Raw genomic sequence first — 57671 nt, forward strand, 5'->3', positions numbered from 1 at the left:
AAGACGATACTTTTGGGCTGGCTGGAAATAACAGAAGCAGGCATGATAAATAACCATTACGAAAAGTGCCTTCATAATAGTCGTGGAATTAATGCACTTTTATTTCAATTATTCAGAGAGAGCACCCTTTGAACATTCTTATAAACGTTATGAATATGACCACCGCTCAGGTCTTATTTATGAGCCAAAGCGAGTAGATATAAAAAATCTCTATGCAATTATGAGTCCGAGTAACGCAACCCTTAAATACAGTGATGAATTATACACTTTGTATACAGGGTTATTTGAAAATGGGCATGTATTTCTTATTGCGCCTCGTAAAGCCTGTACGATTGTAGAAGATCCAAATAATCCCAACAACGTTTTATTTAAAGGAGATCCATCTGGTTTAAGAGTTGATGCCATTTATTCGGGGAGGACTTTTCAGGAAGTAGAGAATCTAATAAAGACAGTTCATGATAACACTCCACTATCAAACCACATCTCTCATATTCTTGAGCATGAATAGTAAGTAAGGCACTTTAAAGTGCCTGCACCACTTTCATAAACTGGGACAGCCCACTGCCAGTGATACCGCTGTCTCTCAACACCTCAAATTCCAAAAACTGGTGTCATATATGGTCTGCACCGCAATTGAACCACGCGTTATGCCTCCTGTTGACAGATAGTGCCTCTTTCGCAATCAAATATGACTATTGGAAATTTCAAGCCTAATATCTGCTCCGTTTTTTTTCTAAATTCTAACCCATCGTGAATTATTTGACTTTTTTCATCATAAAGTTTGTCATGTCGATTAAAGGTAATTAATATAGCCATTACTGACTCAGTAGCGTATTCGCAAACAACTTCATTGTGATTAAACCTGTTTTCAATTAAATGAGCATTTTCTACCATATAATCTTTTAGTTGCCTGGTGGTTTGAAATAGTTTTTTATTTTCGATATTACAACTCAAAGCAAAGCTACCAGCACAGCCCGGATTAATAATTTTACCTCTCCGAATAGATATGTTTTTGTAGGCTTTTTTTGTACAATCCCATTGCAGGAAATGACCCTGACTATCAACAGGTATTGAACCAACATCACTGTCAGCAATGACATGAAGTTTCGCTTTGTCTGCATCAATGAGAAAACCAATGTTTCGATAAAGTTTTTGTTTTGGGCAAGGAGCCAAAAGTGAGGTCGCAGCGCACTTCACGACCTTATCTTCCGAGGTAAGCTGAACAAACTCCTGCTCTAATCTGACAAAATCCACATGGGTCGAAGAATTAACAAGCATTTTTGCCAGTAATTTTCCACCACGTAACTTTTCATTAAGTAAAGTATTTAAATCTGAAATATAAGAAGTAGGGGTTACTGTTTCTTTTTCAGTTCTTGATAAAAAAGTTGTTGAATTAACCCTTTGTTTTTGAATTATTTGGTTTAAACTTGGGTTCATATAGTTTTAGTCCTAGATTCGATTAGAGGTTTATAAATGCTAACGTTCTCTTCTCCCAACAATTCCGTGCCAGCTATACCATCACGGAATCCGGAGCCTCTCTCAATATTTTCACAGTTGGGGAAGATTGGATTAAAAGCCAATCTCTCAGTTCAAGCTGGATTTGTTACCGCCTTTGCCTGTGATGAAATTCGCCGGAAGCATGAATTGCCTGCCAGGAATTTTGCTTTCGATAACCTGCCTCATGGTCAACGTCTTAAATACATTAAACTCAACGATTTTGGCATTACTGCCCAGGATGTGTTAATCCCGATAGTCATATTTTCTGCCAGTGGTGGCCTGAATGATCTGTATAACCTTGGTACGTCCATAGCCAAATCCATATACAACAGGACATGCAACTACTTTGCCTGATCACTCATATAACAAGATCAATAATTTGTCATTTCAATCGAGGTCATACCATGGGACCTATCAACAATTCTGCAATTTCAGCCAATCTGCATATGCCTCCTGAATTATCGCCAATATCAACAGCAGACTTGATTAAAAAAGGCATCTTCTCAGTGTGTACTGGAGTGGTAACCGTCGCTATTTGCAATCAGGTCAATGCTATTTACAGTACGCCCGCCGAGAATTATTTTGCCAAGCGTACGACTCCCGAAGCATACCTTAAGTATCTGGAACTCAAGCAAGATGATTCAATAATTGATGAACAATCACTTGTATTGTCTTTAGTTGTTTTTGGTGCCAGTGTTGGCCCGTACAAAATGTACGAAATTGGCAAATATTTACACGAAAGGGCATGCAGATTTTATGATGCTGCAATTCGACAATTGTCTCAGTAATGGTCTCAATATCCCCAATGCCATAGGGGTTGTCGCTGTGGTCGGCTCTGGCGCTGAATACCAAGCACTTTCTGTCTGGCAGCTTCATGCCATTGAAATAGTCAATCCAGACCGATGAATCCACCATCAGCATTTGTCGATTCTCATCTCATCCAGATCGCCTTCCCAGTTCAGCTTGCCACGATACGCTCTGAATTTTTCCTGTTTTTTCAGCTGTATCAGCGCTTTCAGCCCCACCTCTACCGCTTCTTTCCTGGTCGTCAGTCCGCTGGCATTTAACGCTTCCTGCATCAGTTCATCATCAATAACAATATTGGTTCTCATGAATCACCTGTGTGTATAAATTATTTCTATTTGTGTGTATTGAGCCAATCCGACTCACTCCAAAAAAATCCGGTTGGACACTTTCTGGACGATTAGACAAACCTACCTTCTGCCCAGCCATAAAAAAACCCCGCAGATCAATAACCTACGAGGTTTATATATGGTGGTGGAGGCGGCGGGACTTGAACCCGCGTCCGCCAGCTCTCAGCCTTTGGCTCTACATGCTTAGATCCACCTTTAGTTTTTACACCGTAGCGACCCAGTGGTCGGGGTTCTTCAGTGCGATTCTCACAAGTTTTAACCCGTCAGCCAGAGACCTGCTGATCGTGGCGAGCCCGCTTACGATGACAGTCTGAATACCAGCCAGCAGACGAGCCGGTTAGACTGGAAGCTTCGTAGTGTTAAGTACGATTAAGCAGCGAGAGCTGCAACTTCGTAGCTGCTATCATTGGCAACTAATAGGTTTGTAGTGTTTTGATTAACGAGAACCACTACGCCCTCGGCATGCACCTCAGGGTTCAATACCGTCGTCGAATCCGAATCGCCCCCAGACTTAATAGTTATAGAGCATAGAGGCAGAAGTCGCAATGGCTGGAGATCATTAGTGGTTATATTACGCTGTTCACGCCATGACGTACCAATACGATCCGGCGGTGCAACAGCCCGGGCCATTATCGCAGCTCCCCTGCCCGATGGGGTGGTCATTGATCAGCAGCACTGGCCCTGGCAGACGGTCAGCGGTTACAAAATGTGCTAAAAATACCCACGGGCATGACGTCCATCAGTGAATTGATCTACAAACTTTGGATACTATAGCTATCTTTGGTGATACAGCTGACTGCGTTAATTTTTCTTTACCTGCCAGAGATGTTCACAATTTGCCATGTGAACACTCCTCAGACCTCACACCACTTTCTATGTAAAGTTGGACTATGAAAGTTGGCGATTTGTTTTCCAGGGCAATGGCGTATTTATGAAGATTTTTCAGGAAGTGTTTGGAGCCACTCGCTCCGGTAAACCGGTGTATGCCTTCCGGCTCTGTAACCAGCAAGGCATGGAAGTCACCATCCTGACCATGGGCGGTATTATTCAGAGCATTCGTGTTCCGGATAAAGCAGGTAATATGGGCGAAGTCACCCTGGGCTGTGATTCGGTGGCGGATTACGAGCGGTCCAGTGCTTATTTTGGTGCCATTGTTGGCCGTTATGCCAACCGTATCGCCAGGGGAGAATTTGAACTTGAGGGTGAACCGTTTCAACTGGCCTGCAACAATGCACCGAATCACCTGCATGGTGGCAAGGTTGGTTTTGATCATCACCTGTGGCGGGCAGAGTCTTATACCAGAGATGATATATGCACACTGTCCCTTGACTATGACTCAGAAGATGGTGAAGAGGGTTACCCCGGCAAACTGAGTGTCAACGTGATCTACACCCTGAATAACCAGAATGAGCTGGCTATTGAGTATCGGGCAACGACGGACGCCCCCACCGTGGTTAATCTGACCAACCACACTTATTTTAACCTTAATGGCAGTGACGACTGCCTCAGCCACCGGCTGCAGATTCACTCCAGCCAGTTCACCCCAACGGATGAAACGTCCATTCCCTATGGTGAGATTGAGTCGGTCATGAACACCCCCATGGATTTCACCACCATGAAGCCTATTGGTCAGGATATTACCCGGGACTTTGTTCAGCTGAATCAGGCCAGGGGATACGATCATAACTGGGTTATCTGGACGGAGAGGGGAAATGGTCGCTCTCTGACACCTGTCGCCCGGGTAGAAGAACCAGACAGTGGTCGTACTCTGGAAGTGCTTACCACTCAGCCGGGAGTGCAGTTCTATACCGGCAACTATCTGGCAGGTGAGCCTGCACGGGGTGGCAACCAATATGGTATGCGGGCAGGTTTCTGTCTGGAGACCCAGCATTTTCCGGACTCCCCCAACAGGCCGGAGTTTCCTTCAACCCGGCTGAATCCCGGTGAAACCTATCAGGAAAAAACCATTTTCCGATTTGGCCTTTTATAAGCGCCGTTTCAGGCCGGAACCACCGGCCTGAAATTATTTTTCCACTTTTTTTCAACGAATCTGTAACATCCCACCAACTTTCCCGTTGTATTGATAAGTCCGCACTTTGCGGTCGGTTAAAAAACGACAGGAGAGTCACCATGACAACAAAAACCAACAAACTGACCAACCTGGTTGCTGCCACCCTGGTTTCCGCTGCATCCGTCACCGTCAGCGCCGATATGACCGGCTCCATCAGCTCCTTGAACCAGGGCTACGAGGGTATTGTGCTGGCCGAAAAACGGGTGGATGAGGGCAAATGCGGTGAAGGCAAATGTGGTGCATCGTCGGCATCGGCCAAAGCGGACGAAGGGAAGTGTGGCGAGGGCAAATGCGGTGGCGACAGCGCCATGAAAGCAGACGAAGGCAAATGCGGTGAAGGTAAGTGCGGCGAATCAGCCAGCAAGGATGAAGAAGGCAAATGCGGCGAAGGCAAGTGCGGAGCTGCCTGATGAAGCCTGTTCCTTCACTCAGCGGTGCAGGCCTTGGCCTGCGCCGGGAGCATCTTCAGAGCCTGGCCAGAGAGGTGCCATCCTCCGTTCAGTTTCTGGAGGTTGCTCCGGAAAACTGGATTAAAGCACCGAAACAGAGACGCCAGCTGCTGGAGCAGATTCTCGATCAGACACCGCTGGTCTGCCACGGACTCTCCCTGTCACTGGGTGGTCCGACACCGCTGGATATGAATCTGCTGCACGATATCAGGACATTTCTTCAGACGCATCAGGTAGTTCGTTACACAGAACACCTGAGTTACTGCTCTGACCAGGGACATCTCTATGACCTGATGCCTATTCCCTTTACCAAAGCGGCTGCACATTACGTGGCGGACCGGATAAAACAGACCCAGGACTTTCTGGGTGAGCCCGTTGCGGTGGAGAACGTCTCTTACTACTGTGCTCCCGGGCAGCAGATGCCGGAAATTGAGTTTATTCATCGGGTTCTGGAACTGGCGGATTGTGAGCTGCTGCTGGATATCAACAATATTTTTGTCAACAGCGTCAATCATGGTTATGACGCGGATTCGTTTCTGAGGCAGCTACCCACTGAACGTATCAGCTACGGTCATATTGCCGGTCATTATGTTGAGCAGCCGGACCTTATTATCGACAGTCATGGCGCACCGGTTCGCGATGATGTCTGGCAGCTGCTTGGCAAAGCTTACCAATACCATGGCGTTTTCCCAACGCTGCTGGAGCGGGACTTTAATATTCCGCCATTGGATAAGCTGGTTGAAGAGCTCGATTCAATACACCGGATTCAGCACTCTGTGATGCATCAGCAGAAGGAGTATGCCTGTGGATGATTTTCAGACTGTTCAGCAGCAGTTTACCGAGGCTATACGTCATCAGACAGATAATCCATTTGATCAGATAAAGCCGGAACGCTTTGCCGTTTACCCCCGGCTGATCCGAAACAATATTTCTAACTTTGTCAGCCAGGGCTTCCCTGTGCTGAAAAAGTTATTGCCGGTGGAGGCGTTCAATCATCTGGTGGATCGCTTTATTGCCGATCACCCTGCCAGCTCCCCCTACTTTATTGATATCTCCGGGGAGTTTCTGGCCTGGCTTAATACCAATCCAGTGACTGATAAGTCGCACACTCTGCCACCGTTCCTCCGGGAGCTGGCCCACTATGAATGGCTGGAAACCCTGTTGCTGGGCAATGAACAGGACGAACCACCCGCAACAGCAATCGAAGTTTTTTCAGACTGTGAAGATGCACTGATATGGTCGGTTAATGCTGTGGCTGCCGCCTACCAATACCCTGTCCATACCATCAGCCGTGACTTTCAACCTCAGGCTGCTTCCGAACAACCAACCCTGCTGATTGTTTACCGTCAGGAAAATGAAACACGGTTTCTGGCGGTGGATGCACTGGCCTGGCAGCTTTTTCAAACTGCCTCCACCCTGGATCAGCCAGTGAACCAGGAGCGGCTTATCAAGCAGACATTGCAACACCTGACGACGGCCGAGCGAACCCGGGTTAAGCCTTATGCTCAACAGGCATTGATGAGTTTTTATCAACTGGGTTTGATTGTAGGAAGGCTTTAAACCAGGAATAATATTCGACAGTTATGACTAAAAAACCCAGGGGCACTCTACCCCTTGGGTGAACCGTTAATTTTATCCATTACCGACTTCACTTCATCATCAGACGCCGGTTCACTGACAGAGTGCTCTGCCAGCTTTTTAATGGCGGCAAACTGTTTGAGAAAACGTCGGCAATGGTGGCACATGATCAAATGCATTCGCATACTCAGACGCTGTCGCCAGTTTAGCTCGTCATCCTGAAGCTGACCCGCCATTTGCTCGATATCCCGACATTTCAACATCGGCCTGTCTCCTGAAACTGTTCAATACCGGAATACAGCGTTGCCCGCGCCCGGTGCAGCAGAACCCTGACATTGGCTGCGGACTCACCGATAAAACCGGAAATATCATCCAGTGACATCTGGCTGAGATCTTTCAAGCCAAACACCAGACGCTGCTTCTCCGGCAACATGGTGATCTTGTGGTTCAGGCAGTCCATCAGTTCCCGCTTATCCAATAGCGCGCCCGGCCCATTGATGTGCCAGTTGGAAGGTGGTGTCTGCCAATGGCCATCCTCTTTAAAACGATGGGCCAACGGCACTTCTTCCGGAGCATCGGACAGCAGTTCACGCTTCTGCCGACGATAGCGGGAACGGGCTTCATTGGCGGTAATGGTCAGCAACCATCCCTTGAAACTGCCCCGGGGCTGCCATTGAGGCAGTTTCTGATGCACCGTCAACCAGGCTTCCTGGACAATCTCATCGGCATCACTTTCGCCCACAATCGGCAGGGCAACAAAGCGCATCAAGCGATAGTAATGCTTCACCAGCACTGTAAACGCCTGCTGATCACCATTTTGTGCCTGTTTTATTATTAACGCTTCATCGTCCATATCGTTACAAACCCGGAATGAAAAAATAACCTGCACACTGTAACAATCCCACGGCTGAAACGTTGAGTGATTAACTCAATAAGAACATCCTGGGAATCAACCATGAATAAGCTCCTGTCACTCTACCAAAAAACAGCAGGTTACCTCCATCACGCTGATGGACTTCCGTTGCTGGCCCTGCGCCTGTACCTTGCCCCCATCTTCTGGATTGCCGGCACCAACAAACTGGCGCATTTTGACGATATTGTGATGTGGTTTGAGCATGGACTGGCCCTCCCCTTCCCCTGGCTGATGGCAGCACTGGCGACCTGGACAGAGATTATCGGCGCTGTACTACTGTTGGCCGGTCTGGGCATCCGGTTGATTTCAGTCCCACTGATCATCACCATGCTGGTGGCTATTTTCGCGGTGCACTGGCCCCATGGCTGGCAGGCCATTGCTGATCCTGGCAGCTTTGCTGCGAATGAACACGCCGCTGAAGCAACCCAAAGACTGAATGGGTTTCTGGGCTGGCTGAAGTCAAACCATCCCGGCCGCTACCACTATATTACCGAGTTTGGCAAGCCGGTGATTCTGAACAATGGCATTGAGTTTGCTGCCACCTACCTGGTGATGTTGCTGGTGCTTGTTTTCCAGGGAGCCGGACGTTATGTCAGTCTGGATTATTTTGCCGGAAGGAAACTGCTGAACAGATAGCGATCAGAAACGTCAGACAAGTGCTGACGTTTTTATCATTTGTCATGCCAGTGGAAATACCCGGTCAATGTCTTCTGAAAGGAAAGGCCGTCCTTTAGCGTTCACTGATGTACCAATAACCAGCGCATCGATGGCCAGCTTGTTATCCCGTTTACGGAAGATTTTCTGTTTAAAACCAAATTTCAGTTTGGAAAGTCGCACGGGCTCTACTTCTACATAAAATTTATCCCCGGGTACCAGCGACATTTTGTAGTCCATCTCACTTCTCAACACCACCAGATGAATTTTCTCTGCGGCCAGCCTGGCAAAGTCGATATCGTTGGCGTGCAGAAACTCATGCCGTGCATGCTCCAGATAATTGAAGTAGACACTGTTGTTGACGATTCCCTGCAGGTCGCACTCATAGTCGCGAACCTTCATCTCCAGACGGAATGGCATGCTGTACTCTCTCGATCAATAGCTTGAAATGGATCAGATCATCAGTGTATGGCGAGACTATGGCTTCTCATCTATTTTTACACAAGCTTACGGGGATATTGGTTGCTCAATTGACAATAAATCCGCTCATTGGCCTAAAAAAACCGGGATTCTAACCCTGCTTACCCAAAGGCCTCTGATGTGCAACATGAAATGTTAAAAAATAAAAACTGTCCATCGAAAACACCCAATGAAATCAAGAGCCACCGATTATTTAATATTCCTGTTAATCACAACCATTACCGCAAGTCTTAATGCTGACGGAGGCATGGAGATCACCAACACTTATCAGCTGATACATGATCAATTAGCAAAAATCCACTCCGCAGATAAATACAAAAACGCCATAAACTCGCGTAACCAGAAACAGGAGTTACCTGAAATTCTTCTGTCCCCGGGAGAAAGACGCAGCATTCTTTTGCAAAACTTTTCCCGTACTCATAAAACGGGCAACGAGATAATGACCCATCATGCCGTTAAAGACCTGCATATTCTCAGTGGCACCCTACAAAACCCCGGACATAGCCTGCTCAGCAATTTAGGCTCTCCGATGACGGTCGCTGGTGAAATCATGTTGGCCAACCTGCTGATATCCCCCATTACGGATATAAAGGTTCTTGAAAAACGCCAAAACGCACTTCAATACTTGTTGGATCACCCCAAAGTCATCTTTCAGATAGAGGAGCAACTGATCCGTTATGCCGCAGATGAAGATGGACTCATTGCCCTGCTCGACCCTTCTGATGCTGTGAACAGCCCACATTTTGATGAGATTGATTACCAGACCTACATCCCGGGGCTCACCTCCGATGCCTCCTATGAAGAGATTGCCCGCCGATTAAACGACATCATTAGTGTTATGAGCGCATTGAATGTGCCTATTGGCCTGATCGGGTCCACGCTGCTTGGCAAGTTTGACTCACAATACGGGATTATTCATGGGCTTCTCAATTCAGCCATCAACCTGCCAGCCAATATGAATCTGGTCATTTCTGAAATGCACGATCACTTTCAGGGGCTTCCACCACCGGTCAAAATTTTTACCTTCGGCAGCTTTGCGGTACTGCAAATGATCGCCATTTATCAATCATACTGGCTCTTTCAGGATAATCGGGCCGCTTACACGTTTGTCATGGAGCGCAGCCGCAGACCCGGAAGGGCACTGGCCAGTGCCAGAGAACTTAAGCAACTGGCCCGGCATCACCCTGCCCTTGAGGATATTCTGGACCATTACAGCGGCTTCCTGAAATTTCGAAACTCCACCCAGATTCAGGAAATAGCCACACTGTTACACGATGCGCCGGAGAAAACACCCGACACACTGGCCTATCTGGCAACCAACATGGGACGTTATAAAAGAAGCCTGATGCTGCTGCGCCGAAACCACATCCCACTGATCAGGATTATGCAGGCCACCGGTGAGATTGATGCCTGGCTGACCGTTGCCAAGCTGCTGAGGTCATCTTCTTACCGGGAAACGAACCCATTGTGCTTTGCACAATATCAAGTATCAGCGCAACCGGGTATTGAGCTTCAGGGCTTCTGGAACCCTCTGCTCCCCCCTGCCATTGCGGTTTCCAGTGACCTTGCCGCCAGCCACTTCGTACCACCGGCCAATATCATTATTACCGGGCCGAATGCAGCGGGAAAATCCAATGCCATGGTTGCTGCTGCCCTTAACGTCATTATGGCGCAGACACTGGGTATATCCCCGGCGGCATCCTTTAAACTGACACCATTTTCCTTTATTCATACCCATAAGGTCATTGAACCGGAAATGATTACTGGCGTTTCCAGTTTCAGCGCAGAATCAAAGCGGGCAATCACGCTGTTACAGAAATTGCGCGCTCTGGAGGCGGGCCAGTTCAGCATTGCCTTTCTGGATGAAATTTTCAGCAATACCAGCCCAAAAGAAGGGGAGATCGGTGCACTCGCCTATATAAAATCGATTGGCGATTTACCCGGGACGATCAGCATTTCTTCTACCCACTATACCCGGCTGACCTCACTGGCTGATCAGTTCCCGGACAGGTTTCAAAATCTTCATGTCAGCGCTGAGATCAACAGTGAAGGCCGCCTGCTCTATGATTATGTCCTGAAACCCGGCTTCTCAACCCAGAACGTTGCCTTCCATATTCTCAAAGAGGAAGGCATCCGGGAGGACTTGCCTGATATTTTTCAAGACCTGCCTGATATTCCCTGGAAAGCGCCACCCTGACCATTTAATGCCTCTGCTTTCTGGGCCAGACCAGACTGAACCGGGCTCCTCCCAGGGGACTGTGACTGACCAGCGCCCGTCCCCCATGCCAGTACATAATCCGCCGGACGATTGAGAGCCCCAGGCCATAGCCTCCTGACTTACGCGTTCTGCTGTCGTCCAGTCGGGAAAAAGCAGAAAACACCCGTTCCCACTGTTCTTCCGGAATCCCGGCCCCGTCATCATCCACATCAATACGACAAGTATCCTGGGTGGATGAAAAACGCACCTGAACTTTACTGTCCGCATAGCGACAGGCATTGCCTACCAGGTTCTGTATCGCCCGATGAATATAGCGACGGTCAATTTCGACAAACCGCCTCGGGTTTAACACATTGCAGGGAATATGCTCTATCTCAACCCGGTTCTGTAATCTGAGATGCTCACCAACCACCTGGGCCACTACTTTATCAACATCATGACGCTTCAATCGGAGGGTCGGGGTTCCCTGTTCCAGGTTGGCATAGGTCAGAAACTCATCCACCAGATGATCCAGTTCCTGGATATCCTGGTCCATGCCCTCCAACTGGGCCTCCCGCGCTTCCTGTGTTCTGGCATCGGCAATCAGATCCAGGCCAAAACGCAACCTTGCTACGGGGGTTCTTAATTCATGGGACACGCCACGAATCATCTCTTTTTGCAGACTCAGCAGGCGTTGAATATGGTCGGCCATGGCATTAAATGCCATGGCAAGACGACCAATGGAATCCGCCCCGCCAACATTAACCCGTACCTCAAAGTCTCCCCGGCTAAAGCGTGTCGCCGCCCTTTCCAGTTTTCGCAGCCGCTTCTCCATTCCCCTGACCAGGATATAGATGGCAAGGCTCAGAGAGATCAAGACGAACAGCCCCAGGGTCAGGATCAGTTTAAAAGGATAAGGGTTCAGTAATTTCAATGGACCAAGATGGAGTATCTGATCACTGTCCTTCATCTGGGCATAGAGCTGGAGCGATTCATCTCGGATGTTCAACACAGTCACAATACTGCCCTGCTGCAACTGGGTGTTTTGCAGGGGCGTTAACGACGCAGCGGAGTGGACAATGGACACAGGAAAGCTCAGCGATTCTCCGGATCGCTGAGCCAATACCGTCACGCGCTCATCCGCAGAGTAATGGCTGAGCAAGTGTCTGAGAAAAACAATGGTACCACTCGCCATTTGTTCTGATATCTCCGCCACCCGTCCCTGCAACAACCACCGGTCATCAATTAAGGCGGTAATAACCGCAGCCTTTTCCGTCAGCATCTGAACATCAATCCCCCCTAAAGAGAGCTGCTCAATCTCTTTAGGTGTGAAGTCGGATCGCTCCAACGGCAACATGGAAAAAGGAATCGACAGTTTATGTCCCCACTCTCCCAGCCACTTATGTCGCTGCTCTTCTGGCATGTCTGCCAGTACTTCAGAGACGAGACGGAAGGTCCCTCGGGCAATATCCTCCCGGTACTCGGCCAATCGAACACCATTGACAATAGTGACAACGATACCAGAAAGCACTGAGACCAGAACCAGGGAAAACAGCAGCCCGCCATAGATACGAAGAAATATACTGCTCATGACGCTATGCCAGCAACTTACTCATTTGTCACATGCTCTTCACAAAAAGATACCCTTTACTGCGCACCGTCTTGATCAGACGAGGGTGCATCGGGTCGTCACCAATTTTGGGGCGAATGCGTGACACCCTGACATCGATGGAACGGTCCTGACCGTCGTATTCAATCCCGCGCAACTGGGCAAAGATCTCTTCCCGGCTCAACACCCGGCCAGCATTCGAACAGAGCAGCCAGAGCAGATCAAACTCAGCGCTGGTGAGGTCAACGCTCTGGTCATCCAGCCAGGCCTCACGCATAGAGTTATCAACGACCAGCGCGCCAAAGCGAAGGCTATTCTGCACTTCCGGCTCGTCTTCTACCGGTGCCGTGCCCCTTCTCAACAGGGCTCTTATACGGGCAAGCAGTACTCTTGGGCGAACCGGTTTGGCAACATAATCATCCGCGCCCATTTCCAGCCCCAGCACTTCATCAAGGTCATCGGTGCGGGCGGTCAGCATCAGTATCTGACCATGATACTGGCCTCGCACCCGGCGACAGATGGACACCCCATCTTCCCCCGGCAGCATCAGATCCAGTACCACCAGATCGGGGCGCTCACTCAAAATACGCTCAACGGCCTTACCACCATCACCTTCCACCGACACCTGAAGGCCATTATTTTCAAGATACTCACGGGTCAGGGTTGCCAAACGCTCATCATCCTCAACAATCAGGATGCGACCCGTTTCTGCATTATCCAAAGCCATTGTTTTACACCCCGGGGGTTAAGAGACGAAATATTGAAAGCGGCAAAAAACCGGCACTTCACTGGCAATCTAATGGTTTATGGGCCGTAGATGTTACACTACCGACGATCGAACGTCCTCCCCAGAACCGGAGCAGGCCCAAACATTTCTGAATCAACGTCCGGAAGCCAAAGTATTCATGATTTTTTCTCCGAACCGGACTCAGAATTTTTTTTTATTTTGACAAAATCCCATCTTGAGCTTGCAAATTTCTCGCTCTGTCTGAAAAAGTTACCCGGGAGTTAGCGGGCACCAACACCGAAAGAAATCCACATCTTATCCACAGCACTCCCCCGGTTTTATCGGCTTGAATTTCTCCCGACTGCGCATTATCTTGTGTAGATAAACGGCCGCTACACTATATATGGTACCCCTCGCTGCTGAGTAACACATTGTCGCCTGAGCAACCCGGCATACCGGAAATGCCTCAGGCAACAGTCCAGCCAAACAGCGGATTTACTGTTGGCAGCAGCACATAACGGAAGAGCGGACGGTAATCAGGGAAGAATGCTTATACAGATTGTCAGCTGCGCGGCCTCGCGGTTCCGCCGCCACAGCCTGTCTCGCAGAGGCGGGGATCTGACTCATCAGGTATATCCCGGACAGACTCATAGTCTCACAGCCACTGCAGTGCACAGTGGCTGGCGATGAGACAGTGATGGAAAGCACGCGCAGTAAATACTGTCTGCTGGCCTGGCCATGAAGCGTGCTGCAAGGTCATTGATAGCCGCGCTATATCAAGCGTGTTCATTGAATACACAGGTAAGGGCTGAATGAATAAAAATATCCTGGTCACCAAGCGTGACGGAGACAAGGAACAACTGGATCTTGAGAAGATCCATAAAGTGATTATCTGGGCAGCCGAGGGCCTGGACAACGTCTCCGTTTCTGAAGTTGAACTTAAGTCTCACATACAGTTCTACGATGGCATCAAGACCACGGATATCCATGAAACACTGATCAAATCCGCTGCCGACCTGATTTCAGCCCAGGCTCCGGACTATCAGTATCTGGCTGCCCGTCTGGCCATCTTCCACCTCAGGAAAAAGGCCTACGGGCAGTTTGAACCGCCCGAACTGTATAGCCATGTGGTCAATCTGGTGGAGATGAAGAAGTATGACCAGCACCTCCTGACGGACTACAGTGAGGCTGAATTTAATCAGATGGAACGCTTTATTGATCACAGCCGGGATATGAACTTCAGCTATGCGGCGGTCAAGCAACTTGAGGGCAAATACCTGGTGCAGAACCGGGTAACCGGCGAGTACTACGAGAGCCCCCAGATTCTTTACATGCTCATTGGTGCCTGCCTGTTTGCACAATACCCGAAAGAGACTCGCCTGGATTTCATTGAGCGTTTCTACCATGCGGTGTCCACCTTCAGACTCTCTCTGCCCACCCCGATCATGTCCGGGGTACGGACACCTACCCGCCAGTTCAGCTCTTGTGTGCTGATTGAATGCGGGGACTCACTGGACTCCATTAATGCCACGTCCAGCGCTATCGTTAAATACGTCAGCCAGCGGGCGGGGATTGGTATCAACGCCGGTAATATTCGCGCCCTGGGCAGCCCGATCCGTGGAGGAGAAGCCTTCCATACCGGCTGTATCCCGTTCTACAAGCACTTCCAGACAGCCGTAAAATCGTGCTCTCAAGGGGGCGTTCGCGGTGGCGCAGCGACCCTATTCTACCCGATCTGGCATCTGGAAGTTGAAAACCTGCTGGTTCTGAAAAACAACCGGGGGGTTGATGATAACCGCGTTCGCCACCTGGACTATGGCGTGCAGTTTAACAAGCTCATGTATCAGCGCCTGATCGAAGGCGGTGATATCACCCTCTTTTCACCCAGCGATGTGCCGGGACTGTATGATGCGTTCTTTGCTGACCAGGAAGCGTTTGAAAGGCTCTATAAGCAATATGAGCAGGACAGCAGCATCCGTAAGACCACGTTGAAGGCGATTGAACTCTTTTCACTGTTTGCCTCCGAGCGGGCCAGTACCGGGCGGATCTACCTGCAAAACGTCGATCACTGCAATACCCACAGCCCATTTGACCCGGCAGTGGCCCCGGTTCGCCAGAGTAACCTGTGCCTGGAAATTGCCCTGCCCACCAAACCCCTGGATCATATCCATGACGAAGAGGGCGAGATTGCCCTGTGCACCCTGGCCGCATTCAACCTGGGAACCCTGAAGGATCTGGCAGAACTGGAAGAGTTGTCGGAACTGATTGTGCGTGCCCTCGACAGCCTGCTGGACTACCAGGACTACCCGGTTCCTGCAGCTTATAACTCGACCATGGGACGGCGTCCCCTGGGTGTCGGGGTGATTAACTTCGCCAACTACCTGGCCAAAAACCATGTCCGGTATTCGGATGGCTCCGCCAATGGCCTGACCCACCGCACCTTTGAGGCCATTCAATACTACCTGTTGAAAGCGTCAAACAAGCTGGCCAGAGAGAAAGGCACCTGCTCCAAATTCAATGAGACCACGTATGCCAAAGGTATCTTACCTATCGACACCTACAAACGTGACCTCGATACGGTTTGTGAAGAGTCCCTTCATCTTGACTGGGAAAGTTTGCGTGAGGAGATCAAGTCGTTCGGCCTGCGCAACTCAACACTGACCGCCCTGATGCCATCCGAGACATCATCCCAGATCAGCAACGCCACCAACGGTATTGAGCCGCCCAGGGGCTTTGTCAGCGTTAAGGCCAGCAAAGATGGCATTCTTAAGCAGGTTGTTCCTGATTTCGTCGAGCTTAAGGATCGTTATGAACTGCTCTGGAACATCCCGAACAACGATGGCTACCTTCAGCTGGTTGCCATCATGCAGAAATTTGTCGACCAGACGATCTCAGCCAACACCAACTATGATCCGGGCCTTTTTGAAGGCGGCAAAGTACCGATGAAGCTGCTGCTGAAAGACCTGCTGACCGCTTACAAACTGGGCGTAAAAACACTGTATTACCACAATACCCGTGATGGTGCCGCTGACGCTCAGAATGATATGGATGATGACTGCGCAGGGGGGGCCTGCAAAATCTGATGAACATCCCATCTCTTGTCAGAACCATTGCCAGAAAACCATGCGCGGAAACCACTGAATTGGGGCAAATCGAACAATGACATACACCACATTTAACCGGGAACACTTCAATGCTACCCAGGAGCCCATGTTCTTTGGCCGTAATGTCAATGTATCCCGTTATGATGTCCAGAAGTACCCGATCTTTGAGAAGCTGATTGAGAAGCAGCTCTCCTTTTTCTGGCGCCCTGAGGAGGTGGACCTCTCAACCGATCGCCGTGACTTTGCTGCGCTTCCCGATCATGAAAGGCACATCTTTCTCAGCAACCTGAAATACCAGACCCTTCTGGACTCGGTGCAGGGCCGCTCACCGAACGTTGCCCTGCTGCCCATTGTCTCCCTACCAGAACTGGAAACCTGGATCGAAACCTGGGCCTTCAGTGAGACCATCCACTCCCGTTCCTATACCCATATTATCCGCAATATCGTCACCGAACCGGCCCGTATCTTTGACGATATCGTGACCAATGAGGCGATTACCAAACGCGCCCGGGATATCACCCGCTACTATGACGCCCTGATCGAAGGTGTCAGCCTTTACCATCAGCTGGGTGAAGGTAAACACACCGTTAATGGCGAAGAAATCAACATCAGCATTACCGACCTGAAGCGCAAGCTCTACCTCACCGTGGTGTCTGTGAACGTGCTGGAAGCGATCCGTTTTTACGTCAGTTTTGCCTGCAGCTTTGCCTTTGCCGAGCGCTCCACAATGGAAGGCAATGCCAAAATCATCAAATTGATCGCCCGCGATGAAGCCCTCCACCTGACCGGCACCCAGCATATCCTGCAACTGCTGGCCGATGGCAAAGATGATCCGGAAATGGCAGTGATTGCCCGTGAGCTGAAAGACCAGGCCAGACAGATCTTTATCGATGCGGCAGAACAGGAAAAAGACTGGGCAGACTACCTGTTCCGTGATGGCTCCATGATTGGCCTGAACCGGGACATTCTTGGCCAGTACGTTGAATACATCACCAACCAGCGGATGGTTGCCGTCGGCTTTGAACCGGCGTTTGCCATCAAACAGAACCCTCTGCCCTGGATGAACAGCTGGCTTAACAGCGACAACGTTCAGGTTGCCCCTCAGGAGGTGGAGGTCAGCTCCTACCTGGTTGGGCAAATAGACAGCGAAGTGCAGTCCGAAGATTTCAGTAACTTTTCGTTATAATTCCTGCATTAAAAAACAGTGTAAGCAGTTTCAATACCCAACGTCCCATAGCCAGGCCTGTTTCAGGCCTGGCTGATACAGGCGAAACACCATGGCTCATATTGTCAAGATTCTTGAAGGCTTCAGCTTTATTCCCCGCAAAGAGCTGACGCTTCTGGAAGCCCTTGAGCAGGAAAACGTCGACATGGAGTATCAATGCCGTGAGGGGTTTTGTGGCAGCTGCCAGGTCACCCTTGTAGCGGGTGAAGTCACCTATACCACCGAACCCATCGCCTTTATTCCGGAAGGAAAAATACTGACCTGCTGCTGCCAGCTGAACAGTGACGTCACCATTGAAATCCCGGGCGGGTGCAAAATGAAGAAACACAACTTGTAAGCCTGTTATTCCACTCTCATCAGCGGATCAGGCGCTTTGATTTATCCCCCCGCACCTTTAAATTTGAACGTTAGCCTCTTTTTCTGGTCATAGGTAAGTAGTTGGCCAAATGGAATCGTATATTTCATTTGGTTAACTACTTACTAACCTCTGGTTTTCAATATTGGTCAGGAAAGCCCATGCACCCTAACTCTATACGTCTATTAATTGCAGTCCCCTTATTGTTGAGCAGTCTCAGTTTGTTCGCTATTGCTGACGCCACGCCACAGGCGTCTGGCATCACCGCTGAATGGACTGCGCCGCCACCCGCCAATTCCGGCATGGAGCCTGAACAAACACCCGAATTCAACGAAAATGATCAACAGCAAACCGTTAAAAAAAGAACCGTAGATTACCGGGCCACCACTGAACTGCTATTGGAGCGTTACCCCTATGCCTTGATGAGCTATTTTTCCGAAATGGACGCAATCCTGACCTCCGATGATCCGGAAAAACAGCTATTTGCTATTTTCAGGCTCTCTTACCTGGGCTCCAGACATTTTCTATTCGTGGCGGATCCGGAAGCCATCCCTGAGCAATGGCAGCCCCATTTTACAAGTACCGCCGAGGAGAAACGAAAATCTGGCCAGACCCGCCACCAGATAATCGGCCAGGTCACTATCCCGGACTCGAATATCAGGATCAGGGTATTTAAACTGACTGAAGACCCTTCATCTGACGCCCAAACCAAAAGCAAGATTGTTCTGGCCCTGGCCGGTGAAAAGTCCGATGAGGCTGTCCAATGCCTGGTCACCCAATCAAAACCCGCTCACCCCGGCAGCTCTCCCTGCTCTCTTGCGGTAAAACAGCTGCAGGATATTAGCGATCTCGCGGATTCCCTGAAAGATATGTATCCGAACCATTCAGTGGAGATAACCGGTTACTCCTTCAGCGGCGCTATTGCCCAGGCCGCCATGTCAATATCCGAGACCATTGAGCAAGCCTACATTTTCAACAGCTACGGTATTCACCCAAGCTGGTTGGCAGGTATGCCCGAAAGCCGATTGGCCAGAATTCATCACTCCTATGTTGAAGGCAGCTTTCTTCATGGACAGGACTATAACCCGCTCAGCCGATACTCTCGATGGAAACTACCGCCGAACAAGGTGGTGGTTGCCGGGATGAAGATTCCTTCCAGCGGGCTTGAACCCAACATACGACATATCTACCAGCTGAACCATCATGACAGTTGGCTGGACACCTTTTATAACTTTGTCACCAGCATCTGGATCTTACACTCCAAAGAGTCGGTTCTACGGGCATTTGAGGCAAATTTAAGGCTTGATCTCCCCTGGTAATTCTTCAGAGCGGGACTGGCCGGTATCTGGTCAAGCCGCCTCCCCTGACCGGAACGCTGAAATCTCTTGACCAACGACAGTTGAAGTGTAAAATGCCAGACAATTTGTCAATCGGACTGCTTTTACCCAACGAAGAAGCTGACTGATTGACCAAAAAGAGTTAACCTGAACGACACTCACCCGGGATAAGGTTTCGATGACACTGCACATGAACCGTCAGTCAATCAAAAGAACAAGCAGAATCCTTATTACTGGTGCCAACCACTTTATCTGTATTGCAAAAAAAAGCCCCTTAATCCAGGGGCTTTTTTTTGACTTGAAAATGACCAAAGGCGACAGGTATTACCCCCATGGGAAACAGGTTCTTTAACAGGAACATTATCTCCATAGCCGACCTTACCCGGGAAGATATGGAACAGATTCTTGAAGTGGCTGCTGAACTCAAACACACGCCACGTCCCGGTCTATTGCAGGGCAAAGTAATTGCCAGCTGTTTTTTTGAGGCATCCACCCGCACACGCCTCTCGTTTGAAACAGCCGTTCAGAGGTTAGGCGGCACCCTGATTGGTTTTGCCGACGGTGGCAACACCTCTGCCAAAAAAGGGGAAACCCTTGCGGACTCCATCAAAATCATCAGCTCCTATACCGATGCGGTGGTGATGCGCCACCCTCAGGAAGGTGCTGCCCGGCTGGCCTCGGAATTCTCCAGCGCCCCCATTATCAATGGCGGCGACGGCTCCAACCAGCACCCAACCCAAACCCTGCTGGATCTGTTTAGTATTCGCGAGTGCCAGGGTCGACTGGATAACCTGAAAGTCACCTTTGTCGGTGACCTGAAATATGGCCGGACAGTGCACTCCCTGGCTCAGGCCCTGATACATTTTAACGCAGAATTTAATTTTATTGCCCCGGATGCACTGGCAATGCCAGACTACATCCTGCAGGAACTGGATGAAAAAGGCATCCGGTGGCGTCGGGCGGAAAGCATCGAAGAAGTGGTTGCCGATACGGATATCATCTACATGACCCGGGTTCAGAAAGAGCGATTTGATGAAACCGAGTATAAGCACATCGCGTCAAACTATGTACTGACCAATGAAGCCCTGAAGCAGGCCCCCGCACACCTTAAAGTACTGCACCCGTTGCCAAGGGTTGATGAGATAGCCGTTGAAGTCGATCAAACCCCCCATGCCTATTACTTTGAACAGGCCCGAAACGGGGTATTTGCCCGTCAGGCGCTGCTGGCCCTGATTCTCAATGAATCCTTTGATGACAAGATGTGAGGAGTGATCGATGAGTAACAAACTTCAGGTTGAAGCCATCTGCCAGGGCACTGTCATCGACCATATTCCGGCGGGACAGGGAGTAAAAATCCTTGACCGTCTTCATCTGCTGAACAGTGAAGCGCGTATTACGGTGGGCTTTAATTTGCCCAGTAAAGCCCGGGGCTTCAAAGATATTATAAAAGTCGAAGGACGGATGTTTACTGAACAGGAGGCCAACGAACTGGCACTGTTCGCACCCAGCGCAACCATCAACGTGATTGATGATTACCGGGTGGTGGATAAGTTCACCATGGCCATTCCGAAAACGCTGAGAGCCGCGTTCGCCTGCCCCAACTCTAACTGCATTACGCATAATGAACCGGTGGAGAGCTATTTCTACCTGCGTCAGAAAAGTCATGATATCCAGCTGAAGTGCCACTATTGCGAAAAATCCTTCAGCAAGGAAATTGTGGCAGAGCTGAGATAACGGCAAGAAAGAGGGCGTTCAGTGTCTGATAAAGAGCGCCTTCTATTTCCGGCCTGATCAAACAACTGATTGAAATAGAAAATAAAATTCTTCCTTTCCCACCAATGTCTAACTTCCAAACACGGCATCTCTACCTATTATTTAATTTTCAGCCAGATGGTGGGTAACAACTATGAGTTCTTGTCCAATATCTAATTTTATCGGTAATCGCTGCATGCCAGACCCTGTAAGAACGGAGTCTGTTGGGGAAAAAAACCAGAAATTTGCTGAAGAAGCCAGTTTTTTTACCGCTTTGTTCAAGAATCTCACAGTAAGACCAGTGCCTGATCCTGGCCTGATCATGGTTCTTAACAAGCAGTGGCTGGAAAGGAAGAAAAGGAAAGTGTCCAAGAAAGGCAAATCTGAACAATTGTGGCTGGGCAAGCGAGCGGATGATGAGCCGTCTGGCGAGTGGGGAAAATTCGAGGACGATTGACCAGACCGTGTTAACCACACGGCATCCCATTCAGCCATGTCGCCGGATTTGCCTGGTGGAAAGACACTATTTCCATCATTCGCGCGAATCCGTACAGTTCGTTTGATTTGTCCATTAATTCGGCGCGATAATACGCCATATCATTTACCGTGAAGATCCTCTCAAGGTTGCTCTCACGCTATACCGTACCCACTCGCACCGTAAAGTGGGCATGGTATTAACCAGCTAACTTCTTCCTCGCCCATCTCTGCGACGATCAGGATAAAGATTGTATCCTTATAGCTGGCTCACCCGGCTGCCAATTGGTAAAGCCATTGTTCAGGACTGAAAGGAACGAGATTAAGGCATTGAGTGGTTTTCTAGGATTTTTTAAGAAAAGCAGCGCGAGTAAAGACGCTTCCCCTGAAAAAGGGAAGAAAGCGCTTTCCGGCAGCAAAAAACAGGCTGCGCATTCCAGAAACAACGTCAAATCATCAAAGCGTCCGAAGCGGACAAGCAGCAGAAAGTCAGACCGTCCTGCCCAGGCACAGGAAAGCTGGAGTATTGATCAGTTCCAGGTAGCGCCTGACCCTGAAAAGACCCGCTTTCACGATTTTGCCCTGCCCGAAGAACTGATGCATGCGATTGCTGACCAGGGCTTCAAGTACTGCACACCAATTCAGGCAGAGGTGCTGGGCAGCACTCTGGCGGGTCGGGATGCGATCGGCAAGGCTCAGACAGGAACCGGTAAAACAGCCGCATTTCTGATCAGCACGATCAAGCAGCTGATTGACACCCCGGCACCGGACACCCGCTACCTGGGCGAGCCACGCGCGGTCATTATCGCCCCCACACGGGAGCTGGCATTGCAGATCGGTAAGGACGCTGAAGCCCTGACCCAATACCTGCCGCTGCACGTTGTCACCGTTGTAGGTGGTATGGATTATGAGAAACAGCGTAAACGTATCGGCGAAAATTATGTGGATATTCTCGTTGCCACGCCCGGGCGTCTGCTGGACTACTGTGAGCGTAAAGACCTGTTTCTGGACCTGGTTGAAGTCATGGTGATCGACGAAGCGGACCGCATGCTGGACATGGGCTTTATCCCGCAGGTACGGCGTATTATCCGCATGACGCCAAGGCCGGGAGACCGTCAGACGCTGCTATTCTCGGCGACATTCACAGATGATGTATTAAGACTTGGAGAGCAGTGGACCTGGAACCCGGTAAAGGTTGAGATTGAGCCTGACAGTGTTGCCACCGACACGGTGGAGCAAAAGGTTTACATTCTCTCATCGGAACAGAAGTTTCCCCTGCTGGTAAACCTGATTAACCATCACCAGCTGGAAAAAGTTATTGTTTTCACCAATCGCAGGGACCAAACCCGCAAGCTGACCGAACAGCTGCAAAAGGCTGGGATCAGGGCAGACCAAATCTCCGGCGAAGTTCCCCAGAACAAGCGCCTCAGGACTCTGGAAGATTTCCGCTCCGGGAAAATTTCAGTACTGGTGGCTACCGATGTTGCTGGCCGGGGAATTCACATTGACGGAATCAGCCATGTGATCAACTACAACCTGCCTGAAGACCCTGATGACTACGTCCACAGGATTGGCAGAACCGGAAGAGCAGGGGCAAGTGGAACCAGCATCAGCTTTGCCTGTGAAGATGATTCGTTTCTGATTCCGGATCTTGAAGCACTGCTGGGGGATAAACTGAAGAAGGACTACCCACCGGAACAGCTTCTTGTTGATCCCCGAAACAGTAAGCACCGATAAGCTAACCCGGATATTTCATAAACTGCCCCGAATCTCGCGCACGACCACATGGATGTGGGAGGTAGGGCGACGCAGGATGCCAAAGCCGAGGACTTTGTCGCTCTAAGGGATTTTGTGAGGGAGCGCCGTACCGGGGAGTACGGTCGACTGAACAAAACTCCCTTAGAGCGGCAAAGGACAAGCGAGAACGGGAGCATGTTTATGAAATATCCGGGTTAACAGTGCAGGCGAATGCTAACGATTCGTCTGCTGACATGGGAGAGAACAGTAATAATCAAAAGAAATATCAATCAAAAAAACAGTAAAATTTTTATAAAAAAATACGATATATCCTTTCAAGCATAAGAGTAAAACACATCCACTTAAACCCTTTAGGAGGAAAAAAAATTTTTTTATTCTTCATCGAAATTTAGTCTTGCCGGATTAAAGCTTTTCGATAAGAATCAAATATGAGTAACCCAAAAACAGACAAGGGAGCTGCCTATGGGACATGCCCTGGAAACCAGGCCAGAAAACTCACCCATCACAACCACCTACATACTGGACAGTAACGTCCTGATTCACGACCCTAACTCTATCCTCAACTTTGAAGAACATCAGGTAATCATTCCCATCACCGTTCTGGAAGAACTGGACAAACTCAAGAACGGCAAACAAACCATAGCCGCTGACTGTCGTCAGGCCATACGACTGATTGATAATATTCTGGGTACAGCAACACCTGCGGAGATAGAGCAGGGAGTCCCTATCCAGAGAAGCCACAGCAAGGAAACATCCGGTACGCTCTCCATCATGATGAGTCATGCCGACGATAAAATCACCACACTCCCCAGCAGTAATAACGATAACCAGATAATTAACGACATCTGTCAGTATCAGAACGCCCATCCGGACCGGCAGTTCATACTGGTCACCAAAGACATAAATATGCGCCTCAAAGCCAGGGGCTGCGGTATTCTTACCGAAGACTATCACAGTGACCAGCTGGTCAGTGATATTGGCTTACTGACCAAAGGTTATATCCATTATGAAGGCAACTTCTGGGACCGGGTCAATGAAGTAAAAACGGTACAGCTTGATGGCAAAACCATTCATACCCTGAATAAAAGTGAGTTTGCCGAAGAGTTGTATCTCAACAAGTTCCTTTTAGACGACCAAGGGTTTGTAGCAAAAGTCATCGACCTATCGGACGACCAGGTAAGTCTTCAACACTACAGCAGAGAAAGCCTGATGCATCAGGAAGCCTGGGGGTTGAGACCATTGAACATCAACCAGGCCATGGCCCTGAATCTGCTGCTCGACCCGGATGTTCACCTGGTGAACCTCAATGGTGCCGCCGGTTCTGGCAAGACCATTCTGGCCCTGGCAGCCGCCATTGAAATGACCATTGCCACGAAACAATACCGGAGGATTATTGCCACCCGTTCCACCCGGGGATTGGATGAAGACATTGGCTTCCTGCCAGGTACCGAGGCTGAAAAAATGGAACCCTGGCTGGGCGCTATTACCGACAACCTGGAAGCGCTGCACAATGATGACGAATCCACCAACAGCAGTGTGGAGTACATTCTCGACCGGGTACCGCTCCATTTCAAATCCCTGAACTACATCCGTGGCAGGAGTTTCCAGCAGAGTCTGATCATCATCGATGAATGTCAGAATCTGACTCCTCACCAGATCAAAACCATCATCACCCGCGCCGGTGTCGGCAGTAAAGTGATCTGCCTTGGCAACCTGGCCCAGATCGACACCCCTTATCTGGCCGCCACCAGCTCCGGCTTAACCTATATGACTGAGCGCCTGAAGCATTTCCCCCATGGAGGTTCAATGCAGCTTCAGGGTGTACCAAGGTCACCACTGGCAGCGTATGCTGAAACCCATCTGTAATTCATTCCTCTTCATCACGACAAAGCCCCGGGTCGCCGGGGCTTTCTATTTTTCCGACCGTGTGACAGGCTCACTGATATCATCCGGGACGCTGCACGAGAATAGACTGAACTGCTGCGGTGGCAACAAATTGCTCTGAACATTCCAGCTTCTTAAAGTGATAGCCATTATCAATGGTCATGATAGGTCTTATTAACCCTTTCAACCCTATTAAAGGAACGCTCCCTGCTCTACTATTGTCATCATTATCTCAAGCTTGAAAAATCAGGGAGAGTTGAATGCTGCTCGTTATTTCTCCAGCGAAAACCCTGGACTATGACACACCACCCACAACAAAAAAATTCACCCAGCCAGACTTTCTTGACCAGTCCGCCCTGCTGATTGAAGAGCTCCGTGAATTAAGCCCGGCAGCGATTGGCAGCCTGATGAGCATCAGTGATAAGCTGTCCCAGCTCAATGCAGCCCGTTTCCAGGCATGGTCGGCACCGTTCAGTCCGGACAATGCCAAGCAGGCGGTACTGGCCTTCAAGGGTGATGTATACACCGGTCTCGACGCAGAAACACTCAGTGAACAGCAGCTGTCATTTGCCCAGCAACACCTGAGAATTCTCTCTGGCCTTTATGGCCTGTTACGCCCGCTGGACTTAATGCAGGCTTACCGGCTGGAAATGGGCACGCGATTTTCCAATCAGCGGGGGAAAGACCTTTACCAGTTCTGGGGAAGCAGGATTACAGAGCAGCTGAACAACGAGCTGGCCAGTCAGAAGAGCCAGGTACTGGTCAACCTCGCGTCCAATGAATACTACAAGTCTGTGCAGCCAAAGCAGATTAATGGCCAGATTATTACGCCGGTATTTAAAGACTGGAAGAACGGTCAATACAAAATCATCAGTTTCTACGCCAAAAAAGCCAGGGGCCTGATGTGCCGCTACATTATCGACCATAATATTGACCAGCCAGAGAAAATGAAAAGTTTTGACTACGAAGGTTATGCCTTCAATGAGGCCATGTCCTCCGATAAGGAGTGGGTTTTTACCCGGGAAGAAGCGCAAGATTAAAATCTACCATTGGGTTTCGCTCTATGCTTGCCTTGTAAAATTCAAGCATAGAGTAGAAATCGCCTTTTCCCGGAACAGAAAAAGGCGAAAGCGGTTCAGCGCAGCAGCGAAGTGGAGTCAATCCAGAAGTAAACAGACCAGCTGTCTTTAAAGAAACCGGGAGTACTCTGCTTTCTTAACGTTCCCCGAACCTGGTCTTCAAGCAGGTACTGAGTCTCCTCCCCCCGTTCTTCAAGCAAGCCCTGCTTTTCATACCAGCCATGGGGATTTTCACCCAGACATTGATTGATAAAGGTCTGGGCCTGTTCATACACCTGATGAGCCGTTTCCTGGTCAGGATAAGCCTTATTGCAGACATAACTGTATTTATCACCCCATTGCCATATCTGACAGCTGTTTTCTATCAGCTGATAACGACTCTCCCAGAGCGTAATTTTGTATTTATAGGACGGGCGGAAACGGATGCTCTCAAAGTTATTATTGCTTTTACTGAACAGGTTAGAAAGTGACTGACAGTCTGCCTGACCTTGGTTGGAGGAGGTGCCTGTTGTCGATGAATCTTTTGAAGCCAGTGAACTACAGCCAGAAATCATAGCCACCAAAAAGGTCATGAAAATAAATTTCTTTCCTGAAACGATCTTCCTGAACATCCTTTCTCCTCCCCGGGTCAAGCCAGAACAGTGCTGACGATGGTTAGAAGGGTATAGGGACGGAAAGAGAAAATAAATAAAAAAAACCGGTTGGCTGGCAACAAACCGTCATCATGGATTTTATAGGACACCGTGCCCTGCAAAGCCATAACCTGAACACTGGTCTGATCACCAAACCAGACACCGGCCCAATCATCCTCATAATCCAGTTCAATGCCAAGAGATAGACGCATCATAGCAACTCCAAATCCTTAGGGCATATAAAAATTGCTGGCGATCATACAAAGGCTTTATGGATAACCCTGTTAGTTTTTGTTTCAGAATGAAAAACATGAGTAACTACGCACATGACGCAAATCTTTCCACGTACCGCCCTCTATCACCTTAATCGCAACCTGACCTCATCGGGCCATAATGACCGGTAACAATTTCCTCCTGCTGCCGATATCACTAACAATATAACCGGCCAGCCTACTTAATTATGTTCAAACTACCCAGAAATCCACTTTGTCACAGAACACCAGGAGTCGAGGGTTCAGGCCCCGTCCACACCAATTATGAGCCAACGCCAAAAGAGGCGGAGGCACCGGTTGGTCACCATAGAGGCAGGAAAATTGAAAGTGCCGATACCACGAGCTATTTAGCGAAACAGGAAAGCGTGGTCACAGGTGCAGACAGTCCATCGCCGCTAAAAACAGAAGCTACCCAGGTACCCGCTCATCACACGACGGGTTTAAAAGAGAATAAACTGGATAGCCAGAATACAGAACTTTTGCAGAAACGGGCTGATTTGCTGAAAGAGGCAGACAGTCTTCTTGGTGCCATTAACGCAAAGAAAGTAGTCGGTATTTCGCTGGAAGCGCTGGATAAAGCTCGAGCTAATAGCCCTGAACAGGTGCTGGCAATGCTTAAGAGTATGGAGTTCCCGGCTGGCCTTAGCGTTAAAATCACCCTTAAGTCTCAGTCCGACAAACCACTGAGCCTGATACCCCCGGGTGATGAATTGGAGAACCATAAGAATCTTGACAAGTTAATGGAAAAAACCATAGAAGCCCTTAAGCGTCACGATAAGCAGTATGCCAATACAGAAGCAAGTGCCAGTAGAGCCGAAGAAATAAGACAGTCCCTCGTTCTCAACGACAACGAGGTTGCGGGCAGAGAAACCCTGGGCCAGGGGGAAGGCGCACAGGCGTTTGACAAGCTAATAAACAGAAAGTGTGCAATCACCGTTCATCATCGAACCCCCGTTGAGAAAAGCTTTGTCGAGACCAGACACCATGATACAAGCGCCCGGCCAGCAGCAGAGGAAAGCTCTGCTATCACTGCCAGAGAAGATTCTCCGGGTATTGAGAAAGGAAATGGTTACCCTGAAGAGCAAGACTTAACCACAACAACCTCTTCCGGTGCGCAGAAACAAGCTGCCCCCATAGTTACCGATCCACCCATGGACAGACCGACTCAGCGAGCAACTCCGGCTTATCCGGTACCACTGCCTTTAGTGAATAGTTCGCAAACCACCGCTCCGCCTGAAGAGGCCGAACCGGCTTTACTACAGAGTGAACAGCAGGCTACTGACTCAGTCGCACAAAGCTCTCCACCTATTGAGACAGAACAAGAAAGCACTCCAGCAGCTGAATATACAGAGAGTGTTCCAACAGAAGAAGACCTCACTGTCACCGAGCCCGTTTCAGCTCTGAAGGAGCAAACTGGTACCGTACCGGACAGCGAAGAGAGTCCGCAGGAAACAGTGCCCGTCGATAGTCAATCCCCCTTGCCGGAAACGGTACCAGCACCCCCCCTCTCCCGGGAAGAAATCCGGGAAACAGCCTCTGTCCCGGCAGAGCAATCCGAAGTTCATTCGGCAATGACGCTGCAACAGGCAGAACCGTCAACGGACCCGATAACAGAACAGACGGCCAAAGCGCAAGTCCAACAGCCAGAAAAACAAGAGAACTTGCATGCAGCACTGCTCAGAGAGCTAAAAAATAGACAAAGGGAACTAAAATCAACAAAGCCAAACCAGCCAATTGAAGGCAACAGCACACAAACCAGTGACAGACTTTCACCCAATGACGATACGGCAAACACAGCAAAAGCCTCTCGGTCCGGGAGTCACCCCGAACTTATGGCGGAATTGACAAAAAAACTGGCCGACAGAAGACCCAAAACACCGGAAGAAGTTGACACTCTGGATAGCAATGTTGCCAGGAAATGGGCTCAGACGGCGGAGAGATTGGAAAATAGCCACCTTCCGTTTATCGATGAACTGATGGAAAAAGTAGCGGCAAGAAACAGAGCAATGGAAGACACGGCTCAGCCCTCCCAGTCGGCACTATCACCCGCCGGTTACAAGCCTGCTGAAACAACGGTTTCCTTTCCACCGTTCCCTGCGGCGGAGGAGTTACCGGCCGGGCAGAGAAGCTCTTCTCAGGCGAATAGCAAGGCAACCAATAACATTGCCGTACCAAAGAGCGAAACGAAAAACACATCATCCGGTAACAAGACGTTTAACGATGCCCAGTTTAAAGCAGAGTTGGAAGCCGCCGTGGCAAAGATGCTGAGAAGAAGTTCAGATACCATGGATGCTGACGACATCACAGACTCGTCCGTATCTGATGACCAGCTCCCGGAGGATGTAACCGCTGACCTGAACAACATAAATGCCGCCCTCTCTCCAGAAGAACCGGGAGAAACCGCTCAGCCAATTTTGAACAATGATGCCACAACGCCATTGCCTCCCGCTGCACCACCAGTACCTCCACCAATATCCCAGGAAATATTGTCCGCCAGGACCAGGAAGGCTCCGGCATCAACCAGCACTGCTCAGGCCAATAGCCCGGATAACGCAAACAAAACGGAATCAGGTAACGGAGCTAAAAGCAAGCCATCAAACCAGGGCTTCTTTGGCAGTGAGACATTCAAAAAAGCTCTGGAAAACGCTGCTACCGCCATGGATAACAAGCGTCAGAGCAGCGACAAGGATATTGAGCAACAAATCCAAGAAGCAAAAGAAGAGGCAAAGAAAATAAAAGAGAAGGCACCCAAACCCAATGATCTGCTTGGTTCTCTGAAAAGGAGATTGCTTCCAATCAGGGAAGCCAATAAAGATGCTGATAATGATAAAGACGAAGAAGACAAGTTGGAGTAAGCACCACACATTCCGGTGAGTTCTATCCTGGCTGACCGGTAATGTCGCCTTTAGGCGATAACGCTCCTGTATCTGTCATGTCTCCGGGGTTCTTTGGGCTTTATGATCATGAAAATGCAATTATAACCTTCACTCAGGTTTTGTTTTGTGCCTGTTTTCTGCCTGCAAACGCGTATCCCTACCTCGGCTTCTACTTTGTTAAGATGATAAAGTACTAAAAAAGTTAAAATTTACAACACGTTAGAAACAAAACATAACAGAAAACTTTTTCAAATCTGAATAATATTCCTGTCAGTTTTATGCGGCACATTTTCTGCGTGCTTCTTTCTTAGCGGTATCATCCACTGACAGTCAATTTCAGGAAACGACTGGTCAGCCTACTGCTCAATAGATTTTGTGGAGTTTCATGTCTATGGTTTCGCGCCAAGGCCGTTTATTTGTACTTTCCTCTCTGGCTTTTGCCGTATTCACCGGTAATGCCGTTGCAGGTGGCTTTGAAAAAGCGACCATGTGGGACGCGAAATACGCTGCCCTTGCGGGTGCCGCTGTTTCTTCCGTTAATACATCCAGTGCCGTGTTCTACAACCCGGCTGGTCTGGCCCGTATTGAGGGCAATGAAATTGCCTTGAATGCCTCTCCTACCTTTGTTCAGACCAACGGTCCCGCTGAAGGCGATAACTCCTATGTGAAAGGAGAGAGAAACTTTGTGCCCAATGCCGGTTTGACGGGCGCTTATCGCCTGAATGACCGGTTGGTTATGGGTTATGGGTTCTATGGTGCCGGTGGTTCCAATACCAGTTATGAAGGGGTTACTGTTGGTAGTCTCACACCAATGACTGGCGACTATTCAACCGATATCAAGATAATGGAAGCCGGTCTGGCTCTTGCCTACCAGATCAATAACAACTGGTCCATCGGTGGCACCTACCGTATTACCTATGCCCAGGCTGATATCAATCTGGCCTCTGCTGCTATTTTTGGTACTACCGGTGCGCTTGTGGGTTATAACGACCTCTCTGGCTTTAACACATTTGGTGTACGTCTCGGCGCGATGTATCGCTCCGATGATAACCGCTGGGGCTGGGGACTGAATTATCGCTCAGATGTCAGTATAGAGGCAGATGGTGAAGCCACTACCTATGTAGCAAACACCGCTGTTCATACACCAGGCATCGCCGCTACTGCTGAAACCGCATTGCCAACCCAGATTTCCACAGGTGTAGACTACAGCCTGAATAATGACTGGAAGCTGTTCGGTGAAGCCACCTGGACGAAGTACAGCGATATAGAATCGATCAACTTTTCCAGCAATGAAGGTAATTTGCTGGTAAACAGGATTATTGCTAACTGGGATGACCAGTGGAACTTCCGCTTTGCTACTGAGTACACCGGCATCGAAAACTGGGCATTGAGAGCGGGTTATATCTACACCACAGCCGTAACGCCAGAAGAATACGCGGCACCCACCTTCTCCACACCGGCTGGTGCTCACTCCTTCACCCTGGGTGCGGGTACTACCTTGATGAGTGGCAAACTGGGACTTGATTTGGGTGCAGAATATAACTTTGCTGAAAACGATACGGTAAAAGGTGGCGGTGAAGTGACCAATACCGGAACCAAAGCCAGCTCCGGCAAGTACGACACCAACGCCTGGGCACTGCACGCTACCCTGCGCTACAAGTTCTAAGTTCGATTGCTAAGTGACATAAAATACCGGCGTGAACCATTTATGCCGGTATTTTTTTATTAACCCCAAACCGGTTTGAGTTCCCTGGCACATCATTTCGATGAGTTTGATGTGTACAATCTCCGCTCAGGACGAACGGAGCCTGGGAGTCATTGATAGAAGGAACCCATCAATTACATTGAAACCATGCACTAGTGATTCAACACCTGACCAAGAAACCTGCGGGTTCGCTCTGAACGTGGGTTGCTGAAAAACACTTCCGGCGGTGCCTGTTCAATAATCTGACCTTCATCCATAAAGATCACCCGGTCAGCCACCGTCCGGGCAAAGCCCATTTCATGGGTCACGCAGAGCATGGTCATCCCTTCCTGTGCCAGCTCGACCATAACCTCCAGCACTTCTTTAATCATCTCCGGATCAAGGGCAGAGGTGGGCTCATCAAACAGCATCACTTCCGGATTCATACACAGGCTTCGGGCAATCGCCACCCGCTGCTGCTGGCCACCAGACAGTTGTCCGGGATATTTATTGGCCTGATCCGGGATTCTCACCCGCTCCAGGTATTCCATAGCCACCTTTTCCGCTGCCTTTTTTGACTGTTTACGGACCCAGATAGGTGCCAGTGTACAGTTCTCCAGAATGGTCAGATGTGGAAACAGATTAAACTGCTGGAATACCATCCCCACTTCACGACGGATGGTTTCTATATTTTTCAGGTCATTGGTCAGCCGGGTGCCATCCACCACAATGCTGCCTTCCTGATGCTCCTCAAGGCAATTAATGCAGCGGATCAATGTTGACTTACCGGAGCCGGAAGGCCCACAGATAACGATCTTCTCCCCCTTCCTGACGTTCAGGTTAATATCACGCAGCACATGAAATTGACCATACCATTTATTCAGGCCACTGATCTCAATCAGGCTGGCCTGCTCAACAGCGGCTTCACGCTGAATCGTCACCTCTGGCTGGCCACTTTTCGGTAATGGCTTTTGCAGACGAGGTTCGTCAAGATAATCACTCATACCATTGGCATCCCTGATGTCATTATCGGTGTAATTGTTGTTCCAGTCGCTGGCTGTACTTTGATATGCCAAAACAGAAAACCCAGAAAACCAGCCCGGCAAACAGATAGCCCTCTATGGAGTTGCCCAGCCAGGCGGGGTCATTCAGCCCGGCCTGAATAATGGCCAGCAGATCAAACAGGCCGATGACCAGTACCAGACTGGTGTCTTTAAACAGGGCAATAAAGGTATTTACCACCCCGGGAATAACCAGTCTCATGGCCTGGGGCAGGATAATCATAATCATCCCCTGCCAGTAACTCAGGCCAAGGCTGTTAAACGCTTCAAACTGTCCTTTGGGGATGGCCTGCAACCCACCTCGCACCACTTCCGCCATATAGGCCGCCTGAAATAGAATAATGCCGATCAGCGCCCGCAGCAGTTTATCGAACACCACCTCTTCCGGCACAAACAGTGGCAGCATGACCGAGGCCATAAAGAGCACAGTGATCAGGGGAACACCGCGCCAGAGTTCAATATACCCGGTGCATAAAGACCGTATGACCGGCATATTGGAACGACGACCAAGGGCCAGCAGCACACCGAATGGCAAAGAGGCGATCATCCCGCACAGTGCCAGCAACAGCGTCAGCATCACCCCACCCCACTGATGGGTCTCCACTTTCTCAAGCCCCAACAAGTCGCCATAAAGCAGAAACCAGGAAACCACCGGCATCAGTACCAGGCTGTAGCCCAACACCCACTTTTTACCCGGTGTCACTTTAAACGACAGCCAGGCAATCAACAGGGCCAGCTGGGTAAAAAAGAGATCCGCCCGCCACTGCTGTTCTTCCGGGTAAAACCCATAAATAAACTGATCAAGCCTTGCCGTGATAAAAGCCCAGCAGGCCCCTTCACTACTGCAGGCAGTGCTGTCGGTGCCAAACCAGGTAGCCTCGATAAATGCCCACTGCACCAGCGGTGGTACGAATAAATACAGACCGTAAGCAATCAGCAGCGTGGTCAGCGCACTCAGCGGGTTGGCAAACAGATTATTTTTTACCCATGCCAGTACACCGACGGCTGTTGCAGGTGGCTCACGGGCAGGAATCATGTTGATATCGTGACTGATCATTTCTCTCAACCTTACCGCTCGATAAGCGCCACACGTCTGTTATAGATATTCATCAGCAGGGATACACTCAAACTGATGGTAAGATAAACGGCCATGGTCATGGCAATCACTTCAACCGCCTGCCCGGTCTGGTTCAGGGTAGTGCCGGCAAAGACACTGACCAGGTCCGGATAACCAATCGCTGTCGCCAGTGAAGAGTTTTTGGCCAGATTCAGATATTGATTGGTCAATGGCGGAATAATCACCTTCATCGCCTGGGGAATCACCACCAGGGTCAACACTTTCCCTGGCTTAAGCCCCAGTGATGCGGCAGCCTCTTTCTGCCCTTTCTGAACAGACTCAATACCGGCTCTCACCACCTCGGCAATAAAGGCGGCGGTATAAATGGTCAGGGCCAGTAACAAAGCGCCCAGCTCAGGAATGATGGTAATACCACCACGGAAGTTAAAGCCTTTCAGCGCTGGCGTATCCAGGACCAACGATGCACCAGAAAAGTGCCAGACAAGCACAGGAACGCCCATTAGTAGTGCGGCCATATACCAGGACGCACCGGAAATGTCCTTACCGGTTGCCACTCTTCTCTGCCGATTTCTGGCCCTTAGCAATAACACCAGACCAATGGCAACCAGACAACTGACCAGAACCGGCAGCAGCCCCTGCTCAATAATAGGTTTGGGCAGAAAAAGACCACGCAGATTTAAAAAAATGGTATCGCCAAGGGCATAACTTTGCCGGGGATGGGGTAACGCCGCCAGAACGGCGAAATACCAGAAAAAGATTTGCAGCAGTAATGGAATATTGCGAAAGGTCTCAATAAACACCGATGCCATTCTGGCCAGCAGCCAGTTAGACGACAGTCTGGCAACCCCCACCAGAAAACCCAGCAGGGTAGCGAAGAAGATACCTAATCCGGACACCAGCAAGGTATTAAGTATGCCCACAACAAAGGTGCGACCGTAGCTGTGGGATTCGTCGTAGGCCACCAGCGATTGAATAATGCCAAAGCCCGCTTCCTGGGAAAGAAAATCGAATCCGGTGCTGATGCCCCGGTGTTCAAGGTTGTTCATGGTGTTATTGATTACCCAGACACCGAGCATCACCACCACCAGCACCACAATCCCCTGCATCAACAGCGGCCTGAAGGAGGCATCACGCCATAGCCTCAGCATCTCTTTCAACATCTTCTCCAAAAAGGAGGGGTTTGCATTTTTTTTATGGGATACGTGCTCAGGATCACTCACGACCTAACTCCCTTTTTCTTCTTATCTCGTTCCCGCGCTTCACAGGTTCTGCAAAAAATGCAGGACTATCCATACTCCCGCCCTCACGCGTTGCGTGCAAGCGGGGTATATGTCGTAACGATTGAATTAACGGAAGGGAGGAGCGTAGAGGATACCCCCTTCGTTCCAGAGGGCGTTCAGGCCACGATCGATCTGAAGCGGTGATTCTGCACCCACGTTACGCTCAAAGATCTCCTCATAGTTACCCACCTGCTCGATAATCCGCAGAGACCAGTCATCATCCAGGGCAAGACCTTTACCTTTAGGGCCGTCAATACCCAACAAACGGCGTACATTGGGATCAGAAGATGCTTTTTGCGCGTTGATATTGCCCGAGTTCAGGCCCAGCTCTTCGCCATTAATCATGGCGGCCAGGCTCCACTTGACAATGTTGAACCACTGGTCATCGCCCTGACGCACCACAGGACCGAGCGGCTCTTTTGAAATCACTTCTGGCAGAACCACAGCAGCATCAGGCTTGGACAAACGAACTCTCAAGGCATAAAGCTGAGATTGATCAGAAGTCAGGACATCACAACGCCCCGCATCAAAGCCTTTTGCCGTACTGTCAGAGGTATCAAAGACCACGGGCTGGTACTCCATATTATTAGCCCGGAAATAATCAGCAAGATTCAGCTCACTGGTGGTACCGGACTGGATACAGATAGAAGCACCATCCAACTCTTTGGCACTTTTCACACCCAGATCTTTCTTCACCATAAAGCCCTGGCCGTCATAGTAAGAGACGCCGGTGAAGTTCAGGCCCAGGGAGGCATCACGGGTCAGGGTCCAGGTGGTATTTCTGGAGAGCACATCAATCTCTCCTGATTGCAGAGCGGTAAAACGCTCCTTAGCGGTAAGCGGTACAAACTTGACCTTGTCAGCATCTTTCAAAGTCGCTGCGGCAACGGCACGACAGACATCAACATCCAGCCCACTCCACTGTCCTTTATCATCCGGGTTACTGAAGCCCGGAAGGCCGGTGCTGACACCACAGGCCACATAACCTTTTTCCTTTACCGACTCCAGCGTTGCCGAAGCGCTGGCGACCGGTGCCAAACCCGCTGCCGCCAATGCACCCAGCGCAGCGACTGTTTTCAGACTTTTCAGCATGAGAACGTTCCTTTGGTGTTGTTATTATTTTCAGCACGGGACTGTCCGGCACAGGTTAATCCTGCTCAACCACCTGACAATTTCAACCGCGCTTTAGCTCATGGTTTTTCAACCATACCTGCAAGCAAAAACACTAGCAACTGTTATGCCGCTCATGTTTGTCCTGGCCATACCTTCTTATTGTGCAAATTGCTCAGCCTGTGCCAAACCTTGCAAAGAAAGTCGTTCAGCGGCTTTCCGGGTTATGTATTAATTGTGTTAAACTGCCGTCCACTTCGATAACCATGCAGTGATAATTCTTCCAATGTCTCAAAGAATCAGCGAACACTACAAGGCCATTATTGAGTCCGTCGGTGAGGATATTCATCGGGAAGGCCTCAGAGATACGCCGCTTCGCGCTGCCAAAGCAATGCAATACCTGACCAGAGGCTATAGCCAGACACTGGAAGAGATCGTTAATGGTGCGGTGTTTGAATCCGACATCAGCGAAATGGTCGTGATCAAAGACATAGAACTGTACTCAATGTGTGAGCATCACCTGCTGCCCTTTATTGGCAAGTGTCATATTGGCTATTTACCCAATGGCAAGGTGCTCGGCCTGTCAAAATTTGCCCGCATTGTGGATATGTTCGCCCGCCGCCTGCAGATTCAGGAAAACATGACCAAACAGATTGCCGATGCCATTATGGAAGTAACCGACGCCAAAGGGGTTGCCGTGGTAATTGAAGCGCAACATATGTGCATGATGATGCGCGGTGTGGAAAAACAGAACTCATCCATGACCTCTTCGGTCATGCGTGGCCTGATGAAAGACAATCAGCCAACCCGGGAAGAGTTTCTGCGTTTTATTCGCTGAGAACCTAATCATGGGCAACAAAAAAGCCAGCATTTGCTGGCTTTTTTGTTGCCTGGATTCAACACCAGTCCAGAATCACTTTTCCAGACTGCCCGGACCCCATGATTTCAAAACCTTTGTCAAAATCATCAACCGGGAACCGGTGCGTAATGATTGGAGAAATATCCAGACCAGACTGCAACATGCTGGTCATCTTGTACCAGGTCTCAAACATCTCACGGCCATAAATACCTTTGATCACCAGACCTTTGAAGATCACCTGGTTCCAGTCAATCACGGTATCACTGGCTGGAATGCCCAGCAGTGCAATCTTGCCACCGTAGTTCATATTTTCCAGCATCTGCTTAAATGCACGACCATTGCCGGACATTTCAAGGCCCACATCAAAGCCTTCAACCATTCCCAGCTCAGCCATCACTTCCGACAGATCGGTATTGGCAACATTCACAGCGCGGGTCGCACCCATTTTACGGGCCAGATCCAGACGGTATTCGTTGACATCGGTAATCACCACATTGCGGGCACCGACATGCCGACAGATGGCTGCCGCCATAATGCCGATGGGGCCGGCACCGGTAATCAGTACATCTTCTCCCACCAGGTCAAACGAGAGTGCAGTGTGAACCGCATTACCAAACGGGTCAAAAATGGCGGCCAGGTCATCACTGATGTCATCAGGAATCGGGAAGGCATTAACCGCCGGAATCACCAGGTATTCGGCAAACGCACCGTCACGATTGACGCCAACACCCACAGTAAAGTTGCAGAGATGACGGCGGCCGGCACGGCAATTACGGCAGTGGCCACAGGTAATATGGCCTTCACCGGACACCCGCTGACCAACCTCAAAGCCACGCACACCGTCGCCCATGTCAACGATTTCGCCGACAAATTCATGGCCAACGTGCATACCCACCGGAATGGTGTTCTGCGACCACTCATCCCAGTGATAGATATGCATGTCAGTACCACAAATGGCGGTTTTGCGGATTTTGATCAGTACATCGTTGTAACCCACTTCTGGCATGGGGCGGTCTTCCATCCAGATTCCGGGTTCTGCTTTGCTTTTGGCTAATGTCTTCACAGTGTCTGTTTTCTCAATGGGCTTGCTATTCAGAATAGCAAGCCAGCGTGTGTGAATCAGTGGATAACGCCCAACTCTCGACCAACCCTGGCGAAAGCGGCAATGGCTTTGTCCAGGTGCTCTCTGCTGTGGGCAGCGGACATCTGGGTACGAATTCTCGCCTGCCCTTTTGGCACCACCGGGAAGGAGAAACCAACCACGTAAATCCCTTCTTCCAGCATACGGTCGGCAAACTGGCCAGCCAGTGACGCATCACCCAGCATCACCGGTACAATCGGATGATCGGCTCCGGCCAGGGTAAAGCCCAGTCTGGTCATTTCGGCGCGGAAATAGTCGGCATTATCACGTACCTTCCGGCGCAGTTCTGCGCCTTCAGCCAGCATCTCAAACACTTTGATCGAAGCGGCAGCAATGCTGGGTGACAGCGTGTTGGAGAAGAGGTATGGACGGGAACGATTACGCAACCAGTCAATCACTTCTTTTTTACCGGAGGTGTAACCACCGGAAGCACCACCCAGTGCTTTACCCAGGGTACCGGTGAGAATATCCACGCGTCCCATAACATCACAGAACTCAGGAGTACCAACCCCTTTTTCACCAATAAAACCGGTGGCATGACAGTCATCCACCATCACCAGCGCACCGTATTTATCCGCCAGATCGCAGATGCCTTTCAGGTTGGCGATAACCCCATCCATGGAGAATACGCCATCGGTAGCAATCAGTTTGGTTTTGGCACCGGCAGCCTCGGCCGCCTGCAGTTGCGCTTCCAGATCGGCCATATCGTTATTGGCATAGCGGAAACGTTTAGCTTTGGACAGGCGCACACCATCTATGATACTGGCATGGTTCAGCGCATCACTGATAATGGCGTCATCCGGCCCCAGGATGGTTTCAAACAGACCACCATTGGCATCAAAACAGGAAGGATAGAGAATGGTATCTTCCATGCCCAGGAACCGGGAGATATGAGCTTCCAGATCTTTATGAACAGTCTGGGTACCGCAGATAAAACGTACGGAAGCCATGCCAAAGCCATATTGATCAAGCCCCTGTTTACCCGCTTCAATCAGCTCCGGTGCATTGGCCAGGCCCAGGTAGTTATTGGCACAGAAGTTAAGCACTTCATCACTGCTCTCACCATTGGAGAGCACTTTGATTGCAGCCTGTTGCTGGGAACTGATCACCCGTTCACTTTTATAAAGCCCTTCCTGTTTGAGCTCATCCAGCTGCCTGCGCAGCCCTTGATAAAAATCGGCCTTCATTTCGACTCCTGTTCTCGGTAATTTCCAGCATCCCGCCTTTGAGCATCTGCCAGGGGCACAGTTTTCCCGGGAGGCTGTCAGGCCAATGGGGATGTCTTTCTGTCATCAACCAGATCATTGTAGATGATTGGCCTAATAGTGGATCAGCGAGGAATCCCATTGAACCGGCATTTGTACCTATAATCAGGGCTTTTCCGCCAATTCACCTGATGAATCCGGTGAGTTACTGCTGACTTCTGGTTCAGTGGTTGAAGCAGCGCAGAATTCCGGGGAAAAATCAAAGGCTGCCTGAGAATAACGTACTCACCATCAGGGCGGTCATGCGGCATCCAATGGTTGGCTGACCAATCAAAAGAGGTATCTTTCAACAGCATTCCGTTGAACCTTTTGGAAGAACAATAGGTCTTATAGAGGAACATTCAAAGACAATTGGCAATTGATGAATTTCATCACCCGGAGTTTTTTGCCACATGAATAATGTACATTCTGACAGCAGTTGCCTTCTGTGCCATGCTGCCAAGAGAACTGATACCAAAGCTGACGCTGATATGGTCAACTGCGCCCGGGGTCACGCATTTCATCGCGACTGCCTGATTCAGCAGGATTGCTTCCGGCGCTGCCCCCAGAATAACTGCGATGCCCACATTCCCTGCTTTGTCAAACCTCTGGCTGACCGCCTGGCCCAAGCGGTGCTGCCATATATTGGTCTGGCCCAGCTGTTTGATACAGTGGTCATGGCCGATGTCCAGCAATCTGGCGTTTCCCTTGAAAATGCCCGGCAATCCCTCTCTGAGTCGGAGTTTTTAATGGATTACCTCAGGCACACACTGCCCGGATCGCTGCGCTCTGCAACCTATAGCGTGGCGGCTATCGCTGTGACCGCCATAGCTACTCATTACCTGTTGCCATCGCAGCCAGACTTTTCCGGTTCACAGGATAATTCTGCAGGCACTCCCATGGAGGAGGCGTTATTGACGGTGGATTAGTGCATGGCTCACCTCGCGGTTCCGAGGGTATGAGGTTGTGGCAAAAACCGGGAAAATGGTCACTTTTGAAAGGCCTCTCTACCTAGTGAGAGAGACCTGATATAGAGAGGCCAGGCAAAGGTTTATGGAAGAGTCAGAGAGGCAACAATGGAATCCAGCACGGAGTCCACAGAAGCATTATCCGCCACCTCATCTTCCGAGGTAATCAAGACGGCCACCTCAGCCTTGAGTAACGCATCCGCCTTGGCAGCCCACTGTTCATCATCACTGCCAATCACCAATGGATAAAACCCACGATCAAACAGCTGTCGTTCAATAATTTTGGCATGCTGTCTGGCAACTTTGAACACACCGCCTTTCTGACCCAGACGCTGTTGCCGATGGACTCTGGAGAGCGAATCCTGCTGAGTACGCTCACTGACTCCCCGTACCATACCGGCAGCAACCGTGGCGTTACTGAGCCGGTCAATAACAATAAAGGCACCGGTCTGGCGGTTACGCTGGTAGCTGTCCACAGGCACTGCCCTGGTCAGCCTGAGCTGGCACAGGCCAATTTCATTCAGTGCCAGCTGCTCTGCCGGGTGATGGGCCAGGGAGTTCACATCAACCCGGTGATCAACCCCGGCAAAACTGCCCGGAACCTTGCCGGCAGAAAACTTGATCTGATACTGCCTGCCAGGGCTCATGGGCTGTTCCGCCATCCACACCAGATCCACATCCAGATCAGCAGCCACCTGAACACTGCTGTCCCGGTGCACCAGCATATCACCACGGCTGATATCAATTTCATCGGTCAGGGTCAGGGTAACCGCCTGACCCGCATGGGCTTCAGGCAGATCCCCATCCCAGGTCACAATGCGGGCAATGGTGCTCACCTGACCCGAAGGTAGTACCTTGATCTGATCGCCGGGCTTGAGTTTGCCGGAGGCCAGCGTTCCTGAAAAACCACGAAAATCCAGGTTAGGGCGATTGACATATTGAACCGGGAAGCGGAAGTCATCCAGGTTACGGTCCCGGGCAATCTCGACATTTTCCAACACGTCCATCAGCGTACTGTCACGATACCAGGACATCCGTTCGCTGCGGTGTACCACATTGTCGCCTTCCAGCGCTGACATGGGCACAAACTGGATATCACCCAATTGCAACGGTTCTGCGAAATCAAGGTACTGGTTACGAATCTCTTCAAACCGAGCCTTGCTGAAATCCACCAGATCCATCTTATTGATGGCCACGACAATATGCTTTATGCCCAGCAAGCTGGCTATGTAGGTATGCCGACGGGTCTGGGTCAGCACGCCCTGACGGGCATCGATCAAAATAATCGCCAGATCACAGGTGGAAGCGCCGGTTGCCATATTTCGGGTGTACTGCTCATGCCCGGGCGTATCGGCAATAATGTACTTACGTTTTTCGGTGGAAAAATAACGGTAGGCGACATCAATGGTAATGCCCTGCTCACGCTCTGCCTGCAAACCATCCACCAGCAGCGCCAGATCCAGTTTTTCCCCCTGGGTTCCTACACGTTTACTGTCGTTTTCTACGGCAGCCAGCTGATCTTCATAAATCATGCTGGTGTCGTGTAAAAGACGGCCAATCAGGGTGCTTTTACCATCATCAACACTGCCACAGGTAAGAAAACGCAGCATCTCTTTCTGTTCATGACGGTTCAGGTACTCTTCAATATCGGTGGCAATAAGTTCAGATTGGTGTGACATCAGAAATACCCTTCCTGCTTTTTCTTTTCCATGGAGCCGGCACTGTCATGGTCGATCACCCGGCCCTGTCGCTCAGAGGTTCTGGTCAGGAGCATCTCCTGAATCACTTCGGTCAGTGTATCGGCTTCCGATTCTACGGCACCGGTCAGCGGGTAGCATCCCAGGGTTCTGAAGCGTACTTTGCGCATCCGGGGTTGTTCACCGGGTTGCAGCGGCATCCGCTCATCGTCCACCATAATCAGGTTGCCATCACGCTCCACCACCGGGCGTTCTTTAGCAAGATACAGTGGCACAATAGGGATCTGTTCCAGGTGGATATATTGCCAGATATCGAGCTCCGTCCAGTTTGACAGCGGAAATACGCGAATACTCTCGCCCTTCTCAACCTGGCTATTGTAGATATTCCAAAGTTCCGGTCTCTGGTTTTTCGGATCCCAGCGATGGTTTTTGTCGCGAAAAGAGTAAACCCGCTCTTTCGCCCTGGATTTTTCCTCATCCCGGCGGGCACCACCAAACGCAGCATCAAAGCCGTATTTATCCAATGCCTGCTTAAGTGCCTGGGTTTTCATCACATCGGTATGTTTTGCGCTGCCATGGGTAAATGGCCCGACGCCCTGCTCCAGACCTTCCGGATTGGTATGCACCAGCAGCTCAAGACCCAGTCTTTGTGCCAGCTGATCCCGGAACTCAATCATTTCCCGGAATTTCCAGGTGGTATCTACGTGTAATAAAGGAAAGGGCGGTTTACCCGGGTAAAAAGCTTTCATGGCCAGATGCAGCATTACGGCAGAATCTTTGCCGATAGAGTAAAGCATGACAGGGTTTTCAAACTCAGCAGCCACTTCCCGAATGATATGGATGCTTTCCGCTTCCAGCTGTTTTAGATGGTTGAAGTCTTGATCCGACATGCATTTCGACCTAAAGCGAAGTTATTGTTGTGCTCTAAGTGAAATACTATCAGTGAAAATAGAATAATAAATTCAATAACTATATTGTTTTTATATATAAATATATCGCTTACTGCTTCTCCCTGAATTCAGTGGTTAACCCGTCAGCTAAACGCTAAACCCACAGTCGAGACTCAGAGATGGTTCAGCATATCAGGGCACCCTTATACGCCGGGCCTGCAACAAAACGTCAGCAGGCCCTTAAACTTCGTTCTATCCAAGCGCCATGATCTTTACAGCACAATGCTGCTGAACACAAAACCGGCGATCACAGAGAACACAATCGACATCAGACCTGGCAGCATAAAACTGTGGTTAAACACATACTTGCCAATGCGGGTCGTGCCAGTGCTGTCGAAGTCGATAGAGGCAATGATCGGACCATAGTTAGGTACAAAGAAGTAACCGTTCACCGCCGGAAACATGGCAACCAGGGACGCCACGGGCAAACCAAGCGCCACACCCAGAGGCATCAGTGTCGAGGTGGTGGCACCCTGGCTGTTCACCATCACCGACAGAATAAACAGGGCGATGGCAAATGCCCATGGAGCACTTTGCACCAGGTCAGAGATACTGCCCTTCAGCAGCGCATCGTGGGCACCGAAGAAGCTGTCGCCCAGCCAGGCAATACCGAAGATAGCAATAATTGCCCGCATACCCGCCAGGAATACATCACCACGGCTGGCTTCAGCAACATCTGCTTTACCCAGCCAGACAATCAGTGCCGATACCGCCAGCATAATGATTTCAATGGTGTGCGCCATGGACATGGCAGAACCATTGAACTGAGGACGTAACCCGGGAATTGCCCCCATCAGAACCACCAGAACGGCACCAAACAGGAACAGCAAAACGGAGATTTTCGCCCCAGGCTTCAGTTCAACTGCAGAAACCGTGGTGGTTTCTTCCATCTTGCGGCGAAACTCCGGGTCTTGCATACGACGCTGATATTCAGGGTCATCCTTCAGCTCTTTACCCAGTTTATTGGTCACCAGGGCGGCCAGGAACAGGCCAACCATGGTTGCCGGAATGGTTGTGCCCAAAATTTGTCCCAGGGTAATGTCATACTTTGTCGACATAATGGTCAGCATGGCAACGGTGGCAGCGGCAATCGGGCTGGCAACAATACCCACCTGAGAGGCGATGACCGCCATGGACATAGGACGCTCAGGGCGCACACCGGTACGGCGGGCCACTTCGGCAATCACGGGCAGCACAGAGTAAGCAACGTGGCCAGTACCGGCAAACATGGTGAAGAAGTAAGTGACCGCCGGCGCAATAAAGGTAATACGCTTTGGATTTTTTCTGAGAATACGTTCCGCCAGCTGTACCAGGTAATCCATACCACCGGCTGCCTGCATACAGGCAGCAGCAGAAACCACTGCCAGAATCATCAGCATGACATCAATCGGTGGTGAAGTCGGCTGGATACCGAACAAAAAGGAGAGCGTGGCAAGACCCACCCCCCCCATCAAACCAAGACCAATCCCCCCGATACGTGCACCCACCAGGATGCACAGAATCACAATGGCCAACTGTAGCCAGATCATAATTACCACCCCCAACAACACGACAGTGCTGTTCAAAACGACAAAACAAAAATGCCTCGCTGCTTTGGGAAATCCCTTAGGCTTAACAGCGAGGCAGAAAAAAGCGAGGACAAGTGTACGAGAGTTATTTTTTATACAGATTGACTTACAGCAACAATTTCAACGGCGTTTAAATAATTAATGAATGTGCTATTCAACTGTAATCAAAGAAGAACAAGCGACCTGTTTTTTCTAACAACACGACACAAAGTTAATGAAAGAAAATTTATACCGGGGAATCGATATCAACAAACTCATGCTCAATGCCTGTTTCCTCATACAGCCAGCGAGCCAGTGCCTGAACCCCATAACGCTCGGTAGCATGGTGACCGGCGCTGATATAGTGAATGCCATTTTCCCTGGCAAAATGCACCGTTGACTCCGAAATCTCACCGCTGACAAAAGCATCTACCCCCAGGTTCAGAGCCTTATCAATCATGCTTTGAGCGGCCCCGGTACACCAGGCGATGGTATTTATGGGGTGGCTTCCTCCGGCAATCACCAGTGGGTCACGTCCCAGCTTGCCGGAAATTTCCTGGCTCAACTCATCCAGCGACAGTTTTCGCCCTGTTGTTCCCCAGTTACCCACCGGCAATTTGGCTCCCGGCTCCATGCCACCCACAACATCCCACCCCATCAAGCGGGCAAGCTCTGCGTTATTGCCAAACACCGGATGGGCATCCAGCGGCAAATGATAGGCCACCAGGCTGATATGGTTGGCCAGCAGCGTTTCAATGCGCCGACGTTTGCTGCCGGTAATCACCGCGTCTTCACCACGCCAGAAATACCCATGATGAACCAGAATGGCATCGGCCTTCAGTTCAATGGCCCGGTCAATCAGCGCCTGACAGGCGGTAACCCCTGTGACAATCTTCTTTATCGGGGAGTCCGCTGCCGGGCTGGCATCGACCTGAATACCATTGGGGCAGTAATCTTTAAACAGACCAGGCTGTAACTCCTGATCCAGTAATGCCACCATTTCTTTTAATGTCATATCTTGTGATGTCGGCACCATCGGTTCTCTCCATCCTTACATCGCTGTATATTAAGAATCGTATTTTGTTGGTCTCATTATAATCACATAACGGCAATTCCCATGGGCTGCGAATGAAAAAACTGCTTAAGTCGTTGGGCTTACCCATCCTGATCGGACTATTCACCGCGATCACAGTGCTGCTGATCAAGCCTGAGTTCGGTGGTCTTTCAGAAAAATCCCGCAACCGCTTTATTGAACAATCCTCCAGAGTATTCAATGTCACCGGGCAGGTTTCCTACAGTGATGCCGTGAAAAAGGCAGCACCGGCTGTGGTCAGTATCTCTACCAACAGCCTGTCACAGCGCGGTGACAGCAACCTGCCACTGCCCCAGAGAACCCATGCCCGCAGCACCCCGGAAGGTTCCGGCGTGATTGTCGATCCTGAAGGTTATATCCTGACCAACCACCATGTGATTCAAAATGCGGCCAGGCTGATGATTAGCCTGCGCGATGGCCGGGAAGTCAAAGCCCGCATTATTGGCACCGACCCGGAAAGTGATCTTGCTGTGTTGAAAGTCAACCTGAAGGATTTGCCTTATCTGGACCTGGTGGACTCTGGCAGCGCAGAAATTGGTGATGTGGTGCTGGCCATTGGCAACCCATTCGGACTGGGACAAACGGTGACCATGGGCATTATCAGTGCCACCGGCCGCAATGACCTGCAACTGAATACCTATGAAGACTTTATCCAGACCGATGCCGCCATCAATATCGGCAACTCCGGTGGTGCCCTGGTCAATGCCTATGGTGATCTGATTGGCATCAGTACGCTATTGTTTTCCCGTGGTGGGGGCAGTGAAGGGGTTGGCTTTGTGATTCCCTCCAATATGGCCCGTTTTGTTATGGATTCCATCATTAAATATGGCCGGGTGATTCGGGGCTGGCTGGGTATTGAGTCACAGCCACTGAGCTCGGCACTGGCAGAAGCCTACGGTGTCAGCACGAAAATTGGCATTTTGATTACCGGGATTTATGAAGATGGTCCTGCCGACCGGGCGGGGTTGCGACGTGGCGATATTCTTACCGGCATCAATGGCCAGAGCACCCGGGATGGCCGCAAGGTAATGAATATGGTGGCCCGTATTCCACCGGGCCAACAGATGACCATGCAGGTGTTGAGGGATGGCGAAGCAATTGAGTTAACCGCACAGGCAACGACAAGGCCAACTATTGTTAACTGAATGCCATGGGCCAGGAATTTTCACACCATGCCTAATTATTATTAAAATTCGAGCCACCCATGAAATTAGCCATATCGCCAGAGGGGCGACAATCCTGACCATCGGGGCCATCGTTTGAAAAAGGGTCAACGTTTTGCATTCCCCAGCATCCCTGAGCCCCGGATTGGTGCTTGGTCTGGTCTTTTTTGGAATAGATAGCCTTATAATACGATGTCAGGTTAATCCCATGGGAATACACAGGTTTCTCACTATCAAGTGTTTTGTAGTTCACATCACTCGAACCCAATCTTCTGGTACGGATCTCAAGCGTTGAATTGCTAATCACTTCAAGGGGGATATCCCGGTGTTCGGAGCAAAAAACATATTCCAGGCGTTGCTGCTTAAAACCCGGTTTTAATGGCACATAAGGGTCTTTTGATTTATATCCCTCGCTTGGAGTGACTGGGTAAAAGGTTGTGATAACGGCATAATGACCTTTTGATGCTTTGGATGCTTCTGCTTGGAAGGCTGCTCCTGCTTTTGAGCCAAGCTTACTTGCTACTGATTCCGCTTCCTTGCTGGGATTATGAACAGAAAAGAGGCGGACGTAGCAGTCACAATCTCTAATCTTGACCAATTTTCCATCACGCGAAAAACTATTAATCTGGGATATGTTTGGTTTTTTATCTGCGTGTGTTAAATAGAGGTCTTTTTGCGTGAAGACAGTCAGGGTGCGAGTTTTACCGACGCCTGTCAAAACAAATGACCTGGTATCTTTTGGATTTAATGAAGAATTTCCGATGAGCTTGAGAAATTCATCATGTGTTGTACCAAAGGAAATGGTTGGCATGCTGCCACTGCTTGCGTTCATAATAATATCTCCCTGATTGGGAACCGTTAAAAGGATTCGTTCTACGCCAACAATCCTGTTAGCTCTTTACATATATGACTTCCAGTTCAGGCAAAAGTTCAAACATCATCCTTGAAAAACACCGGTTAAATCTTCAGCGGGTCGTAGACAAACGCTTTTAAGGAATCCTTCAGTGGCAGACAGTCAGAGTCTGTTGACAGCACTTCTGCCAACAATATCCGATTTTGCACCAGGCGTTGACGAATACAGGTTCGGGCACAGGCTTGCAGCGATCCGGGTTGATAAACGGGTATATGATTACGCAGGGAATCGATGATTTCGGGGTCAGCTCTTCCAGCTTCAGCACTTTTCAGAGCTGTCCAGCCCAGCTGGTTACGCACACCGGGATCGGCACCATTATCCACCAGAATCCTGACCAATTCCGGGCTTTGATTTGCTATCCCCAGATGCAGCGGGGTATCGCCATCTTCACCACGGGCATTGGGGTCAGCGCCGTTAGCCAGTAAGAGCTTGAGCAGCTGGACAGCGCAGCCATCATCTCGGTTTACCACAAAATTCAGCGTGGTCTGGCCAGAATTGCTGCAAGTATTGGGGTCAGCACCGTTAGCCAGCATCAGCCTGACTTCAGCAACAGGACGCAGTTTTTCTACCAGGCAGTTCAACGTGGTTCGGCCAGAGCTGTTGCACAGGTCGGGATCGGGGTTGGCACCGTGATTCAACAGTGTATGGACAATATCGGTGTGTTGTTTAGATACTGCCTTGTAAAGAGGGTTCAAGGTCCAGACGCCAAACGTGTCGGGGTTGGCACTGTGAGCCAGCAACTGGTCAACTATTTTGCACGCCCCTTGTTCCGCCGCTTTATTAAGTGGGGTAAAACCGAACTGGTCAGGAATATCGGGGTCAGCGCCGTGCTCCAACAGAGTACTTACGGCCGAAAGATTGCCACAGATAACGGCACATTGCAGCGGGGTACGGTTCAATGCAGTCACGGCATTAAGGTCGGCACCGTGATTCAGCAGGCAATTCAGGAGCAGCGCGGTCTGATCGTTGCTGTTCCTTGTAGCAAAATGCAGTGCTGTAAAGTCACCGCTGTCACAGGTTTTCGGGTCGGCTCCCCGGTGCAGCAAGGCTTTGACCCTATCATAATTGCCATGCCAGGCAGCATCCAGCAGCTGGTCGTTAAGGGCTGACGGGTCATTATATTTGACGACTGATGTCGTTGTTTCGTCCGTCGATAATGGTAATCTTCGGGTACTTGCCGAAGCGGCGGCAAATCCTGAATTATTGATGTCTGCTGAGGTGCCCGGCTGCTGCAGAGACAGCAAAGGCGTTGCAGGTAAACTGCCGGTGGGTTCCTCCGGATGGTCGCTTCCAATCCAGGGATACAGACATTGTCTGATACTTGCGAACATTTCGTTAAAACGTCAGTGGGTTGAACACAAATTTTTTCAACGTATTTGGCAACGGCAAACGTTGAGTGACTACTGACAGCGGTTTGGCCCGGTTTTTTTTCGGAGTCATCTGTGGCTGCACCCGGGTTGCACGAATACAATTTCGGGCACAAACTTTCGTCGCCCCGGGTTTAAAGGGCTCACGCAGGGCATCAATGATGTGCACAGGTGCCCCTGTAGCGAGGGCAGCCTCCAGGGCGGTCTGGCCTGACTGGTTGCGAATATCAGGATTGGCACCATGGGCCAGCAGCATGTCAACACAGGTTGAGTTGCTTTTCTTTATCGCCAGATGCAGCGGGGTTTCGCCCTTTTTACTCGCCTTGTTGGGATTGGCACCGTGAGCCAGCAAATCGTCAACCATGTTGGTGCGCCCGTTAAAGACTGCATGGCCCAGCGCGGTACTACCGTCATTATCAGGAATATTGGCATCGGCACCTTCGCCCAGTAGGGTGTTAACGGTCAAAAGTGAAAATACGCCATCAATGACAGCATTGCACAGCGGGGTGTGTCCCATACTATTACGGGCATTAATATCGGCACCGTGATCCAGCAGGCACTTCAGGAGCATGACGGTCTGATAGTCTGGTGCCGATCCGGCCCAGTGCAGCGCCGTCCAGTTAGCGAGGTCATGGACTTGCGGATCAGCCCCGTGATCCAGCAAGGCCTTGCAGACATCATAACTGCCTTTTTTGGCAGCCAGAAGCAGAGGTATGAACTCTTCATTAGTCAACGGATCGATAGTGGAGACATTGGGGTCAATCCCTCTGTACAGCAGTGTCTTGAGACATTTGTGCACTCTGTATGAGTCCCTGAACCAAAAAAGCGGGTAGCGGCCTTGCTGGTCACAGAGATTGGGATTGATTCCCTGCTCCTCCAGCAGGTTCAGCAGGTCGTAGAGGGCTGACAGATCACCTTTCCTCCCGTTCCTGATTGCTACTGCCAGTTGATCACCCAAATCACCCAAATCGAGGTCAGACGTCGATGAATGTATGTTCCCGTTACCCGGGGAAGCCACCGCACGTGCTGAAATATTTCCTTCGCTGGCAACGGGTTGCTGGAGAGAAGGTAATGGCTGTGCGTGCCAACCCTCGGCCGTTGCCTTCGAATTGGCCGTGTCATCCCGGGATAAACATTGTCTGATGTTTGAGTACGTTTCGTTAACAGCCAGCGGGTTGGACACAAATTTTGTCAAAGGATCTGACAACGACAGGCGTTGAGATTTTATTGACAGCGGTTTTGCCCGAGTTTTTTTCAGGGTCATCTGTGGCCGCATCAGGGTTGCACGAATACAGTTTCGGGCACAAATCTTCAGCGGCATGGGTTTAAAGGGCTCACGCAGGGTATCAATGATGCGAGGAGGTGACCCTGCAACGACGGCAACCTCCAGGGCAGTCTGGCCTGACGGGTTGCGAATATTGGGATTGGCACCATGGGCCAGCAGCATATCAACAAAGGTTGAGTTGCTTTTCTCTATCGCCATATGCAGCGGGGGATCGCCCTTTATGCTCACCTTGTTGGGATTGGCACCGTAAGCAAGGAGCATATCCACAATACCTGTCCTTTGCCCGCGTAATGCCTCGTACAGTGCGTTGCTCCACCCGATTTCATCGAGCTTATCACCAGACGTATCAGGAGTGGCACCATGAGCCAGCAAGTCGTCGACCATGCTGGTGTTTCCTCTGGAGACTGCATAGTCCAACGCGGTAAAACCGTGATTATCAGGAATATTGGGATCGGCCCCTGCGTCCAGCAGGACGTTAACGGCCGAAAGTTCACCGCGGATGATGGCATTGCACAGCGGGGTGCGCCCCGGATCATTACGGGCATTAATATCAGCACCGTAATCCAGCAGGCACTTCAGGAGCATGATGATCTGCCTGTCTCCTGCCCATGTGGCCAAGTGCAGCGCTGTGTAATTAAGGCTGTCACGGGCTTGCGGATCAGCTCCGTGCTCCAGCAAGGCCTTGCTAACCTCATAACTGCCGTTACTGGAAGCCTGAAGCAGGGGTATGTACTCTTTATTATTATACGGATCAATGGTGGAGATATTGGGGTCAACCCCCCTGTCCAGCAGGGTCCTGAGGATAATGGACGCTCTGAAATTATCACTGACCCAATAGAGCGGGTAGTGGCCTTGCTGGTCGCAGAGATTGGGGGCAATCCCCCGCTTCTCCAGCAGGTTCAGCAGGTTATCGAGGGCTTGCAGGTCTCCCTTCCTGATTGCCGCTGCCAGTTGATTGCCCAAATCACCCAAATCGAGATCAGACGTCGATGGCTGGATGCTTCCGTTGCCTGTGGAAGCCACCGCACGTGCTGAAATATTTTCTGCGCTGACAACAGGTAGCTGCTGAGAAGATACAGGCTGTGCGTGGGAACCCTCGGCCGTTTCCTGCGGATTGGCAGAGTCATCCTCGGGAAATAAACACTGTTTGATGTTTGGGTACATTTCTTTAAAAGTCAGTGGGTGGGACACAAATTTCTTCAAGGGTTCTGACAACGGCAGGTGTTGAGATGCTATTGTCAGCGGTTTTGCCCGGTTTTTTTTCGGGATCATCCGGGGCGCATCAGGGTTGCACGAATACAGTTTCGGGCACAAATCTGCAGCGACCCGGGTTTAAAGGGCTCGCGCAGAGCATCAATGATGCGAGGAGCTGCCCCTGCAACGGCGGCAACCTCCAGGGCGGTCTGGCCTGACTGGTTGCGAATATTGGGATCGGCACCTTCGCTCAGCAGGATGTTAACGGCCGGAGGATTATCGCCAATGACGGCATTGCACAGCGGAGTGTATCCCCTACTATTACGGGCATTAATATCAGCCCCGTGATCCAGCAGGCACTTCAGGAGCATGACGCTTTGTATCTTGTATTCCCATGCGGCCCAGTGCAGCGCTGTCCAATTAGAACAGCCACGGACTTGCGGATCAGCTCCGTATTCCAGCAAGACCCTGCTGACCTCATAACTGCCCCTGTCGGCGGCACAAATTAGAGGTATGTGCGTTTTTCTATTCCACCGATTGGCAGTGTCATCCCGGGAAGATGAACATTGTCTGATGCTCGAGAACATTTCGTTAAAACGTCAGTGGGTTGGACACAAATTTTTTCAACGTATTTGGCAATGGCAAACGCTGAGTGACTACTGACAGCGGTTTTGCCCGAGTTTTTTTCAGAGTCATCTGTGGCTGCACCCGGGTTGCAGGCATACAGTTTCGGGCACAAACTTTCGTCGCCCCGGGTGTAAAGGACTCACGCAGGGCATCAATGATGTGTACAGGTGCCCCTGTAGCCAGGGCAGCCTCCAGGGCGGTCTGGCCTGACTGGTTGCGAATATTGGGATTGGCACCATGAGCCAGCAAGTCGTCGACCATGTTGCCGCGCCTGTTATAGACTGCATAGTCCAGCGCGGTTTTACCGTCTTTATCAGGAATATTGGGATCGGCACCTTCGCCCAGCAGGATGTTAACGTTCAGAAGTTCTTTACGAAGGACCGCAATGCACAGCGGGGTGTGCCCATCATGATTACGGGCATTAATATCGGCACCGTGATCCAGCAGGCACTTCAGGAGCATGACTTTCTGTTCGCTTAATTTCCGTGCGGCAAAGTGCAGCGCCGTCCACCCGCAGTCATGGGCTTGCAGATCAGCTCCGTGGTCCAGCAAGGCCTTGCTAATCTCATAACTGCCATTTTCGGCAGCCAGAAGCAGAGGTATGTACTCTTTCTTAGTCAACGGGTCGAAAGTGGCGAAATTGGGGTCAATCCCCCTGGTCAGCAGGGTCTTGATGACATCTGACACTCTGTTGAATCGGTAACTGATACAATAGAGCGGGTGGTGGCCTTGCCGGTCACAGAGATTGGGGTCAATCCCCCGCTCCTCCAGCAGGTCCAGCAGGTTGTCCACGGCTTTGCGGTCACCATCACTGGTTGCTGCTACCAGTTGATCGCCCAAATCAACCAAATCGAGATCAGACGTCGATGGATGCATGCTCCCGTTGCCTGGGGACGCAACCCCACGTGAAATATTTTCTGCGCGGGCAAAAGGTTGCTGGAGAGAAGTTACTGGCTGTGCGTGGGGATCCCCAGCCGTTTCCTCCGGATTGGCAGCGCCAGGTGAACATTGTCTGATGCTTGAATACATTTCTGTTAAAGTCAGTGAGTTAGACACAGATTTTGTCAAATGATCTGCTAACGGCAGGTGTTGAGATTCTTTTGACAGCGGTTTTATCCGGTTTTTTTTCGGGGTCATCCGGGGCCGCATCAGGGTTGCACGAATACAGTTTCGGGCACAAATCTGCAGCGACCCGGGTTTAAAGGGCTCACGCAGGGCATCAATGATGCGCGGAGGTGACCCTGTAACGAGGGCAGCCTCCAGGGCAGTCTGGCCTGACTGGTTGCGAATATTGGGGTTGGCACCATGGGCCAGCAGCAGGTCAACACAGGTTGAGTTGCTTTTCTCTATCGCCAGATGCAGCGGGGTATCGCCCTTTTTGCCCGCCTTGTTGGGATTGGCACCGTAAGCAAGGAGCATATACACAATGTCGTCTGTGTATTGCTTACTTAATGCCGTGCACAGTGCGTTGCTCCACCCGTAGCTGGAGATGTCGCCGGGCGTATCAGGATTGGCACCGTGAGCCAGCAAGTCGTCAACAATATTGGTGCTCCAGTTTAAGACTGCATGGTCTAGCGCGGTACGACCGTAAGTATCAGGAATATTGGGATCGGCACCTTCGCTCAGCAGGATGTTAACGGCCGGAAGACTGTCACGAATGACTGCACTGCTCAGCGGGGTACGTCCTATACTATCACGGACATTAATATCAGCACCGTGATCCAGCAGGCACTTCAGAAGCATGAAGCTTTGTCTGCCGAATTTCCGTGTGGCCCAGTGCAGCGCCGTCCAATCAGAGCCGTCACGGGCTTGCGGATCAGCTCCGTATTCCAGCAAGACCTTGCTGACCTCATAACTGCCGTTTTCGGCGGCACAAAGTAGAGGTATGTTCTTTTTTCCATTCCACGGATCAATGTTGCAGAGATTGGGGTTCGCTCCCCTGTCCAGCAGGGTCTTGAGAATTCTGTTAGCTCTGCCCTGGCAACTGGCCCAATAAAGCGGGTAGTAGCCTTGCCGGTCGCAGAGATTGGGGTCGATCCCCAGATCCTGCACCCGGTTCAGCAGGTTGTTGACGGCTGCCAGGTCTCGCTTAATGATTGCCGCTGCCAGTTGATCGCCCAAGCCCCGCAAATCGACATCAGACGTCAGTGGATGTAAGCTCCCGTTGCCTGGGGAAGCCACCCCACGTGCTGAACTATTTTCTGCGCTGGCAACAGGTTGCTGGAGAGAAGATACTGGCTGTGCCTGGGGACTCCCAGCCGTTCCCTCAGGATTGCCAGTGTCATCCCGGGAAGATGAACATTGTCTGATGCTTGAGAACATTTCGTTAAAGAGTCAGTGGGTTGGACACAAATTTTGTCAAGGTATTTGGCAACGGCAGGCGTTGAGATACTATTGACAGCGGTTTTGCCCGAGTTTTTTTCGGAGTCATCTGTGGCCGCATCAGGGTTGCACGAATACAGTCTCGGGCACAAATCTTCAGCGACCTGGGTTTAAAGGGCTCACGCAGGGCATCGATGATGCGAGGAGGTAGCCCTGCATCTAAGGCAACCGCCAGGGCGGTCTGGCCTGACCGGTTGCGAATATTGGGGTTGGCACCGTGGGCCAGCAGCATGTCAACACAGGTTGAGTTGCTACTTGCTATCGCCAGATGCAGCGGGGTATCGCCATTCTTGCTCGTCTTGTTGGGATCGGCACCGTAGGCAAGGAGCATACTCACAATGTCGTCGTCTGTGTATTGTTTACTTAATGCCTCGCAGAGTGGGTTGCTAAACCTGCCGCTGTGGATGTCACCGGGCTTATCAGGATTGGCATCATGAGCCAGCAAATCGTCGACCATGCTGGCACTCCAGCGAAGGACTGCAAAGTCCAGCGCGGTACTACCATCTTTATCAGGAATATTGGGGTCGGCACCTTCGGCCAGCAGGATGTTAACGGCCAGGAGTTCGTTATTAAAGATGGCAATGCACAGCGGGGTGTGCCCAAAATGATTACGGGCATTAATATCGGCACCGTGATTCAGCAGGCACTTCAGGAGCATGATACTCTGATCGCGTACTTGCCGTACGGCCAGGTGCAGCGCCGTACAATTACGGCAGTCATGGACATGCGGATCAGCTCCGTGTTCCAGCAGGACCTTGCTGATTTCATACTTGCCATTTCTGGCAGCCAGAAGCAGAGGTTTGTTCTCTCTATTAGTCAACGGGTCGACGGTGTTGAAATTGGGGTCAACCCCACTGTTCAGGAGGGTTTTGAGGACATTGGACAGTCCGCTGTGTCTTTCACTGATCCAGGAGAGCGGGTGGTGGCCTCGCCGGTCACAGAGATTGGGGTCAATCTTCCGCTCCTTCAGCAAGCTCAGCAGGTTGTCCACAGCTTTCCGGTCACCCTTCCTGATTGCTACTGCCAGTTGATCGCCCAAATCACCCAACTCAGAATCAGACGTCGATGGATGCATTCTTCCGTTGCCCGGGGAAGCCACGGTACGTTTTGAAATATTATCTGCGCTGGCAACGGGTTGCTGGAGAGAAGATGATGGCTGTGCATTGGAACTCCCGGCCGCTTCCTCCGGATTGTCGATGTCATCCCGGGGCAATAAACATTGTCTGATGTTTGGGTTCATTTCTGTCCTTTGGTCCGTTGCTGGAAAATCCCAAAGAGGAAAGTTGATACCTGTCTTTTAGTTCCTGAATCTGGTGTGTCATCGCTTTAAGAGCCAAATGGCAAAATAGAGGCTAGTTCAAAAGGCCTATTGCGCAACCCTGTTGCCTGTGTTTTGTTCTGATGCCCACGGCGCTGCGGTGATGAATTCCCACGGTGAACCTTGGTCGTATGACTTTATGAATAGAAAAAAACCGGGGATATAAAGTCCGGAAAACTCAGTAGAAAACTGACCACAAGGGTATAAACGGAGGTGGTACTTAAGGAAGGTTTTTCATTTATAGCGAGTACGATATGCATTCCCACGGGGGGATCCCGTGGGAGAGTTTCGCCCACGACAACACCGGATAACCGTTCACGCTTAACTCGGCAAGTACTCTTTCCCCCAGCCAGTACCGATAACTTTGTCGTTTAGCATGGTTGCAATTTGTTCATCGGTATAGCCAAGACCCGCAACAATTTCAGTAGTCGAACGGCCTAATCGCTCGGTTGGTGTTTGCGCAATAATCTGTGCCCGTGAAGGCCTGATTGAGTAGTGATCAATAATAGTCACTGCGTGTCCACTGGGATGATCCCGGTAGCTGGAAAACGCATAACTGCCAAGGTCAATTCCCACTTTACCATCGGCAGGGCGAGTGTAACGCTCTCGAAGCTCGGCGATCCCCACTGAGCGCACCGCTGCTATATCCTGTTCCCGCAGCGCCTGCGCCCAATGATCAGCACTTTCCCCTAAGAGAACCTCGGTCAAAAAGGCCTTCTTATCTTTTGCTTCACTAATGCCAGCAAGGCCCGGAACGCGTTCAAGCTTGATCAACTCCTGCTCGCTGGCATCAATAAATAAATTGCCGTCTTTCGTTGCGTAAAAATGCGATAAATCGTGATTGCCCAGAGCCTCTCGCCCGGATGCTTCATCAAACGGAGCACGCCCCTGATAATCATAGGCAAATTTAATTTGTGCCAGATTGGTTGCCGCAGATAACGAAGTACACGCCCGGCTGTGCCGCCCGGTGCGCATTTTGTGATAAAGACTTAAGGCCATCCCCAAACCGCCAACAAAACCACAATTAACATCCAAAGTGCCTAAGTGTGCGTGTTCTTCTGGCGTTTGTGGTCCACCAAAACGACTCATAATGCCGCTATTTGCCTGAATAATGTCGTCATAACCTATGTAGTCTGTTTTGGGTCCACGGGTTGGTCCTCCCAGGCAGTCTAAACGACAGAATAACACGCCCGGATTAACGGCCTGTAAGCTGGCTTCGTCCAGACCCAAAGGCACTATCTGGCGCTCGGGGGCATTAATTAACACCAGGTCAACGGATCGAACTAGCTGGTGAAAAATATCCCGTCCCTGTTCAGTATTGATATCAACCAAAGCACTCTTTTTGCCAATATTGGCTTGAAAACTGTACACGGTGCCAATCAGTGGGTCATACAATGGTGTAACCGGATCCAATTTGATCACTTCGGCACCAAAGCGACTTAAAAAGGCGGCAGAATGGGGGCCGGCAATAACATTGGTCAAATCGAGTATTTTCACACCTGCCAACCAGGCCTGGCGATTGTCCTGTGCCGCAACCGCGCCAGTTAGCCGGGACGTTGCTTTAACATCTAAAAGCTCAGCCAGTGCTGCCTCAAAATCAACCGTGACTCTGGCCCTTGGCTGTAACATTTGT

At 50.4% G+C, this 57671-nt stretch carries 51 protein-coding genes and 1 other RNA gene (1 of these 52 running past the window's edge); 25 read left to right on the forward strand and 27 right to left on the reverse strand.

Annotation, left to right across the window (positions count from 1 at the left end):
- Positions 1 to 220 precede the first annotated feature (220 nt).
- The gene (locus tag J7439_RS13725) at positions 221 to 508 is read left to right on the forward strand and encodes a hypothetical protein (protein ID WP_209202482.1); all 288 of its coding nucleotides are present in this window, start codon (positions 221 to 223) and stop codon (positions 506 to 508) included.
- A gap of 137 nt (positions 509 to 645) precedes the next feature.
- Here the strand turns inward: J7439_RS13725 and J7439_RS13730 are convergent, their stop codons facing one another.
- Positions 646 to 1437, reverse strand: a complete 792-nt coding sequence (locus J7439_RS13730) for a hypothetical protein (protein ID WP_209202484.1) — start codon at positions 1435 to 1437, stop codon at positions 646 to 648.
- A 207-nt stretch (positions 1438 to 1644) separates the two neighbouring features.
- Here J7439_RS13730 and J7439_RS13735 point away from each other — a divergent pair, with 207 nt between their 5' ends.
- Positions 1645 to 1851 carry a hypothetical protein gene (locus J7439_RS13735; protein WP_209202486.1) on the forward strand — a complete coding sequence of 69 codons (207 nt, stop codon included), beginning with the start codon at positions 1645 to 1647 and terminating at the stop codon, positions 1849 to 1851.
- Positions 1852 to 1901: 50 nt separating this feature from the next.
- Positions 1902 to 2285, forward strand: coding sequence for a hypothetical protein (locus J7439_RS13740; protein ID WP_209202488.1), 384 nt, complete (start codon positions 1902 to 1904; stop codon positions 2283 to 2285).
- Positions 2286 to 2411: 126 nt separating this feature from the next.
- Here J7439_RS13740 and J7439_RS13745 read toward each other — a convergent pair whose 3' ends face one another.
- Positions 2412 to 2609, reverse strand: coding sequence for a type II toxin-antitoxin system VapB family antitoxin (locus tag J7439_RS13745; protein WP_209202490.1), 198 nt, complete (start codon positions 2607 to 2609; stop codon positions 2412 to 2414).
- Positions 2610 to 2773: 164 nt separating this feature from the next.
- Positions 2774 to 3158, reverse strand: a transfer-messenger RNA (tmRNA) gene (ssrA, locus tag J7439_RS13750).
- Positions 3159 to 3213: 55 nt separating this feature from the next.
- Here ssrA and J7439_RS13755 point away from each other — a divergent pair.
- The 5 genes from J7439_RS13755 (at position 3214) to J7439_RS13775 (ending at position 6731) form a co-directional block, all read left to right on the forward strand.
- Positions 3214 to 3366 (forward strand): hypothetical protein, encoded by a 153-nt coding sequence (locus J7439_RS13755; protein WP_209202492.1) that lies wholly within the window; start codon positions 3214 to 3216, stop codon positions 3364 to 3366.
- Positions 3367 to 3582: 216 nt separating this feature from the next.
- Positions 3583 to 4641, forward strand: coding sequence for an aldose epimerase family protein (locus J7439_RS13760; RefSeq protein ID WP_209202494.1), 1059 nt, complete (start codon positions 3583 to 3585; stop codon positions 4639 to 4641).
- A 140-nt stretch (positions 4642 to 4781) separates the two neighbouring features.
- Positions 4782 to 5132, forward strand: coding sequence for an HvfA family oxazolone/thioamide-modified RiPP metallophore (locus J7439_RS13765; protein ID WP_209202496.1), 351 nt, complete (start codon positions 4782 to 4784; stop codon positions 5130 to 5132).
- A complete protein-coding gene (locus tag J7439_RS13770; protein WP_209202498.1) occupies positions 5132 to 5983 on the forward strand; it encodes an HvfB family MNIO-type RiPP peptide maturase in 852 nt (283 codons plus the stop codon). The genes J7439_RS13765 and J7439_RS13770 overlap by 1 nt, the downstream gene beginning before the upstream one ends.
- The gene (locus tag J7439_RS13775; protein WP_209202500.1) at positions 5976 to 6731 is read left to right on the forward strand and encodes an HvfC family RiPP maturation protein; all 756 of its coding nucleotides are present in this window, start codon (positions 5976 to 5978) and stop codon (positions 6729 to 6731) included. Before J7439_RS13770 ends, J7439_RS13775 begins: the two co-directional genes overlap by 8 nt.
- 47 nt (positions 6732 to 6778) lie before the next feature.
- Here the strand turns inward: J7439_RS13775 and J7439_RS13780 are convergent, their stop codons facing one another.
- Positions 6779 to 7012: an anti-sigma factor family protein gene (locus tag J7439_RS13780; protein WP_101747824.1), complete on the reverse strand. Its 234-nt coding sequence runs from the start codon at positions 7010 to 7012 to the stop codon at positions 6779 to 6781.
- Positions 7006 to 7602, reverse strand: coding sequence for an RNA polymerase sigma factor (locus J7439_RS13785; RefSeq protein WP_209202502.1), 597 nt, complete (start codon positions 7600 to 7602; stop codon positions 7006 to 7008). The genes J7439_RS13780 and J7439_RS13785 overlap by 7 nt, the downstream gene beginning before the upstream one ends.
- Before the next feature lie 102 nt (positions 7603 to 7704).
- Here J7439_RS13785 and J7439_RS13790 point away from each other — a divergent pair, with 102 nt between their 5' ends.
- Positions 7705 to 8298 carry an HvfX family Cu-binding RiPP maturation protein gene (locus J7439_RS13790; RefSeq protein ID WP_209202504.1) on the forward strand — a complete coding sequence of 198 codons (594 nt, stop codon included), beginning with the start codon at positions 7705 to 7707 and terminating at the stop codon, positions 8296 to 8298.
- 42 nt (positions 8299 to 8340) lie between these two features.
- Here J7439_RS13790 and J7439_RS13795 read toward each other — a convergent pair whose 3' ends face one another.
- A complete protein-coding gene (locus J7439_RS13795; protein WP_209202507.1) occupies positions 8341 to 8736 on the reverse strand; it encodes an acyl-CoA thioesterase in 396 nt (131 codons plus the stop codon).
- A gap of 229 nt (positions 8737 to 8965) precedes the next feature.
- Here J7439_RS13795 and J7439_RS13800 point away from each other — a divergent pair, with 229 nt between their 5' ends.
- Positions 8966 to 10993, forward strand: a complete 2028-nt coding sequence (locus tag J7439_RS13800) for a MutS-related protein (protein WP_209202509.1) — start codon at positions 8966 to 8968, stop codon at positions 10991 to 10993.
- A 4-nt stretch (positions 10994 to 10997) separates the two neighbouring features.
- On the opposite strand, the gene J7439_RS13805 is transcribed toward J7439_RS13800, so the two are convergent.
- Positions 10998 to 12584 (reverse strand): ATP-binding protein, encoded by a 1587-nt coding sequence (locus J7439_RS13805; protein ID WP_209202511.1) that lies wholly within the window; start codon positions 12582 to 12584, stop codon positions 10998 to 11000.
- A 28-nt stretch (positions 12585 to 12612) separates the two neighbouring features.
- Complete coding sequence (locus J7439_RS13810; RefSeq protein WP_101747830.1) at positions 12613 to 13329, reverse strand: winged helix-turn-helix domain-containing protein; 717 nt, start codon at positions 13327 to 13329, stop codon at positions 12613 to 12615.
- A gap of 812 nt (positions 13330 to 14141) precedes the next feature.
- Between J7439_RS13810 and nrdA the strand changes: the two genes are divergently transcribed.
- From nrdA to yaaA, 10 genes are all read left to right on the forward strand, one after another.
- Positions 14142 to 16412 carry a class 1a ribonucleoside-diphosphate reductase subunit alpha gene (gene nrdA / locus J7439_RS13815; RefSeq protein WP_209202513.1) on the forward strand — a complete coding sequence of 757 codons (2271 nt, stop codon included), beginning with the start codon at positions 14142 to 14144 and terminating at the stop codon, positions 16410 to 16412.
- Between the two features lie 76 nt (positions 16413 to 16488).
- Positions 16489 to 17619, forward strand: coding sequence for a class Ia ribonucleoside-diphosphate reductase subunit beta (gene nrdB / locus J7439_RS13820; RefSeq protein WP_209202515.1), 1131 nt, complete (start codon positions 16489 to 16491; stop codon positions 17617 to 17619).
- A 91-nt stretch (positions 17620 to 17710) separates the two neighbouring features.
- Complete coding sequence (gene yfaE / locus J7439_RS13825; protein ID WP_209202517.1) at positions 17711 to 17995, forward strand: class I ribonucleotide reductase maintenance protein YfaE; 285 nt, start codon at positions 17711 to 17713, stop codon at positions 17993 to 17995.
- A 179-nt stretch (positions 17996 to 18174) separates the two neighbouring features.
- The gene (locus J7439_RS13830) at positions 18175 to 19332 is read left to right on the forward strand and encodes a hypothetical protein (protein WP_209202519.1); all 1158 of its coding nucleotides are present in this window, start codon (positions 18175 to 18177) and stop codon (positions 19330 to 19332) included.
- Positions 19333 to 19682: 350 nt separating this feature from the next.
- Positions 19683 to 20615 (forward strand): aspartate carbamoyltransferase, encoded by a 933-nt coding sequence (pyrB, locus tag J7439_RS13835; protein WP_209202521.1) that lies wholly within the window; start codon positions 19683 to 19685, stop codon positions 20613 to 20615.
- Positions 20616 to 20625: 10 nt separating this feature from the next.
- Positions 20626 to 21084: an aspartate carbamoyltransferase regulatory subunit gene (gene pyrI, locus J7439_RS13840; protein WP_209202523.1), complete on the forward strand. Its 459-nt coding sequence runs from the start codon at positions 20626 to 20628 to the stop codon at positions 21082 to 21084.
- A 214-nt stretch (positions 21085 to 21298) separates the two neighbouring features.
- Entirely contained in the window at positions 21299 to 21559 is a 261-nt protein-coding gene (locus tag J7439_RS13845) for a hypothetical protein (RefSeq protein WP_209202525.1), read from the forward strand.
- 347 nt (positions 21560 to 21906) lie between these two features.
- The gene (rhlB, locus tag J7439_RS13850) at positions 21907 to 23313 is read left to right on the forward strand and encodes an ATP-dependent RNA helicase RhlB (protein ID WP_209202527.1); all 1407 of its coding nucleotides are present in this window, start codon (positions 21907 to 21909) and stop codon (positions 23311 to 23313) included.
- A gap of 483 nt (positions 23314 to 23796) precedes the next feature.
- Entirely contained in the window at positions 23797 to 25200 is a 1404-nt protein-coding gene (locus J7439_RS13855) for a PhoH family protein (RefSeq protein ID WP_209202528.1), read from the forward strand.
- 278 nt (positions 25201 to 25478) lie between these two features.
- Positions 25479 to 26258, forward strand: a complete 780-nt coding sequence (yaaA, locus tag J7439_RS13860; RefSeq protein ID WP_209202530.1) for a peroxide stress protein YaaA — start codon at positions 25479 to 25481, stop codon at positions 26256 to 26258.
- A gap of 95 nt (positions 26259 to 26353) precedes the next feature.
- On the opposite strand, the gene J7439_RS13865 is transcribed toward yaaA, so the two are convergent.
- Together J7439_RS13865 and J7439_RS13870 are read right to left on the reverse strand one after the other, a co-directional pair.
- Positions 26354 to 26851 (reverse strand): hypothetical protein, encoded by a 498-nt coding sequence (locus tag J7439_RS13865; protein ID WP_209202532.1) that lies wholly within the window; start codon positions 26849 to 26851, stop codon positions 26354 to 26356.
- A gap of 74 nt (positions 26852 to 26925) precedes the next feature.
- Positions 26926 to 27144 carry a hypothetical protein gene (locus J7439_RS13870; RefSeq protein ID WP_209202534.1) on the reverse strand — a complete coding sequence of 73 codons (219 nt, stop codon included), beginning with the start codon at positions 27142 to 27144 and terminating at the stop codon, positions 26926 to 26928.
- Between the two features lie 245 nt (positions 27145 to 27389).
- On the opposite strand from J7439_RS13870, the gene J7439_RS13875 reads away from it, so the two are divergent.
- Both J7439_RS13875 and J7439_RS13880 read left to right on the forward strand, forming a co-directional pair.
- Entirely contained in the window at positions 27390 to 30056 is a 2667-nt protein-coding gene (locus J7439_RS13875; protein ID WP_209202536.1) for a hypothetical protein, read from the forward strand.
- Positions 30057 to 30468: 412 nt separating this feature from the next.
- Positions 30469 to 31743: an OmpP1/FadL family transporter gene (locus J7439_RS13880; RefSeq protein WP_209202538.1), complete on the forward strand. Its 1275-nt coding sequence runs from the start codon at positions 30469 to 30471 to the stop codon at positions 31741 to 31743.
- A gap of 191 nt (positions 31744 to 31934) precedes the next feature.
- Here the strand turns inward: J7439_RS13880 and J7439_RS13885 are convergent, their stop codons facing one another.
- From J7439_RS13885 to J7439_RS13900, 4 genes are all read right to left on the reverse strand, one after another.
- Positions 31935 to 32702 carry an amino acid ABC transporter ATP-binding protein gene (locus J7439_RS13885; protein WP_502950421.1) on the reverse strand — a complete coding sequence of 256 codons (768 nt, stop codon included), beginning with the start codon at positions 32700 to 32702 and terminating at the stop codon, positions 31935 to 31937.
- An 85-nt stretch (positions 32703 to 32787) separates the two neighbouring features.
- Positions 32788 to 33879 carry an amino acid ABC transporter permease gene (locus J7439_RS13890; protein WP_209202540.1) on the reverse strand — a complete coding sequence of 364 codons (1092 nt, stop codon included), beginning with the start codon at positions 33877 to 33879 and terminating at the stop codon, positions 32788 to 32790.
- Between the two features lie 11 nt (positions 33880 to 33890).
- The gene (locus J7439_RS13895) at positions 33891 to 35060 is read right to left on the reverse strand and encodes an ABC transporter permease subunit (protein WP_209202602.1); all 1170 of its coding nucleotides are present in this window, start codon (positions 35058 to 35060) and stop codon (positions 33891 to 33893) included.
- A gap of 186 nt (positions 35061 to 35246) precedes the next feature.
- Positions 35247 to 36272, reverse strand: coding sequence for an amino acid ABC transporter substrate-binding protein (locus J7439_RS13900; RefSeq protein ID WP_209202541.1), 1026 nt, complete (start codon positions 36270 to 36272; stop codon positions 35247 to 35249).
- A gap of 304 nt (positions 36273 to 36576) precedes the next feature.
- Between J7439_RS13900 and folE the strand changes: the two genes are divergently transcribed.
- On the forward strand, positions 36577 to 37128 hold the full coding sequence (folE, locus tag J7439_RS13905; RefSeq protein ID WP_209202543.1) for a GTP cyclohydrolase I FolE: 552 nt from the start codon (positions 36577 to 36579) through the stop codon (positions 37126 to 37128).
- 58 nt (positions 37129 to 37186) lie between these two features.
- Here the strand turns inward: folE and tdh are convergent, their stop codons facing one another.
- Positions 37187 to 38212 (reverse strand): L-threonine 3-dehydrogenase, encoded by a 1026-nt coding sequence (gene tdh, locus J7439_RS13910; protein WP_209202545.1) that lies wholly within the window; start codon positions 38210 to 38212, stop codon positions 37187 to 37189.
- A gap of 56 nt (positions 38213 to 38268) precedes the next feature.
- Positions 38269 to 39477: a glycine C-acetyltransferase gene (locus J7439_RS13915; RefSeq protein ID WP_209202547.1), complete on the reverse strand. Its 1209-nt coding sequence runs from the start codon at positions 39475 to 39477 to the stop codon at positions 38269 to 38271.
- Positions 39478 to 39947: 470 nt separating this feature from the next.
- On the opposite strand from J7439_RS13915, the gene J7439_RS13920 reads away from it, so the two are divergent.
- A complete protein-coding gene (locus J7439_RS13920; RefSeq protein ID WP_209202549.1) occupies positions 39948 to 40463 on the forward strand; it encodes a hypothetical protein in 516 nt (171 codons plus the stop codon).
- A gap of 122 nt (positions 40464 to 40585) precedes the next feature.
- On the opposite strand, the gene cysN is transcribed toward J7439_RS13920, so the two are convergent.
- From cysN to J7439_RS13940, 4 genes are all read right to left on the reverse strand, one after another.
- Positions 40586 to 42181, reverse strand: coding sequence for a sulfate adenylyltransferase subunit CysN (gene cysN / locus J7439_RS13925; RefSeq protein ID WP_286198349.1), 1596 nt, complete (start codon positions 42179 to 42181; stop codon positions 40586 to 40588).
- Complete coding sequence (gene cysD / locus J7439_RS13930; RefSeq protein WP_209202551.1) at positions 42181 to 43089, reverse strand: sulfate adenylyltransferase subunit CysD; 909 nt, start codon at positions 43087 to 43089, stop codon at positions 42181 to 42183. Before cysD ends, cysN begins: the two co-directional genes overlap by 1 nt.
- Before the next feature lie 272 nt (positions 43090 to 43361).
- Positions 43362 to 44678: an anaerobic C4-dicarboxylate transporter family protein gene (locus J7439_RS13935; RefSeq protein WP_209202553.1), complete on the reverse strand. Its 1317-nt coding sequence runs from the start codon at positions 44676 to 44678 to the stop codon at positions 43362 to 43364.
- Positions 44679 to 44943: 265 nt separating this feature from the next.
- Positions 44944 to 45732, reverse strand: a complete 789-nt coding sequence (locus tag J7439_RS13940) for a Nif3-like dinuclear metal center hexameric protein (RefSeq protein WP_353623060.1) — start codon at positions 45730 to 45732, stop codon at positions 44944 to 44946.
- A 92-nt stretch (positions 45733 to 45824) separates the two neighbouring features.
- On the opposite strand from J7439_RS13940, the gene J7439_RS13945 reads away from it, so the two are divergent.
- Positions 45825 to 46934, forward strand: coding sequence for a S1C family serine protease (locus tag J7439_RS13945; protein WP_209202555.1), 1110 nt, complete (start codon positions 45825 to 45827; stop codon positions 46932 to 46934).
- Positions 46935 to 46965: 31 nt separating this feature from the next.
- Here J7439_RS13945 and J7439_RS13950 read toward each other — a convergent pair whose 3' ends face one another.
- The 7 genes from J7439_RS13950 to J7439_RS13980 form a co-directional block, all read right to left on the reverse strand.
- Positions 46966 to 47784 carry a hypothetical protein gene (locus J7439_RS13950; protein WP_209202557.1) on the reverse strand — a complete coding sequence of 273 codons (819 nt, stop codon included), beginning with the start codon at positions 47782 to 47784 and terminating at the stop codon, positions 46966 to 46968.
- A 125-nt stretch (positions 47785 to 47909) separates the two neighbouring features.
- Complete coding sequence (locus J7439_RS13955; RefSeq protein ID WP_209202559.1) at positions 47910 to 49196, reverse strand: ankyrin repeat domain-containing protein; 1287 nt, start codon at positions 49194 to 49196, stop codon at positions 47910 to 47912.
- 4 nt (positions 49197 to 49200) lie between these two features.
- Complete coding sequence (locus J7439_RS13960) at positions 49201 to 51681, reverse strand: ankyrin repeat domain-containing protein (RefSeq protein ID WP_209202561.1); 2481 nt, start codon at positions 51679 to 51681, stop codon at positions 49201 to 49203.
- Positions 51682 to 51785: 104 nt separating this feature from the next.
- Positions 51786 to 52298, reverse strand: a complete 513-nt coding sequence (locus tag J7439_RS13965) for an ankyrin repeat domain-containing protein (protein WP_209202563.1) — start codon at positions 52296 to 52298, stop codon at positions 51786 to 51788.
- Between the two features lie 4 nt (positions 52299 to 52302).
- Positions 52303 to 54660: an ankyrin repeat domain-containing protein gene (locus J7439_RS13970; RefSeq protein WP_209202565.1), complete on the reverse strand. Its 2358-nt coding sequence runs from the start codon at positions 54658 to 54660 to the stop codon at positions 52303 to 52305.
- A gap of 4 nt (positions 54661 to 54664) precedes the next feature.
- On the reverse strand, positions 54665 to 55960 hold the full coding sequence (locus tag J7439_RS13975; RefSeq protein ID WP_209202567.1) for an ankyrin repeat domain-containing protein: 1296 nt from the start codon (positions 55958 to 55960) through the stop codon (positions 54665 to 54667).
- Between the two features lie 399 nt (positions 55961 to 56359).
- Positions 56360 to 57671 carry the 3' portion of a CoA transferase gene (locus J7439_RS13980; RefSeq protein ID WP_209202569.1) on the reverse strand. It continues 1187 nt past the right edge of the window, so the window shows 1312 of its 2499 coding nt (coding positions 1188-2499); its start codon lies off the right edge, out of view — the gene reads right to left on this strand; it ends in the stop codon at positions 56360 to 56362.

The sequence above is a fragment of the Salinisphaera sp. G21_0 genome, from assembly GCF_017744115.1.
Taxonomy (GTDB): domain Bacteria; phylum Pseudomonadota; class Gammaproteobacteria; order Pseudomonadales; family Endozoicomonadaceae; genus Endozoicomonas.

Excerpts from the sequence above, each read along its gene's own strand:
- J7439_RS13725 (WP_209202482.1), top strand. The coding sequence starts at position 221 with ATGAGTCCGAGTAACGCAACCCTTAAATACAGTGATGAATTATACACT.
- J7439_RS13730 (WP_209202484.1), bottom strand. The coding sequence starts at position 1,437 with ATGAACCCAAGTTTAAACCAAATAATTCAAAAACAAAGGGTTAATTCA.
- J7439_RS13740 (WP_209202488.1), top strand. The coding sequence starts at position 1,902 with ATGGGACCTATCAACAATTCTGCAATTTCAGCCAATCTGCATATGCCT.
- J7439_RS13745 (WP_209202490.1), bottom strand. The coding sequence starts at position 2,609 with ATGAGAACCAATATTGTTATTGATGATGAACTGATGCAGGAAGCGTTA.
- J7439_RS13760 (WP_209202494.1), top strand. The coding sequence starts at position 3,583 with ATGAAGATTTTTCAGGAAGTGTTTGGAGCCACTCGCTCCGGTAAACCG.
- J7439_RS13765 (WP_209202496.1), top strand. The coding sequence starts at position 4,782 with ATGACAACAAAAACCAACAAACTGACCAACCTGGTTGCTGCCACCCTG.
- J7439_RS13770 (WP_209202498.1), top strand. The coding sequence starts at position 5,132 with ATGAAGCCTGTTCCTTCACTCAGCGGTGCAGGCCTTGGCCTGCGCCGG.
- J7439_RS13780 (WP_101747824.1), bottom strand. The coding sequence starts at position 7,012 with ATGTTGAAATGTCGGGATATCGAGCAAATGGCGGGTCAGCTTCAGGAT.
- J7439_RS13785 (WP_209202502.1), bottom strand. The coding sequence starts at position 7,602 with ATGGACGATGAAGCGTTAATAATAAAACAGGCACAAAATGGTGATCAG.
- J7439_RS13790 (WP_209202504.1), top strand. The coding sequence starts at position 7,705 with ATGAATAAGCTCCTGTCACTCTACCAAAAAACAGCAGGTTACCTCCAT.
- J7439_RS13795 (WP_209202507.1), bottom strand. The coding sequence starts at position 8,736 with ATGCCATTCCGTCTGGAGATGAAGGTTCGCGACTATGAGTGCGACCTG.
- J7439_RS13800 (WP_209202509.1), top strand. The coding sequence starts at position 8,966 with ATGAAATCAAGAGCCACCGATTATTTAATATTCCTGTTAATCACAACC.
- J7439_RS13805 (WP_209202511.1), bottom strand. The coding sequence starts at position 12,584 with ATGAGCAGTATATTTCTTCGTATCTATGGCGGGCTGCTGTTTTCCCTG.
- J7439_RS13810 (WP_101747830.1), bottom strand. The coding sequence starts at position 13,329 with ATGGCTTTGGATAATGCAGAAACGGGTCGCATCCTGATTGTTGAGGAT.
- nrdA (WP_209202513.1), top strand. The coding sequence starts at position 14,142 with ATGAATAAAAATATCCTGGTCACCAAGCGTGACGGAGACAAGGAACAA.
- nrdB (WP_209202515.1), top strand. The coding sequence starts at position 16,489 with ATGACATACACCACATTTAACCGGGAACACTTCAATGCTACCCAGGAG.
- yfaE (WP_209202517.1), top strand. The coding sequence starts at position 17,711 with ATGGCTCATATTGTCAAGATTCTTGAAGGCTTCAGCTTTATTCCCCGC.
- J7439_RS13830 (WP_209202519.1), top strand. The coding sequence starts at position 18,175 with ATGCACCCTAACTCTATACGTCTATTAATTGCAGTCCCCTTATTGTTG.
- pyrB (WP_209202521.1), top strand. The coding sequence starts at position 19,683 with ATGGGAAACAGGTTCTTTAACAGGAACATTATCTCCATAGCCGACCTT.
- pyrI (WP_209202523.1), top strand. The coding sequence starts at position 20,626 with ATGAGTAACAAACTTCAGGTTGAAGCCATCTGCCAGGGCACTGTCATC.
- J7439_RS13845 (WP_209202525.1), top strand. The coding sequence starts at position 21,299 with ATGCCAGACCCTGTAAGAACGGAGTCTGTTGGGGAAAAAAACCAGAAA.
- J7439_RS13855 (WP_209202528.1), top strand. The coding sequence starts at position 23,797 with ATGGGACATGCCCTGGAAACCAGGCCAGAAAACTCACCCATCACAACC.
- yaaA (WP_209202530.1), top strand. The coding sequence starts at position 25,479 with ATGCTGCTCGTTATTTCTCCAGCGAAAACCCTGGACTATGACACACCA.
- J7439_RS13865 (WP_209202532.1), bottom strand. The coding sequence starts at position 26,851 with ATGATTTCTGGCTGTAGTTCACTGGCTTCAAAAGATTCATCGACAACA.
- J7439_RS13870 (WP_209202534.1), bottom strand. The coding sequence starts at position 27,144 with ATGATGCGTCTATCTCTTGGCATTGAACTGGATTATGAGGATGATTGG.
- J7439_RS13875 (WP_209202536.1), top strand. The coding sequence starts at position 27,390 with ATGTTCAAACTACCCAGAAATCCACTTTGTCACAGAACACCAGGAGTC.
- J7439_RS13880 (WP_209202538.1), top strand. The coding sequence starts at position 30,469 with ATGGTTTCGCGCCAAGGCCGTTTATTTGTACTTTCCTCTCTGGCTTTT.
- J7439_RS13890 (WP_209202540.1), bottom strand. The coding sequence starts at position 33,879 with ATGATCAGTCACGATATCAACATGATTCCTGCCCGTGAGCCACCTGCA.
- J7439_RS13895 (WP_209202602.1), bottom strand. The coding sequence starts at position 35,060 with ATGTTGAAAGAGATGCTGAGGCTATGGCGTGATGCCTCCTTCAGGCCG.
- J7439_RS13900 (WP_209202541.1), bottom strand. The coding sequence starts at position 36,272 with ATGCTGAAAAGTCTGAAAACAGTCGCTGCGCTGGGTGCATTGGCGGCA.
- folE (WP_209202543.1), top strand. The coding sequence starts at position 36,577 with ATGTCTCAAAGAATCAGCGAACACTACAAGGCCATTATTGAGTCCGTC.
- J7439_RS13915 (WP_209202547.1), bottom strand. The coding sequence starts at position 39,477 with ATGAAGGCCGATTTTTATCAAGGGCTGCGCAGGCAGCTGGATGAGCTC.
- J7439_RS13920 (WP_209202549.1), top strand. The coding sequence starts at position 39,948 with ATGAATAATGTACATTCTGACAGCAGTTGCCTTCTGTGCCATGCTGCC.
- cysN (WP_286198349.1), bottom strand. The coding sequence starts at position 42,181 with ATGTCACACCAATCTGAACTTATTGCCACCGATATTGAAGAGTACCTG.
- cysD (WP_209202551.1), bottom strand. The coding sequence starts at position 43,089 with ATGTCGGATCAAGACTTCAACCATCTAAAACAGCTGGAAGCGGAAAGC.
- J7439_RS13935 (WP_209202553.1), bottom strand. The coding sequence starts at position 44,678 with ATGATCTGGCTACAGTTGGCCATTGTGATTCTGTGCATCCTGGTGGGT.
- J7439_RS13940 (WP_353623060.1), bottom strand. The coding sequence starts at position 45,732 with ATGGTGCCGACATCACAAGATATGACATTAAAAGAAATGGTGGCATTA.
- J7439_RS13945 (WP_209202555.1), top strand. The coding sequence starts at position 45,825 with ATGAAAAAACTGCTTAAGTCGTTGGGCTTACCCATCCTGATCGGACTA.
- J7439_RS13950 (WP_209202557.1), bottom strand. The coding sequence starts at position 47,784 with ATGAACGCAAGCAGTGGCAGCATGCCAACCATTTCCTTTGGTACAACA.
- J7439_RS13955 (WP_209202559.1), bottom strand. The coding sequence starts at position 49,196 with ATGTTCGCAAGTATCAGACAATGTCTGTATCCCTGGATTGGAAGCGAC.
- J7439_RS13960 (WP_209202561.1), bottom strand. The coding sequence starts at position 51,681 with ATGTACCCAAACATCAAACAGTGTTTATTTCCCGAGGATGACTCTGCC.
- J7439_RS13965 (WP_209202563.1), bottom strand. The coding sequence starts at position 52,298 with ATGTTCTCGAGCATCAGACAATGTTCATCTTCCCGGGATGACACTGCC.
- J7439_RS13970 (WP_209202565.1), bottom strand. The coding sequence starts at position 54,660 with ATGTTCTCAAGCATCAGACAATGTTCATCTTCCCGGGATGACACTGGC.
- J7439_RS13975 (WP_209202567.1), bottom strand. The coding sequence starts at position 55,960 with ATGAACCCAAACATCAGACAATGTTTATTGCCCCGGGATGACATCGAC.